Origin of the sequence: Escherichia sp. MOD1-EC6162 (assembly GCF_002965125.1) — a bacterium.
Taxonomy (GTDB): domain Bacteria; phylum Pseudomonadota; class Gammaproteobacteria; order Enterobacterales; family Enterobacteriaceae; genus Escherichia; species Escherichia marmotae.
The window spans coordinates 115,344-173,014 of sequence record NZ_PTSB01000007.1; the positions used below are offsets into that span (position 1 = coordinate 115,344).

Below are 57,671 nucleotides of genomic sequence, written 5' to 3' on the forward strand. Positions count from 1 at the left end.
TGCGGTGGAAGTGCTGGGCCTCGGTGAAAAACCGTTGCCTGGCGTCGCGAACATCGGCACGCGCCCAACGGTAGCAGGCATTCGCCAGCAACTGGAAGTGCATGTTCTGGATGTTGCAATGGACCTTTACGGTCGCCATATACAAGTAGTGCTGCGTAAAAAAATACGCAGTGAGCAGCGATTTGCGTCGCTGGACGAACTGAAAGCGCAGATTGCGCGTGATGAATTAACCGCCCGCGAATTTTTTGGGCTAACAAAACCGGCTTAAGCCTGTTATGTAATCAAACCGAAATACGGAACCGAGAATCTGATGAGTGACTATAAATCAACCCTGAATTTGCCGGAAACAGGGTTCCCGATGCGTGGCGACCTCGCCAAGCGCGAACCGGGAATGCTGGCGCGTTGGACTGATGATGATCTGTACGGCATCATCCGTGCGGCTAAAAAAGGCAAAAAAACCTTCATTCTGCATGATGGCCCTCCTTATGCGAATGGCAGCATTCATATTGGTCACTCGGTTAACAAGATTCTGAAAGACATCATCATCAAGTCCAAAGGGCTTTCTGGATATGACTCGCCGTATGTGCCTGGTTGGGACTGTCACGGTCTGCCGATCGAGCTGAAAGTAGAGCAAGAGTTCGGTAAGCCGGGTGAGAAATTCACCGCAGCCGAGTTTCGCGCCAAGTGTCGCGAATATGCAGCGACCCAGGTTGATGGTCAGCGCAAAGACTTTATCCGTCTGGGGGTGCTGGGCGACTGGTCACATCCGTACCTGACTATGGACTTCAAAACCGAAGCCAACATCATCCGTGCGCTGGGCAAAATTATCGGCAACGGCCATCTGCACAAAGGTGCTAAACCGGTGCACTGGTGCGTAGACTGTCGTTCCGCGCTGGCGGAAGCGGAAGTTGAGTATTACGACAAAACCTCCCCGTCCATCGACGTCGCGTTCCACGCCGCCGATCAGGATGAGCTGAAAGCGAAATTTGGCGTTTCTGACGTTAATGGCCCGATCTCTCTGGTTATCTGGACCACAACGCCGTGGACCCTGCCTGCGAACCGCGCAATCTCTATTGCACCGGATTTCGACTATGCGCTGGTGCAGATCGACGGTCAGGCCGTGATCCTTGCGAAAGATTTGGTTGAAAGCGTGATGCAGCGTATCGGCGTTACCGAATACACCATCCTCGGCACGGTGAAAGGTGCGGAGCTGGAACTGCTGCGCTTTACCCATCCGTTTATGGGCTTCGATGTTCCGGCAATTCTTGGCGATCACGTCACGCTGGATGCCGGTACTGGTGCTGTTCACACCGCGCCTGGCCACGGCCCTGACGACTATGTTATCGGTCAGAAATACGGTCTGGAAACCGCTAACCCGGTTGGCCCGGACGGTACTTATCTGCCGGGAACTTACCCGACGTTAGACGGTGTGAACGTTTTCAAAGCGAATGATATTGTCGTTGCACTGTTGCAGGAAAAAGGCGCGCTGCTGCATGTTGAGAAGCTGCAGCACAGCTATCCGTGCTGCTGGCGTCACAAAACCCCAATCATCTTCCGTGCGACGCCACAGTGGTTCGTCAGCATGGATCAGAAAGGTCTGCGTGCGCAGTCACTGAAAGAGATCAAAGGCGTGCAGTGGATCCCGGACTGGGGCCAGGCGCGTATTGAGTCGATGGTCGCTAACCGTCCTGACTGGTGTATCTCCCGTCAGCGTACCTGGGGCGTACCGATGTCACTGTTCGTGCACAAAGACACTGAAGAGCTGCATCCGCGTACCCTTGAACTGATGGAAGAAGTGGCAAAACGCGTTGAAGTTGACGGCATCCAGGCGTGGTGGGATCTCGATGCAAAAGAGATCCTCGGTGACGACGCTGACCAGTACGTGAAAGTGCCGGATACGCTGGACGTATGGTTTGACTCCGGATCTACGCACTCTTCCGTTGTTGACGTGCGTCCGGAATTTGCCGGTCACGCTGCGGACATGTATCTGGAAGGTTCTGACCAACACCGTGGTTGGTTCATGTCTTCCCTGATGATCTCCACTGCGATGAAAGGCAAAGCGCCATATCGTCAGGTACTGACTCACGGCTTTACCGTGGATGGTCAGGGTCGCAAGATGTCTAAATCCATCGGCAACACCGTTTCGCCGCAGGATGTGATGAACAAGCTTGGCGCGGATATTCTGCGTCTGTGGGTGGCATCAACTGACTACACCGGCGAAATGGCCGTTTCTGACGAGATCCTGAAACGTGCTGCTGACAGCTATCGTCGTATCCGTAACACCGCACGCTTCCTGCTGGCAAACCTCAATGGTTTCGATCCGGCAAAAGATATGGTGAAACCGGAAGAGATGGTGGTACTGGACAGATGGGCCGTGGGTTGTGCGAAAGCGGCTCAGGAAGACATCATCAAGGCTTACGAAGCATACGATTTCCACGAAGTGGTACAGCGTCTGATGCGCTTCTGCTCCGTTGAGATGGGCTCTTTCTACCTCGACATCATCAAAGACCGTCAGTACACCGCCAAAGCAGATAGCGTGGCGCGTCGTAGCTGCCAGACTGCGCTGTATCACATCGCAGAAGCGCTGGTTCGCTGGATGGCACCGATCCTCTCCTTCACCGCGGATGAAGTGTGGGGTTACCTGCCGGGCGAACGTGAAAAATACGTCTTTACCGGTGAGTGGTACGAAGGTCTGTTTGGTCTGGCTGACAGCGAAGCGATGAACGATGCGTTCTGGGACGAGTTGCTGCAAGTGCGTGGCGAAGTGAACAAAGTCATTGAGCAAGCGCGTGCTGACAAGAAAGTGGGTGGCTCGCTGGAAGCGGCAGTAACCTTGTACGCAGAACCGGAACTGGCAGCGAAACTGAACGCGTTGGGCGATGAATTACGATTTGTCCTGTTGACCTCCGGCGCTACCGTTGCAGACTATAACAACGCACCTGCTGATGCTCAGCAGAGCGAAGTACTCAAAGGGCTGAAAGTCGCGTTGAGTAAAGCCGAAGGTGAGAAGTGCCCACGCTGCTGGCACTACACCCAGGATGTCGGCAAGGTGGCGGAGCATGCAGAAATCTGCGGCCGCTGTGTCAGCAACGTCGCCGGTGACGGTGAAAAACGTAAGTTTGCCTGATGAGTCAATCGATCTGTTCAACAGGGCTACGCTGGCTGTGGCTGGTAGTAGTCGTGCTGATTATCGATCTGGGCAGCAAATACCTTATCCTCCAGAATTTTGCTCTGGGGGATACGGTTCCGCTGTTCCCGTCGCTTAATCTGCATTATGCGCGTAACTATGGCGCGGCGTTTAGTTTCCTTGCCGATAGCGGCGGCTGGCAGCGTTGGTTCTTTGCCGGTATTGCAATTGGTATTAGCGTGATCCTGACGGTGATGATGTATCGCTCGAAGGCCACGCAGAAACTGAACAACATTGCTTACGCGCTGATTATTGGCGGTGCGCTGGGCAACCTGTTCGACCGCCTGTGGCACGGCTTTGTGGTCGATATGATCGACTTCTACGTTGGCGACTGGCACTTCGCCACCTTCAACCTCGCTGATACTGCCATCTGTGTCGGCGCGGCACTGATTGTGCTGGAAGGTTTTTTGCCTTCGAAAGCGAAAAAACAATAATAAACCCTGCCGGATGCGATGCTGACGCATCTTATCCGGCCTACAGATTGCTGCGAAATCGTAGGCCGCATCCGGCAAACATCCTCAAAATACAAGAGCAAACCTGCATGTCTGAATCTGTACAGAGCAATAGCGCCGTCCTGGTGCACTTCACGCTAAAACTCGACGATGGCACCACCGCTGAGTCTACCCGCAACAACGGTAAACCGGCGCTGTTCCGCCTTGGTGACGCTTCTCTTTCCGAAGGGCTGGAGCAACACCTGCTGGGGCTGAAAGTGGGCGATAAAACCACCTTCTCGCTGGAGCCTGATGCGGCGTTTGGCGTACCGTCACCGGACCTGATTCAGTACTTCTCCCGCCGTGAGTTTATGGATGCAGGCGAGCCAGAAATTGGCGCAATAATGCTTTTTACCGCAATGGATGGCAGTGAGATGCCTGGCGTGATCCGCGAGATTAACGGCGACTCTATTACCGTTGATTTCAACCATCCGCTGGCCGGGCAGACCGTTCATTTTGATATTGAAGTGCTGGAAATCGATCCGGCACTGGAGGCGTAACATGCAGATCCTGTTGGCCAACCCACGTGGTTTTTGTGCCGGGGTAGACCGCGCTATCAGCATTGTTGAAAACGCGCTGGCCATTTACGGCGCACCGATTTATGTCCGCCACGAAGTGGTGCATAACCGCTACGTGGTCGATAGCCTGCGCGAGCGTGGCGCTATCTTTATTGAGCAGATCAGCGAAGTGCCGGATGGCGCAATCCTGATTTTCTCTGCGCACGGTGTTTCCCAGGCTGTACGCAATGAAGCGAAAAGCCGCGATCTGACGGTATTCGACGCAACTTGTCCGCTGGTGACCAAAGTGCATATGGAAGTCGCCCGCGCCAGCCGTCGTGGCGAAGAATCTATTCTCATTGGCCATGCCGGGCACCCGGAAGTGGAAGGTACGATGGGGCAGTACAGTAACCCGGAAGGGGGAATGTATCTGGTCGAGTCACCGGACGACGTGTGGAAACTGACGGTCAAAAACGAAGATAAACTCTCCTTTATGACCCAGACCACGCTGTCGGTGGATGACACTTCGGATGTTATCGATGCGCTGCGTAAACGTTTTCCGAAGATTGTCGGGCCGCGCAAAGATGACATCTGTTACGCCACCACCAACCGCCAGGAAGCGGTACGCGCTCTGGCAGAGCAGGCGGAAGTGGTACTGGTCGTTGGTTCGAAAAACTCATCCAACTCCAATCGTCTGGCGGAACTGGCACAGCGTATGGGCAAACGCGCGTTTTTGATTGATGATGCGACAGATATCCAGGAAGAGTGGGTGAAAGACGTTAAATGTGTCGGCGTGACTGCGGGGGCATCGGCTCCGGATATTTTGGTGCAGAATGTGGTTGCACGTTTACAGCAGCTTGGCGGCGGCGAAGCCATTCCGCTGGAAGGCCGCGAAGAAAACATTGTTTTCGAAGTGCCGAAAGAGTTGCGTGTGGATATTCGTGAAGTTGATTAAGTCATTAGCAGCCTAAGTTATGCGAAAATGCCGGTCTTGTTACCGGCATTTTTTATGGAGAAAACATGCGATTACCTATTTTCCTCGATACTGATCCCGGCATCGATGATGCCGTTGCCATTGCCGCCGCGATTTTTGCTCCCGAACTCGACCTGCAACTGATGACCACCGTTGCGGGTAATGTCTCAGTTGAGAAAACCACGCGTAACGCCCTGCAACTGCTGCATTTCTGGAATGTGGATATTCCGCTCGCCCAGGGCGCTGCTGTACCGCTGGTACGCGCGCCGCGTAATGCGGCATCTGTGCACGGCGAATCGGGAATGGCTGGCTACGACTTTGTTGAACACAACAGAAGCCCGCTGGATAAACCGGCATTTCTGGCTATTCGTGATGCTCTGATACGTGCGCCAGAACCCGTTACTCTGGTGGCTATCGGCCCGTTGACCAATATCGCGCTGTTACTTTCACAATGCCCGGAATGCAAACCGCATATTCGCCGTCTGGTGATCATGGGCGGTTCCGCCGGACGCGGCAACTGTACGCCAAACGCCGAGTTTAATATCGCAGCCGATCCGGAAGCAGCGGCATGTGTCTTCCGTAGTGACATTGAAATTGTCATGTGTGGTCTGGATGTCACCAATCAGGCGATATTAACCCCAGACTATCTCGCCACGTTGCCGGAGTTGAATCGTACCGGGAAAATGCTTCACGCCCTGTTTAGCCACTATCGCAGCGGCAGTATGCAAAGTGGTCTGCGTATGCACGATCTCTGCGCTATCGCCTGGCTGGTGCGTCCGGATTTGTTCACCCTCAAACCCTGTTTTGTGGCGGTGGAAACTCAGGGGGAATTTACTTCGGGCACTACGGTCGTTGATATTGACGGTTGCCTGGGTAAACCTGCCAATGTACAGGTGGCGCTGGATCTGGATGTGAAAGGTTTCCAACAGTGGGTGGCTGAGGTGCTGGCCCTGGCACCATAACCTGTCACATATTATCGGCATGTAGTCATTTACTGACTCATGCCTTTCACTGATATCCCTCCCTGTTTATCATTAATTTCTAATTATCGGCGTTTTTGGCTGGCGGCGTAGCGATGCGCTGGTTACTCTGAAAACGGTCTATGCAAATTAACAAAAGAGAATAGCTATGCATGATGCAAACATCCGCGTTGCCATCGCGGGAGCCGGTGGGCGTATGGGCCGCCAGTTGATTCAGGCGGCGCTGGCGTTAGAGGGCGTGCAGCTTGGCGCGGCGCTGGAGCGTGAAGGATCTTCTTTACTGGGCAGTGACGCCGGTGAACTGGCTGGAGCCGGAAAAACCGGCGTTACCGTACAAAGCAGTCTGGATGCGGTAAAAGATGATTTTGATGTGTTTATTGATTTTACCCGTCCGGAAGGCACGCTGAACCATCTGGCATTTTGTCGCCAGCATGGCAAAGGGATGGTGATTGGCACGACGGGTTTTGATGACGCAGGCAAGCAGGCGATTCGTGATGCCGCCGGGGATATTGCGATTGTCTTTGCCGCCAACTTTAGTGTCGGCGTTAATGTGATGCTTAAGCTGCTGGAGAAAGCCGCTCAGGTAATGGGTGACTACACGGATATCGAGATTATTGAAGCACATCACAGGCATAAAGTGGATGCGCCGTCGGGCACTGCGCTGGCGATGGGAGAGGCGATTGCCCATGCACTGAACAAAGATCTGAAAGATTGCGCAGTTTACAGCCGTGAAGGTCATACCGGTGAACGAGTGCCAGGCACCATTGGTTTTGCCACCGTCCGTGCCGGCGACATCGTTGGCGAACATACCGCCATGTTTGCCGATATTGGCGAACGTCTGGAGATTACGCATAAGGCTTCCAGCCGCATGACCTTTGCTAACGGCGCGGTAAGATCGGCTTTGTGGCTGAATGGCAAAGAAAGTGGGCTTTTTGACATGCGAGATGTGCTTAATCTCAATGCGTTATAACAACAAAACATTAGTGTTGATGCAAAAATAACACATCTAACTTTATAATTATAAAGGGCTTTAAATTTTAGCCCTTTTATTTTGATTGTTCTTATTATTAATTGGTGTGAGTTGCTAAAAATATCATGTTTTGTTGGTGATTTTTGTTGTTTTAATGTAAATTTTGACCGTTTGGTCCACTTTTTATCTGACGAAATTGGTTTTATACATTCTTCTCTCTGCGCAAGCGTTTTCCAGACTATGTTAGATGATATTTTTGCCGCTTAATGCCATCAAAATATGTGTGATGCATAAAATCATATAATAAATACCGCGATTGAGTTGACTTTTAGCTTCCATATCTCCAGAATGCCGCCGTTTGCCAGAAATTCGTCGGTAAGCAGATTTGCATTGATTCATGTCATCATTGTGAATTAATATGCAAATAAAGTGAGTGAATATTCTCTGGAGGGTGTTTTGATTAAGTCAGCGCTATTGGTTCTGGAAGACGGAACCCAGTTTCACGGTCGGGCCATAGGGGCAACAGGTTCGGCGGTTGGGGAAGTCGTTTTCAATACTTCAATGACCGGTTATCAAGAAATCCTCACTGATCCTTCCTATTCTCGCCAAATCGTTACTCTTACTTATCCCCATATTGGTAATGTCGGCACTAATGACGCCGATGAAGAATCCTCCCAGGTACATGCACAAGGTCTGGTGATTCGCGACCTGCCGCTGATTGCCAGCAACTTTCGTAATACCGAAGACCTCTCTTCTTACCTGAAACGCCATAACATTGTGGCGATTGCCGATATCGATACCCGTAAGCTGACGCGTTTACTGCGTGAGAAAGGCGCACAGAATGGTTGCATCATCGCGGGCGATAACCCGGATGCGGCGCTGGCGTTAGAAAAAGCCCGCGCGTTCCCTGGGCTGAACGGCATGGATCTGGCAAAAGAAGTGACTACCGCTGAAGCCTATAGCTGGACACAAGGGAGCTGGACGCTGGCTGGCGGCCTGCCGGAAGCGAAAAAAGAAGACGAGCTGCCGTTCCATGTGGTGGCCTACGATTTCGGTGCTAAGCGCAACATCCTGCGGATGCTGGTGGACAGAGGCTGCCGCCTGACTATCGTTCCGGCGCAAACGTCTGCTGAAGACGTGCTGAAAATGAATCCGGACGGCATCTTCCTCTCGAACGGTCCTGGCGACCCGGCTCCATGCGATTACGCTATTACCGCCATCCAGAAATTCCTCGAAACTGACATCCCGGTATTTGGCATCTGCCTCGGTCATCAGTTGCTGGCGCTGGCCAGTGGCGCGAAGACGGTCAAAATGAAATTTGGTCATCATGGCGGCAACCATCCGGTTAAAGATATTGAGAAAAATGTGGTGATGATTACCGCCCAGAACCACGGTTTTGCGGTGGACGAAGCAACATTACCTGCAAATCTGCGCGTGACGCATAAATCCCTGTTCGACGGTACGTTACAGGGCATTCATCGCACCGATAAACCGGCATTCAGCTTCCAGGGGCACCCTGAAGCCAGCCCGGGGCCGCACGACGCAGCTATGTTGTTCGACCACTTTATCGAGTTAATTGAGCAGTACCGTAAAACCGCTAAGTAATCAGGAGTAAAAGAGCCATGCCAAAACGTACAGATATAAAAAGTATCCTGATTCTGGGTGCTGGCCCGATTGTTATCGGCCAGGCGTGTGAGTTTGACTACTCTGGCGCGCAAGCATGTAAAGCCCTGCGTGAAGAGGGTTACCGCGTCATTCTGGTGAACTCCAACCCGGCGACCATTATGACCGATCCGGAAATGGCCGATGCGACCTACATTGAGCCGATTCACTGGGAAGTAGTACGCAAAATTATCGAAAAAGAGCGCCCGGATGCAGTTCTGCCAACGATGGGCGGCCAGACAGCGCTGAACTGTGCACTGGAACTGGAGCGCCAGGGCGTACTGGAAGAGTTCGGCGTAACCATGATTGGTGCCACCGCCGACGCGATTGATAAAGCAGAAGACCGTCGCCGTTTCGACGTGGCGATGAAGAAAATCGGTCTGGAAACCGCGCGTTCCGGTATCGCGCACTCAATGGAAGAAGCACTGGCGGTTGCTGCTGACGTGGGCTTCCCGTGCATCATTCGCCCCAGCTTCACTATGGGCGGTAGTGGTGGCGGTATCGCTTATAACCGCGAAGAGTTTGAAGAAATTTGCGCTCGCGGTCTGGATCTCTCCCCAACCAAAGAGCTGCTGATTGACGAGTCGCTGATTGGCTGGAAAGAGTACGAGATGGAAGTGGTGCGTGATAAAAACGACAACTGCATCATCGTCTGCTCTATCGAAAACTTCGATGCGATGGGCATCCACACCGGTGACTCCATTACCGTAGCGCCAGCCCAGACGCTGACCGACAAAGAATATCAAATCATGCGTAACGCCTCGATGGCGGTACTGCGTGAAATCGGTGTTGAAACGGGCGGTTCCAACGTCCAGTTTGCGGTTAACCCGAAAAACGGTCGTCTGATTGTTATCGAAATGAACCCGCGTGTATCCCGCTCTTCGGCGCTGGCGTCGAAAGCCACTGGCTTCCCGATTGCCAAAGTGGCGGCGAAACTGGCGGTCGGTTACACCCTCGACGAACTGATGAACGACATCACCGGCGGTCGTACTCCGGCCTCTTTCGAGCCGTCCATTGACTACGTGGTCACCAAAATTCCTCGCTTTAACTTCGAGAAATTTGCCGGGGCTAACGACCGTCTGACCACCCAGATGAAATCGGTTGGTGAAGTGATGGCGATTGGTCGCACGCAGCAGGAATCGCTGCAAAAAGCCCTGCGCGGCCTGGAAGTGGGCGCGACCGGTTTCGATCCGAAAGTGAGCCTCGATGATCCGGAAGCCCTGACTAAAATCCGCCGTGAACTGAAAGATGCAGGCGCAGAGCGTATCTGGTACATCGCAGATGCCTTCCGTGCGGGCCTGTCTGTAGACGGCGTCTTTAACCTGACCAACATTGACCGCTGGTTCCTGGTACAAATTGAAGAGCTGGTGCGTCTGGAAGAGAAAGTGGCAGAAGTGGGTATCACTGGCCTAAACGCTGACTTCCTGCGCCAGTTGAAACGCAAAGGTTTTGCCGATGCGCGTCTGGCTAAACTGGCAGGTGTGCGCGAAGCGGAAATCCGCAAACTGCGCGACCAGTACAACCTGCACCCGGTCTACAAACGCGTTGATACCTGTGCCGCAGAATTTGCGACTGACACTGCGTACATGTACTCCACCTATGAAGATGAGTGCGAAGCGAATCCGTCCACGCGTGACAAAATCATGGTGCTCGGCGGCGGCCCGAACCGTATCGGCCAGGGTATCGAGTTTGACTACTGCTGCGTACACGCCTCGCTGGCGCTACGCGAAGACGGTTTTGAGACCATTATGGTTAACTGTAACCCGGAAACCGTCTCCACCGACTACGACACTTCCGACCGTCTCTATTTTGAGCCGGTAACCCTGGAAGATGTGCTGGAAATTGTGCGCATCGAGAAACCGAAAGGCGTTATCGTCCAGTACGGCGGTCAGACCCCGCTGAAACTGGCGCGCGCGCTGGAAGCCGCTGGTGTACCGGTTATTGGCACCAGTCCGGATGCCATCGACCGTGCGGAAGACCGTGAACGCTTCCAGCACGCGGTTGACCGTCTGAAACTGAAGCAACCGGCGAACGCCACCGTTACTGCTATTGAGATGGCAGTTGAGAAGGCGAAAGAGATTGGTTACCCGCTGGTGGTGCGTCCGTCTTATGTTCTTGGCGGTCGGGCGATGGAGATCGTCTACGACGAAGCCGACCTGCGTCGTTACTTCCAGACCGCGGTGAGCGTGTCCAATGATGCCCCCGTGCTGCTGGATCACTTCCTCGATGATGCGGTAGAAGTCGATGTGGACGCTATCTGCGACGGCGAAATGGTGCTGATTGGCGGCATTATGGAACATATTGAGCAGGCTGGTGTGCACTCTGGTGACTCAGCGTGTTCTCTGCCTGCATACACGTTAAGTCAGGAAATTCAGGATGTAATGCGCCAGCAGGTGCAGAAACTGGCCTTCGAATTGCAGGTGCGCGGCCTGATGAACGTGCAGTTTGCAGTGAAAAACAACGAAGTCTACCTGATTGAAGTTAACCCGCGTGCGGCGCGTACCGTTCCGTTCGTCTCCAAAGCCACCGGTGTTCCGTTGGCGAAAGTGGCGGCACGCGTGATGGCAGGTAAATCGCTGGCTGAGCAGGGCGTGACTAAAGAAGTTATCCCGCCGTACTACTCGGTGAAAGAAGTGGTACTGCCGTTCAACAAATTCCCGGGCGTTGACCCGCTGTTAGGGCCAGAAATGCGCTCTACCGGGGAAGTGATGGGTGTTGGTCGCACCTTCGCTGAAGCGTTTGCTAAAGCACAGTTGGGCAGCAACTCCACGATGAAGAAACAGGGCCGTGCGCTGCTCTCCGTGCGCGAAGGCGACAAAGAGCGTGTAGTGGACCTGGCAGCAAAACTGCTGAAGCAGGGCTTCGAGCTGGATGCAACCCACGGTACAGCGATTGTGCTGGGTGAAGCGGGCATCAACCCGCGTCTGGTTAACAAGGTGCATGAAGGTCGTCCGCACATTCAGGATCGTATTAAGAATGGCGAATATACCTATATCATCAACACCACTTCAGGCCGTCGCGCGATTGAAGACTCCCGCGTGATTCGTCGCAGTGCGCTGCAATATAAAGTGCATTACGACACCACCCTGAATGGCGGTTTCGCTACCGCAATGGCGCTGAATGCCGATGCGACCGAAAAAGTGATTTCGGTACAGGAAATGCACGCGCAGATCAAATAATGGAGTGTCATGGCGGATATGTTTTATCCGCCATTTTGATCAAATATCTAATACGGTTCTCTGATGAGAACCGTTTTTTTTTACCAATAAGGAAAATCTTTCCTGAAATCTATATTTTTGATGATGTAAGCAGGATTTAGCTCACACTTATCAACAGTGAAGTTGCATATTATCGATATAACTACAATTTTAATATGGCCTTGTTTAATTGCTTAAAACGAGTCATAGCCAGATTTTTAATTTGTGAAACTGGAGTTTGTATGTGTGAAGGATATGTTGAAAAACCACTCTATTTGTTAATTGCCGAATGGATGATGGTTGAAAACCGGTGGGTGACGGCAAGAGAGATCTCTATTCATTTCGATATTGAACACAGCAAGGCGATTAATACCCTGACTTATATTCTGTCGGAGGTCGCAGAAATAAGCTGCGAAGTTAAGATGATCCCTAATAAGCTGGAAGGGCGGGGATGTCAGTGTCAGCGGTTAGTAAAAGTGGTTGAGATTGATGCACAAATTTATGCGCGTCTGCGGAATAATAGCCGGGAAAAATTAGTCGGCGTAAGAAAGACGCCGCGTATTCCGACCGTTCCGCTCACGGAGCTTAACCGCGAGCAGAAGTGGCAGATGATGTTATCAAAGAGTATGCGTCGTTAATTTAATCTTGTGGATATCGCGAGACCTGGTTGCCGGATGCGATGCTGGTGCATCTTATCTGGCCTACGGGAGCTCTCCGGCCAGGTCGGATAAGGCATTTACGCCACGTCCGACGATGTTACCGCTTTGGCGTCACATTCGTCGTCCCCTGTAAACGGGGGCGATTTTCCTCCATTTGCCTCAACGGTTGTGTTTCTCGTAACGATGCATGGCAGCGCCCGACCAAATCCTGATATTCTTTGGTATTCAACCGCTTCCAGTGCAACTCTTCATCGCTGACGCTGCGCACCGCACGGGCTGGCGTGCCCATCAACAACTGACGTTTCTTGCCGCTAAAGCCCGCTTTGACAAAACTCATGGCGGCAACAATGCTTTCTTCGCCAATGACCGCGCCATCCATAATCACGCTGTTCATCCCGACCAGGGCATCACGGCCAATCATACAGCCATGCAGGATAGCACCATGACCGATATGACCGTTTTCCCCCACAATGGTGTCAGTGTCGCAGTAGCCGTGCATGATGCAGCCATCCTGAATATTGGCTCCTGCTTGTACAATCAGCCGTCCGTAATCACCGCGTAGCGAGGAGAGGGGGCCGATGTAAACGCCGGCTCCCACAATTACATCGCCAATCAATACTGCACTGGGATGAACAAACGCCGTCGGGTGAACCACCGGAATTAACCCTTCAAAGGCGTAATAGCTCACGGTTGTTAACGCCCTTTCCACACTGGATCGCGCTTCTCAGCAAACGCCAGTGGCCCTTCAATGGCATCTTCCGAATGCAGCACTGCAGGGTAATGTTGCAACACGCCGCTGCGAATAAAACGATACGCCTCTTCGACCGGCATTTCGCTGGTGGTGCGGTAGATCTCTTTTAGCGCCGCAATCGCCAGCGGGGCGCTATTAACCAGTTGCTGTGCCAGTTCGCGGGCGTTATCCATTAGCTCCGCCTGGCTAACCACGCGGTTGACAATCCCCCAACGCAGCGCCTCTTCTGCGCCCATCCGTCTGCCAGTCATCACCATTTCATTGACGATAGCAGGCGGCAGGATCTTCGGCAGACGCAGCACGCCGCCGCTGTCCGGAACGATGCCCAGTTTAGCTTCCGGTAGGGCAAAACTGGCGTTATTGGCACAAACAATAAAATCTGCTGCCAGCGCCAGTTCAAAGCCACCGCCAAAGGCGTAGCCGTTCACGGCTGCGATGACCGGTTTATCGAGATTGAAAATTTCAGTTAATCCGGCAAAACCGCCTGGGCCGAAGTCAGCATCTGGTGCTTCGCCTTCTGCTGCCGCTTTTAAATCCCAGCCAGCGGAAAAGAATTTTTCTCCGGCACCGGTAATAATGGCGACGCGTAATTGCGGATCGTCACGGAAATTAAGAAATGCTTCGCCCATTTCAAAGCTGGTTTTAGCATCAATTGCATTAGCTTTTGGGCGGTCAAGGGTAATTTCCAGAATTGATCCATTGCGGGTCAGATGTAATGATTCACTCATTCCTTTTCTCCATTTTTGCTTTTTCAGGGACGACAATGCCCTGCAAAAAATGCATATTATTTTATGGTGTGATTATTAGCTGGCGAGATAATTCCCGCGGTTTCATTTATTTAAGATTCTTTCTGATTATTTTCCCCGAACAGTTACGCGGCAGATCTTTTCTGATTTCCAGATAAGATGGCACTTTAAATTTCGCCATATTCTGCTCACAGAAGAAGAAAAATTCTTCTTCGCTCAATGTTTCGCCTTCATTCAGCACCACAAACGCTTTGATGGCTTCATCACGAATAGAATCTTTAATACCAACGACCACAATGTCCTGAATTTTTGGATGCGCGGAGATAATATTTTCCAGCTCTACACAAGAGACATTCTCGCCACCGCGTTTGATCATATTGCAGCGACGATCGACGAAGTAAAAAAAGCCCTCTTCGTCGCGGTATCCCGTATCGCCGGTATGCAACCAGCCATCGGCTTCCAGGACTCTGGCGGTGGCCTGCGGATTGAGAAAATATTCTTTGAAGATGGTTTTCCCTGGTTCGCCTTTAATGCAGATTTCGCCAATCTCCCCCGCGGGGAGTGGGCGATTGTGATCGTCGCGGATCTCCGCTTCGTAGCAAAATCCTGCACGACCAATCGACGGCCAGCGACGCTTATCGCCGGGGCGATCGCCGATAATGCCGACGATGGTTTCTGTCATCCCGTAAGACGTCAGCAAGCGGACGCCGAAGCGTTCACAAAACGCGTCTTTTTCCTGCACTGACAGGTTGAGGTAAAACATCACTTCCCGCAGGCAGTGTTGCCTATCGTTCGCAGAAGGTGGTTGTACCATCAGGGTGCGGATCATCATCGGAATACATTCGGTGACGGTGGCGCGATACTTTTGTACTTGCCCCCAGAAGGCGCGGGCGCTGTATTTTTCCACCAGCACAAAGGTCGCACCCGCCGAAAATGCCGCCATCGCCGCAGTACACTGGCAATCGATATGAAACGCAGGCATCACCGTCAGGTAGACATCATCGTCACGCACTGCACATTGCCAGGCGGAGTAATATCCGGCGAAGCGCAGATTGTAATGGGTAATTACCACCCCTTTCGGGCGGGAGGTTGTACCGGAGGTAAAAAGAATTTCCGCCGTATCGTCGGTCGATAACGGCGGTGCATAGCACAAGGTTGCAGGTTGCTGAGTTTTTAGTTGTGCAAACGAACTGGCACCATCACCAGCGGGAAGCGCCACATCGGTCAGGCAAATATGCCGTAGTTGCGTGGCATCTTCCTGCTGAATCTGCCGATACATAGGATAAAATTGTGCACTGGTCACCAACAGACACGCCTGGCTGTTTTGCAGGATCCACGCGCTCTCTTCACGCAGCAGTCGGGCATTAATCGGCACCATAATCGCGCCAATTTTTGCCAACCCGAACCAGCAAAAGATAAACTCCGGGCAGTTGTCGAGATGCAGCGCGACCTTGTCGCCTTTGCGAATTCCCAGCGTATAAAACAGGTTTGCCGTGCGGTTAATTTCTTGATTTAACTCAAGATAACTATACCGGTTGACGTTCCCGCCGCTGGATTCACAAATTAGCGCCGTTTTATGACCGTAAACGTCCGCCAGATCGTCCCACATTTGACGTAGATGTTGTCCGCCAATGATATCCATTGCACCTCTATCCATTTTGTTCGTTTGTTATTGGGCGGGTGCTAGTCAGGCAAGCCAACTAGCACCACGCGTTTAGTCCTCAACTTTGGCCAGACCTTTGCTGACCAACTCCTGAATGTCGTTTTCGCTGTAGCCGATGGTTTTCAAAATGGCAGCGGTGTCCATGCCGTGCGACGGCATTCCGCGCCAGATTTGGCCAGGGTTATTTTTGAATTTCGGCATAACGTTCGGCCCTTTGCAGGTACGGCCATCCATCGTTTGCCACTGGGTGATTGATTCGCGGGCAACGTACTGTGGATTGCTTTCCAGCTCCGGCACGGTCAGCACTTTGGCGCAGGCGATATTCAGTTCGGCAAAGCGTTCTTTTACTTCTGCTATCGTGTGTGCCGCCAGCCAGGCATCGAGTTTCTCTTCTACCAGAGGGCCGTAAGGGCATTCGATACGGTGGATAAGCTGAGTGCCTTGCGGAATTTCCGGCGTACCGAGCAGATGCTCGAGGCCAATATCTTTAAAGCACTCTGCAATCTGGGTAATGCCCACCAGTTCCATCACGATGTAGCCATCGGCACATTTGTACAGACCGCAACCGGCGTAGTAGGGATCTTTCCCTTTGGTCATGCGCGGGCACATTTCGCCGCCGTTGAAGTAGTCCATCATGAAGTACTGACCCATGCGCAGCATCACTTCATACATGGCGATGTCGATGCTTTCGCCTTTGCCGGTTTCGCGCACTTTATGCAGTGCTGCCAGCGCCGCGGTGGTGGCGGTCAGGCCGGAGAAGTAGTCAGCGGTGTACGGGAAAGCAGGCATTGGCTGGTCAACATCGCCGTTCTGAATCAGGTAGCCACTGAAGGCCTGTGCAATGGTGTTATAGGCTGGAAGATTGGTGTACTCCTCGGTGCCATACTGACCAAAACCGGACAGGTGAGCGATAACCAGTTTCGGGTTGTGCTGCCATAGCACTTCATCAGTAATGCCACGGCGAGCAAAGGCCGGGCCTTTACTGGCTTCGATGAAGATATCGGTGGTTTCCATTAATTTCAGAAACGCTTCGCGGCCTTCATCTTTGAAGATATTTAACGACAGCGCGTGCAAATTGCGGCGGGAAAGCTGCGGGTAATTTGGTTGAACGCGGATGGTGTCGGCCCAGGCGACGTTTTCGATCCAGATAACTTCTGCGCCCCATTCTGCGAACATTTGTCCGGCGAACGGCCCGGCGATTTCGATACCGGAGAAGACAACCCGTAATCCGGCCAGCGGCCCGAATTTCGGCATCGGTAGATGATCCATTATTAGCTCCTGAAAAATGTGTGTAGCCTTTGTAAGCCTGATAAGCGAAGCGCATCAGGCATCGCCGCACGGTTGCCGGATGCGGCGTAACCGCCTTATCCGGCCTACAATTTGTGCTCTTGTAGGCCTGATAAGCGAAGCACATCAGGCATCGCCGCACGGTTGCCGGATGCGGCGTAACCGCCTTATCCGGCCTGCATTTGTGCTCCCGTAGGCCTGATAAGCGAAGCACATCAGGCATCGCCGCACGGTTGCCGGATGCGGCGTAACCGCCTTATCCGGCCTGCATTTGTGCTCCTGTAGGCCTGATAAGCAAAGCGCATCAGGCATCGCCGCACGGTTGCCGGATGCGGCGTAACCGCCTTATCCGGCCTACAATTTGTGCTCTTGTAGGCCTGATAAGCAAAGCGCATCAGGCATCGCCGCACGGTTGCCGGATGCGGCGTAACCGCCTTATCCGGCCTGCATTTGTGCTCCCGTAGGCCTGATAAGCGAAGCACATCAGGCATCGCCGCACGGTTGCCGGATGCGGCGTAACCGCCTTATCCGGCCTGCATTTGTGCTCCCGTAGGCCTGATAAGCGAAGCGCATCAGGCAGCGCACGGACTTAGCGGTATTGCTTCAGCACCGCACGACCCAGCGTCAGGATCTGCATTTCGTCAGATCCTCCGGAGACGCGGTCTACACGCAGGTCACGCCAGAAGCGGCTGATGCGGTGGTTGCCCGCAATCCCGACACCGCCCAGCACCTGCATTGCGCTGTCCACCACTTCAAATGCCGCATTGGCGCAGAAGTATTTGCACATTGCCGCATCGCCAGAAGTAATGGTGCCGTTATCCGCTTTCCATGCTGCTTCATAGAGCATGTTTTTCATGGAGTTTAATTTGATCGCCATATGGGCGAATTTTTCCTGAATCAACTGAAAACGACCGATCGCTTCACCAAACTGCACGCGCTGGTTGGCGTAGCGCGCCGCATCTTCAAAGGCGCACATCGCAGTACCGTAGTTGGTGAGGGCTACCAGGAAACGTTCGTGGTCGAACTCTTCTTTTACGCGGTTAAAGCCGTTACCTTCGCGACCGAACATGTCTCTCTCGTCCAGTTCCACATCGTCAAAGGTGATTTCACAGCAGCTATCCATACGCAGACCGAGCTTCTCAAGTTTGGTCACTTTGATTCCTGGTTTGCTCATATCGACAAACCATTCGGTGTAGACAGGTTTGTCCGGAGAAGCGCCGTCGCGCGCCATCACCACGATATATGGGGTGTAGGCGCTACTGGTAATAAAACACTTACTACCATTAAGATAAATCTTACCATCTCTACGGGTATAAGTCGTTTTCAGGCTACCCACATCGGAACCAGCGCCCGGTTCGGTAATCGCTGAGTTCCACATCTGCTTACCGGTGCCGCGGAAAGCCATGATCTTGTCGATCTGCTCCTGTGTACCTTCACGCAGGAAAGTGTTGAACCCGCCCGGCAACTGGTACAGCACATAAGTTGGTGCCCCCAAACGACCCAGTTCCATCCACACTGCGGCGAGGGTAACGAATCCCGCGTCCAGACCACCGTGCTCTTCCGGGATCAGCAGACTGTCGATACCCATATCCGCCAGGGCTTTGACAAAACGCTCCGGGTAGACGCTGTCACGGTCACACTGGGCAAAATAGGCTTCCCAGTTTTCGCTGGCCATCAGTTCTCGGATACCGGCGACAAACAGTTCCTGCTCATCATTTAAATTAAAATCCATCTTTCAACCTCTTGATATTTTGGGGGTAATTAATCTTTCCAGTTCTGTTTCGCGTCTTTAATAAAGGAGAGCGTCACCATAATGTTGACGAAGAACAGCGGGCATCCTCCGGCGATAATGGCGGTTTGAATCGGTTTCAGGCCGCCGAGCGCCAGCAGAACAATGCCGATAATGCCAACCAGAATTGACCAGCCAATGCGCACCAGCAGCGGTGGTTCTTCGCCGTCGCGCACTTCACGACAGGTGGACATCGCCAGGGTGTAAGAGCAGGCGTTAATCAGGGTGACAGTGGCAATAAAGCAGAGAATAAAGAAGCCCCACATGGTGGCGGTGCTGAGAGGCAGAGCGGCCCAGGTTTCGATGATGGCGCGAGCCACGCCGTACTGTTCGATCAGATTCGGAATGTTGATGATGTTTTTATCCATCAACAGCAGAGTATTACTACCGAGTACAGTCCACAGGATCCAGGTGGATGCTGTCAGCCCCATCACCATACCGAAGCACAGTTCACGCACGGTTCGACCACGGGAGATACGCGCCAGGAAGATGCTCATCTGGATGGCGTAAATCACCCACCATGCCCAGTAGAATACGGTCCATCCCTGCGGGAAGCCGCCTTTGCCAACGGCATCGGTATAGAACAGCATGCGCGGCAGATACATCAGCAACATCCCCACCGAGTCGGTGAAGTAGTTCATGATGAAGCTGGCACCGCTGACGATGAACACCCAGCCGAGCATCAGGAAACTCAAATAGCTGCGCACATCGCTGGCGATTTTTACCCCTTTTTGCAGACCACAGGCCACGCAGATAGCGTTGAGGATGATCCAGCAGGTAATGATAATGGCATCCAGTTGCAGGGTATGCGGAATACCAAACAGATACTGCATACACTCGGTCACCAGCGGTGTGGCAAGGCCGAGACTGGTGCCCATTGCGAAGATCAGCGCCACCAGGTAGAAGTTATCGACGATAGTACCAAACAACCCTTTGGCGTGTTTTTCACCCACCAGCGGCACCAGGGTGGAACTGGGGCGAATCACATCCATTTTGCGAACGAAGAAGAAGTACGCGAAGGCGACGGAAAGGAAACTGTAAGTCGCCCACGGTAACGGCCCCCAGTGGAACAAACTGTAGGCCAGCCCCAGCTCTTTCGCGCCAGTGGAGTTTGGCTCTAAAGCAAATGGCGGCGTGGAGATGTAGTAGTAGATCTCAATCGATCCCCAGAACAGCACGGCGGCTGACGTACAGGAGGCGAACATCATAAAGATCCAACTGGCGGTACTGAACTCGGGTGGTTCGTTACCTAAACGCTTTTTGGCATACGGGCCAAACACCAGCCAGAACCAGCCGAAAAGCATGACCACCATATACCATTCAAATGCCCATCCCCATACATTGGTGACGTAACTGAATACGGCATTAATAACGACATTCGCCGCATCCAAATCTCTGACTGTAAGCCAGCAAAGTATGCCAACGATTATTAACGGCGGAAAGAATACCTTCGGTTCTATTCCCGTTTTTCTTTTTTCATCTTTCATGAGTTAATTCCACTGTAAAAATAAATATTTATTTTACGTCCCCGTTTGTTTTATTTTTGTTAACATTTAATATAATTATTATTAACCTCGTGAACGCGTTAATGGCTAACTCATAATGGGTATTCAATTGGCTGTATTCTGTGATGGTTATCACAGGTTTTTATCGGATAAAAACAGAGTGTTTTAATTTAAATATTCGTTATTAATCAATTAAATGAGTTTGGTTTTGAGTGAAAATCCAGCATCTGACTTTCAATATTGGTGATCCATAAAACAATATTGAAAATTTCTTCTTTCAACACCGTATTTTCAATATTGGTGAGGCGCTTAACAATATTGAAAGTTGGATTTATCTACGTGTGACATTTTCAATATTGGTGATTAAAGTTTTATTCCAGAATTAAATGACGTGATATCTGTAATTAACACCACCGATATGAACGACGTTTCCTTCATGATTTCTGGAGATGCAATGAAGATTATTACTTGCTATAAGTGCGTGCCTGATGAACAGGATATTGCGATCAATAATGCTGATGGTTCATTAGATCTCAGCAAAGCCGATGCGAAAATAAGCCAATATGATCTGAACGCTATTGAAGCGGCTTGCCAGTTAAAACAGCAGGCGACTGAGGCGCAGGTGACGGCTTTAAGTGTGGGCGGCAAAGCCCTGACTAACGCCAAAGGACGTAAAGATGTGCTGTCTCGCGGCCCGGATGAACTGATTGTGGTGATTGATGACCAGTTCGAGCAGGCACTGCCGCAACAAACTGCGACTGCACTGGCTGCCGCGGCGCAGAAAGCAGGCTTTGATCTGATCCTCTGTGGTGACGGTTCTTCCGACCTTTATGCCCAGCAGGTTGGTCTGCTGGTGGGTGAAATCCTCAACATTCCGGCAGTTAACGGTGTCAGCAAAATCCTCTCCCTGACGGCAGATACCCTCACCGTTGAGCGCGAACTGGAAGATGAAACAGAAACTTTAAGCATCCCGCTGCCTGCGGTCGTTGCTGTTTCCACTGATATCAATGCCCCACAAATTCCTTCGATGAAAGCCATTCTTGGCGCGGCGAAAAAGCCAGTCCAGGTGTGGTCGGCGGCGGATATCGGTTTTAACGCACAGGCAGTCTGGTCTGAACAACAGGTTGCCGCACCGAAACAGCGCGAGCGTCAGCGCATCGTGATTGAAGGCGACGGCGAAGAACAGATCGCCGCATTTGCTGAAAATCTTCGCAAAGTCATTTAATTACAGGGGATGCTATGAACACGTTTTCTCAAGTCTGGGTATTCAGCGATACCCCTTCTCGTCTGCCGGAACTGATGAACGGCGCGCAGGCTTTAGCTCATCAAATCAATGCGTTTGTTCTGAGTGACGACGACGGCGCACAGGCAATCCAGTTTGGTGCTAATCATGTCTGGAAATTAAGCGGCAAACCGGACGATCGGATGATCGAAGATTACGCCGGAGTGATGGCAGACACCATTCGCCAGCACGGTACAGACGGTCTGGTACTACTGCCAAACACCCGTCGCGGCAAATTACTGGCGGCGAAACTGGGTTATCGCCTGAAAGCGGCGGTTTCTAACGATGCCAGCGCCGTCAGCGTGCAGGATGGTAAAGCGACGGTGAAACACATGGTTTACGGCGGCCTGGCGATTGGCGAAGAACGCATTGCCACGCCGTATGCGGTACTGACCATCAGCAGCGGCACGTTCGATGCGGCTCAGCCGGACACGTCAAGTACAGGTGAAACGCACACCGTGGAGTGGCAGTCTCCGGCTGTGGCGGTTACCCGCACGGCAACGCAGGCGCGCCAGAGCAACAGTGTCGATCTCGACAAAGCCCGTCTGGTGGTTAGCGTCGGTCGCGGCATTGGCTGCAAAGAGAACATTGCGTTGGCAGAGCAACTTTGCCAGGCGATTGGCGCGGAGTTGGCCTGTTCTCGTCCGGTGGCGGAAAACGAAAAATGGATGGAGCACGAGCGCTATGTTGGTATCTCCAACCTGATGCTGAAACCTGAACTGTACCTGGCCGTGGGGATCTCCGGGCAGATCCAGCACATGGTTGGCGCTAATGCGTCACAAACCATTTTCGCTATCAACAAAGATAAAAATGCGCCGATCTTCCAGTACGCGGATTACGGCATTGTTGGCGACGCCGTGAAGATCCTTCCGGCGCTGACGGCGGCTTTAGCGCGTTGATCTACTCTGGCAGGGCTGCTTTCGGCCCTGCCGCTGACAGGGAGTTCTTATGTCCGAAGATATCTTTGATGCCATCATCGTTGGTGCAGGGCTGGCCGGTTCGGTTGCCGCGCTGGTGCTCGCCCGCGAAGGGGCACAAGTGTTAGTTATCGAGCGTGGCAATTCCGCTGGCGCTAAGAATGTTACCGGCGGGCGTCTCTATGCCCACAGTCTGGAACACATCATTCCTGGTTTTGCCGAAAGCGCCCCCGTTGAACGCCTAATCACTCATGAAAAACTTGCGTTTATGACCGAAAAGTCAGCGATGACTATGGACTACTGCAATGGCGACGAAACCTCGCCATCCCAGCGCTCTTACTCCGTTTTACGCAGCAAATTTGATGCCTGGCTGATGGAGCAGGCCGAAGAAGCGGGCGCGCAGTTAATTACCGGAATTCGCGTCGATAACCTTGTGCAGCGCGATGGCAAAGTTGTCGGCGTAGAAGCCGATGGCGATGTGATTGAAGCGAAAACGGTGATCCTCGCTGATGGTGTGAACTCCATTCTTGCCGAAAAGCTGGGAATGGCGAAACGCGTCAAACCGACGGATGTGGCGGTTGGCGTGAAGGAATTGATCGAGTTACCGAAGTTGGTTCTCGAAGACCGTTTTCAGTTGCAGGGTAATCAGGGCGCGGCCTGCCTGTTTGCGGGGGCACCCACCGATGGCCTGATGGGCGGTGGCTTCCTTTATACCAATGAAAACACCCTGTCACTGGGGCTGGTTTGCGGCCTGCATCATCTGCATGACGCGAAGAAATCGGTGCCACAAATGCTGGAAGATTTCAAACAGCATCCGGCAGTTGCACCGCTGATCGCGGGTGGCAAGCTGGTGGAATACTCTGCTCACGTAGTGCCAGAAGCGGGTATCAACATGTTGCCGGAACTGGTTGGCGACGGCGTGCTGATTGCCGGTGATGCCGCCGGAATGTGTATGAATCTCGGCTTTACCATTCGTGGTATGGATCTGGCGATTGCCGCCGGAGAAGCAGCAGCGAAAACCGTGCTTTCAGCGATGAAAAACGACGATTTCAGTAAGCAGAAACTGGCGGAGTATCGTCAGCATCTGGAGAGTGGCCCGCTGCGCGATATGCGTATGTACCAGAAGCTACCGGCTTTTCTTGATAACCCACGTATGTTTAGCGGCTATCCGGAACTGGCGGTGGGTGTGGCGCGTGACCTGTTCACCATTGATGGCAGTGCGCCGGAACTGATGCGCAAGAAAATCCTCCGCCACAGCAAGAAAGTGGGTTTCATCAATCTGATCAAGGATGGCATGAAAGGAGTGACCGTTTTATGACTTCTCCCGTCAATGTGGACGTCAAACTGGGCGTCAATAAATTCAATGTTGATGAAGAGCATCCGCACATTGTTGTGAAGTCTGATGCCGATAAACAGGCGTTGGAACTGCTGGTGAAAGCGTGCCCGGCGGGTCTGTACAAAAAACAGGATGACGGCAGCGTACGCTTCGATTACGCCGGATGTCTGGAGTGTGGAACCTGCCGCATTCTTGGGCTGGGGTCGGCGCTGGAGCAGTGGGAATACCCGCGCGGCACCTTTGGCGTGGAGTTTCGTTACGGCTGATGTTGGTCTGATACGTAACGCCGTACTGACCCCCCATTGCTAAAAAACAGGATCAACCCATGCAACCGTCCAGAAACTTTGACGATCTCAAATTCTCCTCTATTCACCGCCGTATTTTGCTGTGGGGAAGCGGTGGCCCGTTTCTGGATGGCTATGTGTTGGTAATGATCGGCGTGGCGCTGGAGCAACTGACTCCGGCGCTAAAACTGGACGCTGACTGGATCGGCCTGCTGGGCGCGGGAACCCTCGCCGGGCTGTTCGTTGGCACATCGCTGTTTGGCTATATCTCCGATAAAGTCGGACGGCGCAAAATGTTTCTCATCGATATCATTGCTATCGGGGGGATTTCTGTTGCGACGATGTTTGTCTCATCACCTGTCGAACTGCTGGTGATGCGGGTGCTCATCGGCATTGTTATCGGCGCGGATTATCCCATCGCTACCTCGATGATCACCGAGTTCTCCAGCACCCGTCAGCGGGCGTTCTCCATCAGCTTTATCGCCGCTATGTGGTATGTCGGCGCGACCTGTGCCGATCTGGTCGGCTACTGGCTTTATGATGTGGAAGGCGGCTGGCGCTGGATGCTGGGCAGTGCGGCGATCCCGTGTTTGTTGATTTTGATTGGTCGATTCGAACTGCCCGAATCTCCCCGTTGGCTGTTGCGCAAAGGGCGAGTGAAAGAGTGCGAAGAGATGATGATCAAATTGTTTGGCGAACCGGTGGTTTTCGATGAAGAGCAGCCGCAACAAACTCGTTTTCGCGATCTGTTTAACCGCCGCCATTTTCCTTTTGTCCTGTTTGTGGCCGCCATCTGGACCTGCCAGGTGATCCCGATGTTCGCCATTTACACCTTTGGCCCACAAATCGTCGGTCTTCTGGGGTTAGGCGTCGGCAAAAACGCGGCGCTGGGAAACGTGGTGATTAGCCTGTTCTTTATGCTCGGCTGTATTCCGCCGATGCTCTGGCTGAACACTGCTGGACGACGTCCATTGTTGATCGGCAGCTTTGCCATGATGACGCTGGCATTGGCGGTTTTGGGGCTGATCCCGGATATGGGGATCTGGCTGGTGGTCATGGCGTTTGCGGTGTACGCGTTTTTCTCCGGCGGGCCAGGCAATTTGCAGTGGCTTTATCCTAATGAACTCTTCCCGACGGATATTCGCGCCTCAGCCGTGGGCGTCATTATGTCTCTGAGTCGTATCGGTACAATTATCTCAACCTGGGCGCTGCCGATCTTTATTAATAATTACGGTATCAGCAATACTATGCTGATGGGGGCGGGGATCTCGCTGTTTGGCCTGCTGATTTCTGTGGCGTTTGCTCCGGAGACGCGTGGGATGTCGTTGGCGCAGACCAGTAATATGACAATTCGCAGGCAGCGTGCAGGATAACTTATTCAGATTTCTCTCTTTTTTGAATCAATATTATTGACTATAAGCCGCGTGAATATGTGACTACACTTTGTGGAAAACAAAGGTGTAAACGCGCAGGCTAACTATGATTCTAATCATTTATGCGCATCCGTATCCGCATCATTCCCATGCGAATAAACGGATGCTTGAACAGGCAAGGACGCTGGAAGGCGTCGAAATCCGCTCTCTTTATCAACTCTATCCTGACTTCAATATCGATATAGCGGCCGAGCAGGAGGCGCTCTCTCGTGCCGATCTGATCGTCTGGCAGCACCCAATGCAGTGGTACAGCATTCCGCCGTTGCTCAAATTGTGGATCGATAAAGTCTTCTCACACGGCTGGGCTTACGGACACGGCGGTACGGCGTTGCATGGCAAACATTTGCTGTGGGCGGTGACGACTGGCGGTGGGGAAAGTCATTTTGAGATTGGTACTCATCCGGGCTTTGATGTGTTGTCGCAGCCGCTACAGGCGACGGCAATCTACTGCGGGCTGAAATGGCTGCCGCCGTTTGCCATGCACTGTACCTTTATTTGTGACGACGAAACTCTCGAAGGGCAGGCGCGCCACTATAAGCAACGTCTGCTGGAATGGCAGGAGGCACATCATGGATAGTCATACGCTGATTCAGGCGCTGATTTATCTCGGTTCGGCGGCGCTGATTGTGCCGATTGCAGTACGTCTCGGTCTTGGTTCGGTACTTGGCTACCTGATTGCAGGTTGCATTATTGGCCCGTGGGGGCTGCGGCTGGTGACCGATGCTGAATCTATTCTGCACTTTGCCGAAATCGGCGTGGTGCTGATGCTGTTTATCATCGGTCTCGAACTCGACCCACAAAGGCTGTGGAAGCTGCGGGCGGCAGTATTCGGCGGTGGCGCATTGCAGATGGTGGTTTGCGGCGGCCTGCTGGGGCTGTTCTGCATGTTACTCGGTATGCGCTGGCAGGTGGCAGAACTGATTGGCATGACGCTGGCGCTCTCATCAACGGCGATTGCCATGCAGGCGATGAATGAACGCAACCTGACGGTGACGCAAATGGGGCGCAGTGCCTTTGCGGTGCTGCTGTTCCAGGATATCGCGGCGATCCCGCTGGTGGCGATGATCCCCTTGCTGGCGGCGAGCAGTGCCTCGACTACGCTAGGTGCATTTGCCTTGTCAGCGTTAAAAGTGGCGGGCGCGCTGGTGCTGGTGGTATTACTGGGGCGCTATGTTACGCGTCCGGCGCTGCGTTTTGTTGCCCGCTCTGGCTTGCGGGAAGTGTTTAGTGCAGTGGCTTTATTCCTCGTGTTTGGCTTCGGTTTGCTGCTGGAAGAGGTTGGTCTGTCGATGGCGATGGGCGCGTTTCTGGCGGGCGTGCTGCTGGCAAGCTCGGAATATCGTCATGCGCTGGAAAGCGATATCGAACCGTTCAAAGGCTTGTTGTTAGGGTTGTTTTTTATCGGTGTTGGGATGTCGATAGACTTTGGCACGCTGATTGAAAACCCGTTGCGCATTGTCATTCTGCTGTTCGGTTTCCTCATCATCAAGATTGCCATGCTGTGGCTGATTGCCAGACCGTTGCAGGTGCCGAATAAACAGCGTCGCTGGTTTGCGGTGCTGTTAGGGCAGGGCAGTGAGTTTGCCTTTGTGGTGTTTGGCGCGGCGCAAATGGCGAATGTGCTGGAGCCGGAGTGGGCGAAATCATTGACCCTGGCGGTGGCGCTGTCGATGGCAGCAACGCCGATTTTGCTGGTGATCCTCAACCGTCTTGAGCAATCCGGCACTGAAGAGGCGCGCGAAGCTGATGAGATCGACGAAGAACAGCCGCGGGTGATTGTTGCCGGATTCGGGCGTTTTGGTCAGATCACCGGACGTTTGCTGCTCTCCAGCGGAGTGAAAATGGTTGTGCTCGATCATGATCCTGACCATATAGAAACGTTGCGCAAATTTGGCATGAAGGTGTTTTACGGCGATGCCACGCGGATGGATTTGCTGGAATCTGCCGGAGCGGCGAAAGCGGAAGTGCTGATTAATGCCATTGACGATCCGCAAACCAACCTGCAACTGACGGAGATGGTGAAAGAACATTTTCCGCATCTGCAGATTATTGCCCGCGCCCGTGATGTCGATCACTACATTCGTTTGCGCCAGGCTGGCGTGGAAAGGCCAGAGCGTGAAACCTTTGAGGGAGCGCTCAAAACCGGGCGTCTGGCGCTGGAAAGTTTAGGCCTGGGGCCATATGAAGCGCGAGAACGTGCTGATGTGTTCCGCCGCTTTAATATTCAAATGGTGGAAGAGATGGCGATGGGCGAAAACGACACCAAAGCCCGCGCGGCAGTCTATAAACGCACCAGCGCGATGTTAAGCGAAATCATTACTGAAGACCGGGAACATCTGTCATTAATTCAACGGCATGGCTGGCAGGGAACCGAAGAAGGGAAACATACCGGCAACATGGCGGATGAGCCAGAAACTAAGCCGTTGTAATCAAAAAGTGTGATGTGTCGCATGCTTTACAACTAACTGTTTGTTTTTGCGCAACTGTAATGCGGCGAGTCCAGGGACATAGCGTGGACTCGCCAGCAAAATAAAAATTTTCCTCAACATCATCCTCTCGCCAGTCGACGAAGGTTTACGCTTTACGTATAGTGACGACAATTTTTTTTATCGGGAAATCATCAATGATCAGTTTGATTGCGGCGCTAGCGGTAGATCGCGTTATCGGCATGGAAAACGCCATGCCGTGGAATCTGCCTGCCGATCTCGCCTGGTTTAAACGTAACACCTTAAATAAACCTGTGATTATGGGTCGCCATACCTGGGAATCCATTGGTCGCCCGTTACCTGGACGCAAGAATATTGTCATTAGCAGCCAGCCGGGTACGGATGATCGCGTAATGTGGGTGAAATCGGTTGATGAAGCCATCGCTGCCTGTGGTGACGTACCGGAGATTATGGTGATTGGCGGCGGTCGCGTATACGAGCAGTTTCTGCCGAAAGCGCAAAAACTGTATCTGACGCATATCGATGCGGAAGTAGAAGGCGACACCCATTTCCCGGATTACGAGCCGGATGACTGGGAATCGGTGTTCAGCGAGTTCCACGACGCCGATGCGCAGAACTCTCACAGCTATTGCTTTGAGATTCTGGAACGGCGGTAAGTTTGTATAGAATTGACGGCTAGTGCCGGATGCGACGCCGGTCGCGTCTTATCCGGCCTTCCTGTATCAGGCTGTGTTTAAGACGCCGCCGCTTCCCCCATATCCTTGTGCCGGTTCGACGGCTGGACAAAATACTGCTTATCTTCCCAGCGCAGGCAGGTTAATGAACCGCCCCAGCAGCAACCGGTATCCAGCGCGTAAATGCCTTCCGGTGTGCCTTTTCCTTCCAGCGATGCCCAGTGACCAAACACAATGTTGTACTCTTCGCTAACTGGCCCAGGAATGGTAAACCACGGTTTCAACGGTGCAGGTGCGTCTTCCGGCGACTCTTTGCTGTACATATCCAGTTGACCGTTCGGGAAGCAAAAACGCATCCGGGTAAATGCGTTGGTGATAAAACGCAGTCGCGCCAGACCACGTAACTCTGGCGTCCAGTTGTTCGGCATGTCGCCGTACATGGCGTCAAGGAAGAAAGGATAGGAGTCACTCGACAACACCGCTTCTACGTCGTGAGCACACTCTTTGGCGGTCTCTAAGTCCCATTGCGGCGTGATCCCCGCATGGGCCATCACCAGTTTTTTCTCTTCGTCGATTTGCAGTAAAGGCTGACGGCGTAGCCAGTTAAGTAACTCGTCGGCGTCAGGTGCTTCCAGTAAAGGAGTCAGGCGATCTTTCGGCTTGTTGCGGCTGATTCCGGCGAATACCGCCAGAAGGTGTAAATCGTGATTGCCCAGTACCAGACGCACGCTGTCACCTAATGATTTCACGTAGCGCAGGACATCCAGCGAACCAGGGCCGCGCGCGACCAGGTCGCCCGTCAGCCAGAGGGTATCTTTCCCAGGGGTAAATTCTATTTTGTGTAGCAATGCGATCAGTTCATCGTAACAGCCATGAACATCGCCAATAAGGTATGTCGCCATATTATTTTAATGAATGAGTATTGGAACGGAGAGTCGGAATACGGGAATATCGATGCTGAACGGAACGCCGTTTTCATCGATCATTTCGTAGTGACCCTGCATGGTGCCCATCGGTGTTTCGATAATCGCACCGCTGGTGTACTGGTACTCTTCGCCAGGGGCGATATGTGGCTGGACGCCCACCACACCTTCGCCCTGGACTTCGGTTTCACGGCCATTGCCGTTAGTGATCAGCCAGTAACGTCCCAACAACTGCACTGGCGCTCGCCCCAGGTTGCGTATGGTTACAGTATAAGAAAAAACGTAACGCTCATTATCAGGTGAAGACTGCGCTTCAATGTAAACACTTTGAACCTGAATACACACTCGGGGCGAATTGATCATCGTTAACTCTCCTGCAAAGGCGCGTTCTCCGCCAGATAGTTCGCCATCTGGCAATATTGCGCGACAGAGATGTTTTCCGCTCGCATCGCCGGGTCGATGCCCATTCCTGTTAACACCTCGACGCTAAACAGATTGCCGAGACTGTTACGAATGGTTTTACGACGCTGGTTAAAGGCTTCGGTGGTGATACGGCTTAACACGCGAACATCTTTAACCGGGTAAGGCATCGTTGCATGAGGAACCAGGCGCACGACGGCGGAATCCACTTTTGGTGGTGGTGTAAAGGCTGATGGCGGTACTTCCAGCACCGGGATCACGTTGCAATAATATTGCGCCATGACGCTTAATCGACCATACGCTTTGCTGTTCGGTCCTGCAACCAGACGATTCACCACCTCTTTTTGCAACATAAAGTGCATGTCGGCAATGGCATCAGTATAGCTAAACAGATGGAACATCAACGGTGTGGAGATGTTATATGGCAGGTTACCGAAAACACGTAGCGGCTGACCCATTTTCTCGGCCAGTTCACCGAAGTTAAAGGTCATTGCATCCTGCTGATAAATCGTCAGTTTCGGGCCTAAGAACGGATGCGTTTGCAGACGTGCCGCCAGATCGCGGTCAAGTTCGATGACCGTCAGTTGATCCAGACGCTCACCGACAGGCTCGGTCAACGCTGCCAGACCGGGGCCGATTTCGACCATCGCCTGACCCTTCTGCGGGTTAATGGCAGAAACAATGCTGTCGATCACGAACTGATCGTTGAGAAAGTTTTGCCCGAAGCGTTTACGGGCTAAGTGGCCCTGGTGGACTCGTTTATTCATTGGGTATTAACAATCATTTTGATGGCGAGATTAAGCGCCGTAATAAAACTGCCGACATCAGCTTTGCCACGTCCCGCCAGTTCCAGCGCGGTGCCGTGGTCAACAGATGTGCGAATAAAGGGCAGGCCCAGCGTAATGTTCACACCGCGCCCGAAGCCCTGGTATTTTAGCACGGGAAGACCCTGATCGTGGTACATCGCCAGCACCGCGTCGGCGTTGTCGAGATATTTAGGCTGAAACAGGGTATCGGCAGGCAGCGGCCCGTTGAGTTTCATCCCCTGCGCCCGTAACTCGTCGAGCACTGGAATGATGGTGTCTATCTCTTCCGTGCCCATATGACCGCCTTCGCCCGCGTGCGGATTCAGGCCACAGACCAGAATCTGCGGTTCGGCAATGCCAAATTTCGTACGCAAATCGTGATGTAAAATAGCAATCACTTCGTGCAGAAGTTGTGGGGTGATGGCGTCAGCAATATCGCGCAGCGGTAAATGCGTGGTTGCCAGCGCGACGCGAAGTTCTTCGGTCGCCAGCATCATCACCACTTTTTTCGCCTGCGAGCGTTCTTCGAAAAACTCGGTATGACCGGTAAACGGAATACCGGCGTCGTTAATGACGCCTTTATGCACCGGCCCGGTGATCAGCGCGGCAAATTCACCGTTCAGGCAGCCATCGCACGCTCGCGCCAGCGTCTCCACCACATAATGCCCATTTTCAACCGCTAATTGACCCACAGTTACAGATGCACGTAGCGCGACAGGAAGCAGCGTTAATGTGCCCGCAGTTTGCGGTTGCGCAGGGGAGTTGGGGGAATAAGGGCGGAGGGTAAGCGGCAAACCGAGCATCGCTGCCCGGTCGGTAAGGAGAGTGGTATCGGCACAAACAACCAGTTCGACCGGCCACTCACGTTGTGCAAGCTGGACAACTAAGTCCGGGCCAATCCCGGCTGGCTCGCCGGGAGTGATCACAACACGTTGGGTTTTAACCATTAGTTGCTCAAAATTTTCACATAGGCGCTGGCGCGTTGTTCCTGCATCCAGCTTGCTGCTTCTTCCGAGAACTTACGGTTCATCAGCATCCGGTAAGCACGATCTTTCTGCGCCGCATCGGTTTTATCAACATTACGGGTATCCAGCAGTTCGATTAAATGCCAGCCGAATGAAGAGTGAACCGGTGCGCTCATTTGACCTTTGTTCAGACGGGTCAGCGCGTCACGGAAGGCCGGATCAAAAATATCTGGCGTAGCCCAGCCGAGATCGCCGCCCTGGTTAGCAGAGCCGGGATCCTGGGAGAACTCTTTCGCCGCAGCGGCAAACGTGGTTTTGCCACTCTTGATATCGGCAGCAATCTGTTCCAGTTTCACGCGGGCCTGTTCGTCAGTCATGATCGGAGATGGTTTCAGCAGAATATGGCGAGCGTGTACTTCGGTCACCGAGATATTTTTGCTTTCGCCGCGCAGGTCGTTAACTTTCAGAATGTGGAAGCCGACGCCGGAACGAATCGGACCAACAATATCGCCTTTCTTCGCGGTACTTAATGCCTGGGCGAAAATCCCTGGCAGTTCCTGAATGCGGCCCCAGCCCATCTGGCCACCGTTCAGCGCCTGCTGATCGGCAGAGTGAGCGATCGCCAGCTTACCGAAATCAGCGCCGTTACGAGCCTGATCGACAATGGCGCGCGCCTGCGTTTCCGCTTCGTTCACCTGCTCAGAAGACGGATTTTCCGGCAGCGGGATCAGGATGTGGCTCAAGTTCAGTTCAGTGCTGGCATCATTCTGATTACCGACCTGCTGCGCCAGAGCTTCAACTTCCTGCGGCAGGATAGTGATGCGACGACGTACTTCGTTGTTACGCACTTCAGAGATAATCATCTCTTTGCGGATCTGGTTACGATAGGTGTTGTAGTTCAGTCCATCGTAGGCCAGACGGCTGCGCATCTGATCCAGCGTCATGTTGTTCTGTTTGGCAATGTTAGCAATCGCCTGATCGAGCTGCTCATCGGAGATTTTTACTCCCATTTTCTGCCCCATCTGCAGGAGGATTTGATCCATGATCAAACGCTCCATGATTTGGTGGCGCAGTGTCGCGTCATCAGGAAGTTGCTGCCTTGCCTGGGCGGCATTCATTTTTACCGACTGCATTAATCCATCAACGTCGCTTTCCAGCACGACGCCGTTATTGACGACGGCTGCGACTTTATCGACTACCTGGGGGGCAGCGAAACTGGTATTCGCGATCATCGCGATACCGAGAAGCAGCGTTTTCCAGTTCTTCATACTTTTTCCATTTCAATTAACCGCACTGCGGATTACGTGGTAAATCAACAAATCACAAAGAGTTTTGATACGGCAGAATGTTCGAACGTAGCATCTCTTGCGTACCCAGACCGTAGTTGGAACTCAGGCCGCGCAGTTCGATGTTAAAGCCGATTGCGTTGTCATATACCGCATGTTGTTTATCGTTATCCCAACCGTTCAGCTTCCGCTCGTAACCGACGCGAATCGCATAGCAGCAGGAGCTGTATTGCACACCTAACATTGAGTCGGCCTGCTTGTTCGCATTGGTATCGTAGTAGTAGGCTCCAACGATTGACCAACGATCGGCAATCGGCCAACTGGCGACGGCACCTACCTGCGAAATACCGTTCTTATACTGTTCGGCAGTGGAATAGTATTTAGGCAATGTAGCCTGAATATATTCCGGGCTGGCGTAACGGTAGTTGAACTGCACCAGACGGTCTTCATCCCGACGGTATTCAATGCTGGAGCTACTGGTTGCTACGTTATCCAGACGAGTATCGTACTGAATCCCGCCACGCAGCCCCCAACGCTCGGAGATGCGCCAGTAAGTATCGCCTGCCCATACCAGTGAGCCAGTTTTGTCGTCATTCTCCCATTTTATGTTGTCATCGCCGGTGCGAGACTCCGTGAAATAGTAGATTTGACCAACGGAAATATTAAAACGTTCAACGGCAGCATCATCATATATGCGAGATGTGACACCGGTCGTCACCTGGTTAGCGGAAGAAATACGGTCAAGACCGCCGTAAGTCCGGTCCCGGAACAGGCCCGAGTAGTCGGATTGCAACAAAGCAGAATCGTAGTTGTAGATATCGCTCTGATCGCGATACGGCACGTACAGATATTGCGCGCGCGGTTCCAGCGTTTGGGTGTAACCCGGTGCCAGCATTTCCATATCGCGTTCAAAGACCATTTTGCCGTCAACTTTGAATTGCGGCATCACACGGTTAACGGATTCGTCCAGCTTGGTCGTGTTTCTGGAGTTATACCAGTCAAGATTGGTTTGCTGATAATGGGTTGCCAGCAACTTCGCTTCGGTATTGATGCTGCCCCAGTTATTAGAGAGCGGCAAATTGATGGTCGGTTCCAGGTGAACACGGGTTGCTTCAGGCATGTCGTCTCTGGTGTTAACAAAGTGCACTGCCTGGCCGTAAATACGCGTATCAAACGGACCAACATCATTCTGGTAGTAGTTAACGTCTAACTGCGGCTCTGCCGAGTAGCTACTGGTGTTTTGCTCGCTGAAGACCTGGAACTGCTTGGTTGAAACGGTGGCATTGAAGTTTTGCACCGCATAGCCAACGCTGAATTTTTGCGTTGCGTAACCATCAGTACTGGAACCGTACTTGTTATCGAAGTCATTGAAATAGGTAGGGTCGCTAACTTTGGTGTAGTCGATGTTAAAGCGCCACACCTGATCCATGACCCCGGAGTGTTGCCAGTAGAACAACCAACGACGTGAATTGCTATCTTCTGGATGTTCATCTTCATAGACTTTATCCGAAGGTAGATAGTCCAGCTCCATCAAGCCAGCACCCGCCTGGGTGAGATAACGGAATTCGTTTTCCCACATAATGTTGCCACGACGATGCATATAATGCGGCGTGATGGTGGCATCCATATTTGGCGCGATGTTCCAGTAATATGGCAGGTAGAACTCAAAATAGTTGGTAGATGTGTACTTGGCGTTCGGGATCAAGAAACCTGAACGGCGTTTGTCACCCACCGGTAACTGCAGATACGGGCTATAAAAGATCGGAACCGGACCCACTTTAAAGCGGGCGTTCCAGATCTCTGCGACTTGTTCTTCGCGGTCATGAATAATTTCGCTACCTACCACGCTCCATGTATCAGAACCAGGCAGACAGGAGGTAAAGCTACCGTTATCCAGAATGGTGTAGCGGTTTTCGCCACGCTGTTTCATCAGGTCCGCTTTACCGCGCCCCTGGCGACCCACCATCTGGTAATCACCTTCCCAGACGTTGGTATCTTTGGTGTTCAGATTCGTCCAACCTTTCGGCCCCTTGAGGATCACCTGGTTATCGTCGTAATGGACGTTACCGAGCGCATCAACGGTACGTACAGGTTCCGGTTGTCCTGGTGCCTCTTTTTGATGGAGCTGCACTTCGTCGGCCTGCAGACGGCTGTTACCCTGCATGATATCCACGCTGCCAGTAAACACGGCGTCATCGGGGTAATTCCCCTTTGCATGGTCAGCATTAATCGTCACGGGTAAGTCGTTAGTATCGCCCTGTACCAGAGGACGGTCATAGCTTGGCACGCCCAACATACACTGTGAGGCGAGGTCGGCTGCCAGTCCCTGTTGACTATAAAGGGCGGTGGCAATCATGGTGGCCAGGAGAGTGGGGATACGTTTTTTCATACGTTGATTTTATTGTTCCATCATCGGTAACGTTGCGCGTGACAAACGGTCAGAGACTAACGTACTCGTCATCTCTACGCTAGTGTTAATCCTGTCCGAATAGCGTCAGTGGTGTTAGGCACGGCATTGAATGACAGGTATGATAATGCAAATTATAGGCGATGTCCCACAATTGACCGCAGCCGGAAAACGGTAAAAGCACCTTTATATTGTGGGAGATAGCCCTGATATCCGTCTGTCGATTTGGGGAATATATGCAGTATTGGGGAAAAATCATTGGCGTGGCCGTGGCCTTACTGATGGGCGGCGGCTTTTGGGGCGTTATATTAGGTCTGTTAATCGGCCATATGTTTGATAAAGCCCGTGGCCGCAAAATGGCGTGGTTCGCCAACCAGCGTGAGCGTCAGGCGCTGTTTTTTGCCACCACGTTTGAAGTGATGGGGCATTTAACCAAATCCAAAGGACGTGTTACTGAGGCTGATATTCATGTCGCCACATTGCTCATGGATCGGATGAATTTACACGGCGCTTCCCGTACAGCGGCGCAAAATGCGTTCCGGGTCGGAAAATCAGACAATTACCCACTGCGCGAAAAGATGCGACAGTTTCGCAGTGTCTGCTTTGGTCGTTTTGACTTAATTCGTATGTTTCTGGAGATCCAGATTCAGGCGGCGTTTGCCGATGGTTCGCTGCATCCAAATGAACGCGCAGTGCTGTATGTGATTGCCGAAGAGTTAGGGATCTCCCGCGCCCAGTTTGACCAGTTCTTGCGTATGATGCAGGGCGGTGCGCAGTTTGGTGGCGGTTATCAGCAACAGTCTGGCGGTGGCAACTGGCAGCAGGCGCAACGAGGCCCGACGCTGGAAGATGCCTGTAATGTGCTGGGTGTGAAGCCGACGGATGAGGCGACCACCATTAAACGTGCCTACCGTAAGCTAATGAGCGAACATCATCCGGATAAGCTGGTGGCGAAAGGTCTACCGCCGGAGATGATGGAGATGGCGAAACAGAAAGCACAGGAAATTCAGCAAGCGTATGAGCTGATTAAGCAGCAGAAAGGATTTAAATAAGTTTCAAATTGTAGGCCTGATAAGACGCTGCCCGCGTCGCATCAGGCAATCGGCGCAAAATTGCCGGATGCGGCGTGAACGCCTTCTCCGGCCTACCGAACTTCGCCAGCGTGACGATTAAAAATCCGCTGGCGCTTTAAACGTCATACTATTGCCATATGCCGGATGGGTAATCGTCAACATCTCTGCATGTAACAATAACCGCGGTGCCATCGCTCTCGCTTCTGGTGAAGCATAAAAACGATCGCCAAGAATCGGATGACCCAGCGCCAGCATATGCACACGTAGCTGATGAGAACGTCCGGTAATCGGCTTTAACACCACTCTTGCGGTGTTATCCGCCGCATACTCCACCACTTCATATTCCGTCTGCGCAGGCTTACCCGTTTCGTAACAGACTTTCTGTTTCGGGCGGTTTGGCCAGTCGCAAATCAGTGGCAGATCGACCAGACCTTCGGCGGGGGATGGATGCCCCCAGACGCGAGCCACATACTGCTTTTTCGGCTCGCGCTCGCGGAACTGACGTTTTAATTCTCGCTCCGCGGCTTTAGTCAGCGCCACTACAATCACGCCGCTGGTGACCATATCCAGGCGATGTACCGATTCCGCCTGCGGATAATCACGCTGAATGCGCGTCATCACGCTGTCTTTGTGCTCCTCCAGACGCCCCGGCACAGACAACAACCCACTCGGCTTGTTGACCACCATAATGTGATCATCCTGATACAGGACAACCAGCCAGGGTTCCTGCGGCGGATTGTAGTTTTCCATCCCCATCTTCGGCTCCGTTACTGATGCGTTACAACGATCAAACGCAGGGCATCCAGACGCCAGCCTGCCTGATCCAGACTTTCCATAACCTGCTGACGGTTGCTCTCAATGGCAGCCAGTTCGTCGTCACGAATGTTCGGGTTAACCGCACGCAGTGCTTCCAGGCGCGACAGTTCCGCAGACAGTTTTTCGTCGGCTTCGTTACGTGCCGCATCAATCAATGCACGGGCAGACTTCTCAATCTGCGCTTCGCCCAGTTGCAGAATGGCGTGAACCTCTTGCTGCACAGTGTTAACCAGCTTGCTACCGGTGTGGCGATTCACTGCGTTAAGCTGACGGTTGAAGGTTTCAAACTCTACCTGCGCCGCCAGGTTGTTGCCGTTTTTATCCAGCAGCATACGCACTGGTGTCGGCGGCAGGAAGCGGTTGAGTTGCAACTGCTTCGGTGCCTGTGCTTCAACCACGTAAATCAGCTCCAGCAACAGCGTGCCTACAGGCAGCGCTTTGTTTTTTAGCAGCGAAATCGTGCTACTGCCGGTATCGCCAGAAAGGATCAGATCCAGACCGTTGCGGATCAGCGGATGCTCCCAGGTAATAAACTGTGCATCTTCACGCGCCAGCGCTACTTCACGGTCGAAGGTGATGGTAATACCGTCTTCCGACAAACCCGGGAAGTCCGGCACCAGCATATGATCGGAAGGCGTCAGTACGATCAGGTTGTCGCCACGATCGTCCTGGTTGATACCAATAATATCGAACAGGTTCATGGCGAAGGCGATCAGGTTGGTATCGTCATCCTGTTCTTCAATGCTTTCAGCCAGCGCCTGGGCTTTTTCGCCGCCGTTGGAATGGATCTCCAGCAGACGGTCACGGCCCTGCTCCAGTTGCGCTTTCAGGGCTTCATGTTGCTCGCGGCAATTTTTGATCAACTCATCAAAGCCTTCGGTTTGATCCGGTGAAGCCAGGTAGTTAATCAGATCGTTGTACACACTATCGTAGATAGCGCGTCCGGTCGGGCAGGTGTGCTCGAATGCATCCAGACCTTCGTGATACCAGCGCACCAGTACCGACTGGGCTGTTTTCTCCAGATAAGGTACGTGGATCTGAATATCGTGCGCCTGACCGATACGATCCAGACGACCAATACGCTGTTCCAGCAGATCCGGGTTGAACGGCAGATCGAACATCACCATGTGGCTGGCGAACTGAAAGTTACGCCCTTCAGAACCGATTTCTGAGCACAGCAGTACCTGCGCGCCGGTGTCTTCTTCTGCAAACCAGGCGGCAGCGCGGTCACGTTCGATAATCGACATGCCTTCGTGGAACACGGCTGCGCGGATACCTTCACGCTCGCGCAGTACCTGCTCCAGTTGCAGCGCGGTGGCAGCTTTGGCGCAGATCACCAGCACTTTCTGCGAGCGGTGGCTGGTCAGGTAGCCCATCAACCACTCAACGCGCGGATCGAAGTTCCACCAGGTGGCGTTATCGCCTTCAAATTCCTGATAAATACGTTCCGGGTAGAGCATATCGCGAGCGCGATCTTCCGCACTCTTACGTGCGCCCATAATGCCGGACACTTTAATTGCCGTCTGATACTGCGTCGGCAGCGGCAGCTTAATGGTGTGCAGTTCGCGTTTCGGGAAGCCTTTTACGCCATTACGCGTGTTACGGAACAGCACGCGGCTGGTGCCGTGGCGATCCATCAGCATGGAAACCAGCTCCTGACGGGCGCTCTGGGCATCTTCACTGTCGCTGTTTGCGGCCTGCAATAGCGGTTCGATGTCCTGCTCGCCAATCATTTCACCTAACATGTTCAGCTCGTCGTTGCTCAGTTTGTTACCAGCCAGCAGCATGGCAACGGCATCGGCCACCGGACGATAATTTTTTTGCTCTTCAACGAATTGCGCGAAATCGTGGAAACGGTTCGGGTCCAGCAGACGCAGGCGGGCAAAGTGGCTTTCCATCCCCAGTTGTTCCGGGGTTGCGGTCAGCAGCAGAACGCCAGGCACATGCTCTGCCAGTTGTTCAATGGCCTGATATTCACGGCTCGGCGCATCTTCGCTCCACACCAGGTGGTGCGCTTCATCGACAACCAGAAGATCCCATTCGGCTTCGCACAGATGTTCCAGACGCTGTTTGCTGCGGCGGGCAAAATCTAGCGAGCAAATCACCAGTTGTTCGGTATCGAACGGGTTGTAGGCGTCGTGCTGGGCTTCGGCGTAACGCTCGTCATCAAACAGCGCAAAACGCAGGTTGAAGCGGCGCAGCATTTCTACCAGCCACTGATGTTGCAAGGTTTCCGGCACGATAATCAGCACACGCTCGGCAGCGCCAGACAGTAGTTGCTGATGCAGGATCATCCCGGCTTCAATGGTTTTCCCTAAACCGACTTCGTCAGCCAGCAGGACACGCGGCGCATGGCGGCGGCCGACATCATGCGCGATGTTGAGCTGATGCGGGATCAGGCTGGTACGCTGACCGCGCAGGCCGCTGTACGGCATACGGAACTGTTCGCTGGAATACTTACGCGCGCGATAACGCAACGCAAAGCGGTCCATACGGTCAATCTGCCCGGCAAACAGACGATCCTGCGGTTTGCTGAACACCAGCTTGCTATCAAGGAAAACTTCACGCAGAGCCACGCCGGACTCTTCGGTATCCAGGCGAGTACCGATATAGGTCAGCAAGCCATTTTCTTCTTTTACTTCTTCGACTTGCATCTGCCAGCCGTCATGGCTGGTAATGGTATCACCGGGGTTGAACATCACGCGGGTCACGGGAGAATCACTGCGTGCATACAGACGGTTTTCACCAGTAGATGGGAAAAGTAAAGTGACAGTTCGCGCATCCACCGCGACAACGGTTCCAAGTCCTAATTCGCTTTCTGTATCGCTGATCCAGCGTTGACCAAGTGTAAAAGGCATATGTGTTTGGCTCTATATCTTTAATTGCAGGCAATAACTACCCGCTACCAGGCTAATGCGGTAGTGGCGTTATTCAGGTCCAGGAATGGAAAGGGCGCTATGGTACTGGATGGCGGCGCTTTCGTCACGCATCAAAATGGCATCTGACGAACTCTTTTTTTGCTCAAAATAGCCCAAGTTGCCCGGTCATAAGTGTAGCAAAATTATCCTCAATAAAGGGGAGTATTCCTTCCGCCACAGGTTGAAGCTGGCGGGTCAGATAGTGTTCGTAATCCAGCGGCGAACGTTGATAGTCCAGCGGCTCCGGGCCGTTGGTGGTCCATACGTACTTAATGGTGCCGCGGTTCTGGTATTGCAAGGGGCGGCCGCGCTTTTGGTTTTCTTCATCGGCAAGGCGAGCAGCGCGTACGTGAGGCGGCACATTTCGTTGATATTCGCTTAGCGGGCGGCGGAGTCGTTTACGGTAAACCAGTCGGGCATCCAGTTCGCCCGCCATCAGTTTGTCGATAGTTTCGCGCACGTATTCCTGATACGGTTCATTGCGAAAGACACGCAAATACAGCTCCTGCTGAAACTGCTGAGCCAGCGGTGTCCAGTCGGTACGCACGGTTTCCAGTCCTTTAAACACCATCCGTTGCTTGTCGCCTTCCTGAATCAGCCCGGCATAACGCTTTTTACTGCCGGTATCAGCTCCGCGAATGGTAGGCATCAGAAAACGGCAGAAATGAGTTTCATACTCCAGTTCCAGTGCGCTGGTCAGCCGTTGTTTTTGCAGCGTTTCCGCCCACCAGGCGTTAACGTGCTGTACCAGTGCGCGACCGATTTTCGCCGCCTCTTCTTCGCAATGTGCGCCTTTCAGCCAGACAAATGTTGAGTCGGTGTCACCGTAGATCACGTCATAACCCTGTGCTTCAATTAACGCTTTGGTTTGTCGCATGATCTGATGGCCGCGCATGGTGATCGACGACGCCAGGCGCGGATCGAAGAATCGACAGGCGGTGGTGCCGAGCACGCCATAAAAGGCATTCATAATGATCTTCAGCGCCTGCGACAGCGGCTTATTGCCCTGACGTTTGGCTTCATCGCGCCCGTGCCAGATGTTAGTCACAATCTCCGGCAGGCAATGTTTCTCCCGCGAAAACCACGCATCGAGAAAACCTTCGGTGCTGTGTTCTAGATCAGGCTGCGCCATGCCTTCCACCAACCCGACGGGATCAATCAGAAAGGTGCGGATGATCGACGGGTACAGGCTTTTGTAGTCCAGCACCAACACCGAATCATAAAGTCCGGGTCGTGAATCCATCACATAGCCGCCAGGGCTGGCGTGAGGCGGCACTTCACCGAGATTGGGGGCGACATATCCGGCGCGATGCATACGCGGAAAATAGAGATGACCAAACGCAGCCACCGAACCGCCGTGCCTGTCAACCGGCAGGCCGTTCACCGTCGCTCGTTCGAGTAAAAATGGCATGATCTCGGTTTTATGGAAGATCTGTGTGACCAGTTCGCAATCTTTCAGGTTATAAGTCGCCAGTGCAGGCTTATCTTCGGTGAAACGGCGGTCAATTTCGTCCATGCGATCCCACGGGTTATCGATAGATTTGCCTTCGCCTAACAATTCCTGGGCAACGGTTTCCAGCGAAAACGAAGAGAAATTCCAGAACGCAGATTTCAGCGCTTCAATACCATCGATAATCAGCCGACCTTTGGCCTGGGCGAAAAAGACACCGTTTTTAAAGCCGTGCTCGCGCCACTCCAGCTCACTGTTATCGCGCCCCAGACGCAGGGGAATGCGATAACGCTCGGCATGTTTTTGCAGCATCCGTAGATCGAACTGCACTACGTTCCAGCCGATGATCACATCCGGATCGTGAGTTGCAAACCAGGCGTTGAGTTTTTCCAGTAGTTGCGGACGGCTGGCAACATACTCCAGATCGAAATTGAGCGCGGAGGCGTCGCCATTCTCTGGCCCCAGCATATAAACGATGCGCTGCCCGCAACCTTCCAGGCCGATACAGTACAGCTCACCGTGGCGGGTGGTTTCAATATCAATAGAAACCCACTTGAGCGGCGGACGATAGTCGGGATTAGGTTTCAGACGGGCGTTGACGATAGCGCCATCACGGAAATCACCGTCGACCCACACCGGAGCGGTGATAAAACGCTCCATCAGATAACGTTCTGGCGGACGCACATCGGCCTCGTAAACGGTGACGCCAGCTTCACGCAGGCGCTTTTCGTAATTCATCAACTGGCGATGGGCGCGACAGTAAAGGCCATGCACTGGCTGGCGGTGAAAATCCTTTAACGCCAGCGGCGTCAGACGAAATCCTTGCTCACTTTGCAAAATGAGCTGGGCGCGGGGAACCTGATCGGTGGGAATAAACGCCACGGATTCTTGCGGCGCAAGCGTAACGTGCAACGGCCCGTTGTCCGTCGCTAACCAAAAGGAAACTTCGGTTCCTTGCGGGGTATCCCGCCAGTGTCGGGTTAAGATAAAACCTGCCTGCGCCACGCTGAAAATCCATCAAAAAACCAGGCTTGAGTATAGCCTGGTTTCGGTCGATTGGCTGTGGTTTTATACAGTCATCACTGCCCGTAATACGCCTTCGCGCCATGTTTACGCAGGTAGTGCTTGTCCAGCAGCGTTTGCTGCATATCCGGTAACCGTGGCGCTAACTGGCGGCAGAAAATCCCCATATAAGCGACTTCTTCCAGCACGATGGCGTTGTGTACCGCATCTTCGGCGTTTTTACCCCACGCAAACGGGCCGTGAGAATGCACCAGCACGCCAGGCATTTGCGCCGCATCGATACCCTGTTTTTCGAAGGTTTCGACGATGACATTACCGGTTTCCCACTCATATTCGCCGTTGATTTCCGCATCGGTCATTTTGCGGGTGCAGGGAATGGTGCCGTAGAAATAGTCGGCGTGGGTAGTGCCAGTTGCCGGGATTGACTGGCCTGCCTGTGCCCAGATCGTGGCATGGCGGGAGTGGGTGTGCACAATGCCGCCGATGGACGGGAATGCCTGATAGAGCAGCCGGTGAGTTGGCGTGTCGGAGGAGGGCTTTTTCGTTCCTTCAACCACTTCACCGGTTTCGATGCTGACCACGACCATATCGTCGGCGGTCATGATGCTGTAATCGACGCCGGAAGGTTTGATCACAAAGACGCCGCGCTCGCGATCAACGGCGCTGACGTTGCCCCAGGTCAGTGTGACCAGGTTGTGTTTTGGGAGCGCCAGGTTGGCTTCTAATACCTGACGTTTGAGATCTTCTAACATGTTGACTCCTTCGTGCCGGATGCGCTTTGCTTATCCGGCCTACAAAATCAGCCTTCGGCTCGCAATCGCAGGCCTGATAAGACGCGCCAGCGTTGCATCAGGTGCTGAATGCCGGATGCGCTTTGCTTATCCGGCCTACAAAATCAGCCTTCGGCTCGCAATCGCAGGCCTGATAAGACGCGCCAGCGTTGCATCAGGTGCTGAATGCCGGATGCGCTTTGCTTATCCGGCCTACAAAATCAGCCTTCGGCTCGCAATCGCAGGCCTGATAAGACGCGCCAGCGTTGCATCAGGTGCTGAATGCCGGATGCGCTTTGCTTATCCGGCCTACAAAATCAGCCTTCGGCTCGCAATCGCAGGCCTGATAAGACGCGCCAGCGTTGCATCAGGTGCTGAATGCCGGATGCGCTTTGCTTATCCGGCCTACAAAATCAGCCTTCGGCTCGTAATCGCAGGCCTGATAAGACGCGCCAGCGTTGCATCAGGTGCTGAATGCCGGATGCGCTTTGCTTATCCGGCCTACAAAATCAGCCTTCGGCTCGTAATCGCAGGCCTGATAAGACGCGCCAGCGTTGCATCAGGTGCTGAATGCCGGATGCGCTTTACTTATCCGGCCTACAAAATCAGCCTTCGGTTCGTAATCGCAGGCCTGATAAGACGCGCCAGCGTTGCATCAGGCGCTGAATGCCGGATGCGCTTTGCTTATCCGGCCTACAAAATCGCAGCGTGTAGGCCTGATAAGACGCGCCAGCGTCGCATCAGGCGTTACATACCTGATGCGGCTACTTAGTGACGAAATCCGTAATACACTTCGTTCCAGCGCAGCGCGTCTTTAAACGCAGGCAGGCGGGTGTCGTTATCAATCACCGTGATTTCAATGTCGTGCATCTCGGCAAACTGGCGCATATCGTTCAGGTTCAGCGCATGACTGAAGACGGTATGGTGTGCGCCACCAGCGAGGATCCACGCTTCGGAAGCGGTTGGCAGATCCGGTTGCGCTTTCCACAGTGCATTCGCCACCGGCAGTTTCGGCAGGGAGTGCGGCGTTTTCACCGTATCGATGCAATTAACCAGCAGACGATAACGATCACCGAGATCAATCAGGCTGGCGACGATGGCCGGGCCAGTTTGAGTGTTGAAGATCAGGCGGGCAGGATCATCTTTACCGCCAATACCAAGGTGCTGAACGTCGAGGATCGGTTTCTCTTCTGCCGCGATCGACGGACAGACTTCCAGCATGTGGGAGCCGAGCACCAGGTCATTACCTTTCTCGAAATGATAGGTATAGTCCTCCATAAAGGAGGTGCCGCCCTGCAGACCGGTTGACATCACCTTCATGATGCGAAGCAGGGCGGCAGTTTTCCAGTCGCCTTCGCCCGCAAAGCCATAGCCCTGTTGCATCAGACGTTGTACGGCGAGACCAGGGAGTTGTTTCAGACCGTGCAGATCTTCAAAGGTGGTAGTGAACGCGTGGAAGCCACCTTGTTCCAGGAAACGCTTCATTCCCAGCTCAATCCGTGCCGCTTCCAGCACGTTCTGCCGTTTTTCACCGTGGATCTGTGTGGCAGGCGTCATGGTGTAGCTGCTTTCGTACTCATCAACCAGCGCGTTGACATCGCCATCGCTGATTGAGTTAACCACCTGCACCAGGTCGCCAACTGCCCAGGTATTAACGGAGAAACCGAACTTGATCTGCGCGGCAACTTTATCGCCGTCAGTGACCGCCACTTCACGCATATTGTCGCCAAAGCGGCAGACTTTCAGATGACGGGTATCCTGTTTAGACACAGCCTGGCGCATCCAGGAGCCGATACGTTCATGAGCTTGTTTATCCTGCCAGTGACCGGTGACCACGGCATGTTGCTGGCGCATACGAGCGCCGATGAAGCCGAACTCGCGGCCGCCGTGTGCGGTCTGGTTCAGGTTCATAAAGTCCATATCGATGCTGTCCCACGGTAATGCAGCGTTAAACTGGGTGTGGAATTGCAGCAGTGGTTTGTTGAGGATGGTCAATCCGTTGATCCACATTTTGGCCGGGGAGAAAGTGTGCAGCCACACCACCAGACCCGCGCAACGATCGTCATAATTGGCGTCACGGCAAATCGCGGTGATTTCATCCGGTGTGGTGCCCAGTGGTTTCAGCACCAGTTTACAGGGCAGTTTCGCTTCCGTATTCAGCGCCTTAACGACGTGCTCGGCATGTTGGGTGACCTGACGCAGGGTTTCCGGGCCATACAGATGCTGGCTGCCAATGACAAACCACACTTCATAATTATCAAAAATCGTCATTATCGTGTCCTTATAGAGTCGGAACGGCCTGGGCAGCCTGTGCCGGGGCAGAAGTTGGAAGATAGTGTTGTTCGGCGCTCATCGCCCACTGCTGATAGCGGCGATAAAGCTGTTCAAAGTGTTGTGCCTGTTCGCTGCGCGGTTGCAGCGTTTTCTCGACCGCGCTGGCCATTTTTTGTTGTGCTGATGGGATATCTGAGTGCACTTTTGCAGCAACGGCGGCGAAAATCGCTGCGCCGAGCGCGCAGCACTGGTCAGAAGCGACAATTTGTAGTGGGCGATTCAGCACGTCGCAGCAGGCCTGCATAATGACCTGGTTTTTGCGGGCGATGCCGCCCAGCGCCATCACGTTATTGACGGCGATCCCCTGCCCGGTGAAGCACTCCATAATTGCGCGCGCGCCAAAGGCGGTAGCGGCAATCAAACCGCCAAACAGCAGAGGAGCATCGGTAGCGAGGTTCAGATCGGTAATCACCCCTTTCAGGCGTTGGTTAGCGTTTGGCGTGCGGCGACCGTTAAACCAGTCGAGTACCACCGGCAGGTGATCCAGAGACGGATTTTTGGCCCACGCCTCGGTCAGCGCAGGTAACAGTTGTTTTTGGCTGGCGTTGATTTGTTCTTTCAGTTCCGGATGCCGGGCGGCAAGTTGTTCCAGCGGCCAGCCGAGTACGCGACCAAACCAGGCGTAGATATCACCAAATGCTGACTGACCGGCCTCCAGGCCGATAAACCCAGGCACTACACTGCCATCAACCTGACCGCAAATACCTTTCACTGCGCGCTCGCCAACGCTGTGTTTGTCGGCAATGAGAATGTCGCAGGTAGAAGTACCGATCACTTTTACCAGTGCGTTAGGCTGTGCGCCCGCGCCGACCGCGCCCATATGGCAGTCAAACGCGCCACCAGAAATCACTACGCTTTCAGGCAGACCGAGACGCTGCGCCCATTCCGGGCATAAAGTGCCAACTGGAATATCGGCAGTCCAGGTGTCAGTAAACAGCGGGGAGGGCAAATGTCGATTGAGGAGCGGGTCCAACTCATCAAAGAAACTGGCTGGTGGAAGACCGCCCCAGCTTTCATGCCACAGTGATTTGTGTCCGGCGCTGCAACGCCCGCGACGGATATCTTGCGGGCGAGTGGTGCCAGAGAGCAGGGCTGGCACCCAGTCACATAGCTCAATCCACGACGCGGCTGATTGCGCCACGGCGCTGTCCTGGCGGGTAACGTGGAGTATTTTCGCCCAGAACCATTCGCTGGAATAAATACCGCCAATATAGCGAGAATAGTCAACTTTGCCGGGTGCGTGACACAAGCGGGTGATCTCTTCCGCTTCTTCAACCGCTGTGTGGTCTTTCCACAAGACGAACATCGCGTTCGGGTTTTCAGCAAACTCCGGGCGTAGCGCCAGCACGTTGCCGTCGGCGTCGATTGGTGCAGGCGTGGAGCCCGTGCTATCCACACCAATGCCGACCACATCCGCGCGTTGTTCGGCGTTAAGCTCTGCAAGCACAGTTTTTAGCGCCGCTTCCATTGACTCAATGTAGTCACGTGGATGATGACGGAACTGGTTATTTGGGGCATCACAAAATTGCCCTTCCTGCCAACGGGGATACCACTCTACGCTGGTGGCGATCTCTTCACCGGTGGCGCAGTCCACCGCCAAAGCTCGCACAGAATCACTGCCAAAATCGAGGCCAATTGCAATCGCCATCGTTTCACTCCATCCAAAAAAACGGGTATGGAGAAACAGTAGAGAGTTGCGATAAAAACAGTCAGGCAGTATTCGCTAATCTTATGGATAAAAATGCTATGGCATAGCAAAGTGTGACGCCGTGCAAATAATCAATGTGGACTTTTCTGCCGTCATTATAGACACTTTTGTTACGCGTTTTTGTCATGGCTTTCGGCCCCCTTTGTTACAAAATGCTTTTCACAAGCGGGGTTGCCGGTTGGATTAGCGAGAAGAGCCAGTAAAAGACGCAGTGACGGTAATGTCTGATGCAATATGGACAATTGGTTTCTTCTCTGAACGGCGGGAGTATGAAAAGTATGGCTGAAGCGCAAAATGATCCCTTGCTGCCGGGTTACTCGTTTAACGCCCATCTGGTGGCGGGTTTAACACCGATTGAGGCCAACGGTTATCTCGATTTTTTTATCGACCGACCGCTGGGAATGAAAGGCTATATTCTCAATCTCACCATTCGTGGACAGGGTGTGGTGAAAAATCAGGGACGAGAATTTGTTTGCCGACCGGGGGATATTTTGTTGTTCCCGCCGGGAGAAATTCATCACTACGGTCGTCATCCGGAGGCTCGTGAATGGTATCACCAGTGGGTTTACTTTCGTCCTCGCGCCTACTGGCACGAATGGCTTAACTGGCCGTCGATATTTGCCAATACCGGTTTCTTTCGCCCGGACGAAGCGCACCAGCCGCATTTCAGCGAGTTGTTTGGGCAAATTATTAACGCCGGACAAGGAGAAGGGCGCTATTCGGAACTGCTGGCGATAAATCTTCTTGAGCAATTGTTACTGCGGCGGATGGAAGCGATCAATGAGTCGATGCATCCGCCAATGGATAATCGGGTACGCGAGGCTTGTCAGTACATCAGCGACCACCTGGCAGACAGCAATTTTGATATCGCCAGCGTTGCACAGCATGTCTGCCTGTCGCCGTCGCGTTTGTCGCATTTGTTCCGTCAGCAGTTAGGGATTAGCGTCTTAAGCTGGCGTGAGGATCAACGCATTAGCCAGGCGAAGCTGCTATTGAGTACAACCCGGATGCCTATCGCGACGGTCGGGCGCAATGTTGGCTTTGATGATCAACTCTATTTCTCGCGGGTATTTAAAAAATGTACTGGGGCCAGCCCAAGCGAGTTCCGTGCTGGTTGTGAAGAAAAAGTGAATGATGTAGCTGTCAGGTTGTCATAACTGGTAACGAATCAGAGAATTGACGGCTTGACGGAGTAGCATTGGGTTTGCAGAATCCCTGCTTCGTCCATTTGACAGGCACATTATGCAAGCATTGCTGGAACACTTTATTACCCAATCCACCGTTTATTCGCTGATGGCGGTGGTATTGGTGGCTTTTCTGGAGTCGCTGGCGCTGGTCGGTTTGATTTTGCCCGGTACGGTACTGATGGCGGGGCTGGGAGCGCTGATTGGCAGCGGCGAGTTAAGTTTCTGGCACGCCTGGCTGGCGGGGATTGTTGGCTGCCTGATGGGGGACTGGATCTCTTTCTGGCTGGGCTGGCGTTTTAAAAAGCCGCTCCATCGTTGGTCGTTTCTGAAGAAAAACAAAGCGTTGCTCGATAAAACCGAACATGCGTTGCATCAACACAGCATGTTTACCATTCTGGTCGGTCGTTTTGTCGGCCCGACGCGTCCGCTGGTGCCAATGGTGGCAGGGATGTTGGATCTGCCCGTAGCAAAATTTATTACGCCAAATATTATCGGCTGCCTGCTGTGGCCACCGTTTTACTTCCTGCCGGGGATTCTGGCGGGGGCGGCGATTGATATTCCTGCCGGGATGCAGAGCGGTGAATTTAAGTGGTTATTGCTGGCAACGGCGGTGTTTTTGTGGGTTGGCGGCTGGTTGTGCTGGCGGTTATGGCGCAGTGGCAAAGTAACCGATCGCTTAAGCCATTATTTGTCGCGTGGTCATCTGCTGTGGCTGACGCCGCTAATTTCTGGCGTTGGGGTAGTGGCGCTGGTGGTGTTGATTCGCCATCCGTTGATGCCGGTGTATATCGATATTTTGCGTAAAGTGGTTGGGGTTTAGGGCATAGTCTTGTACGGGGCGCCTGATGCGACGCTTGCCGCGTCTTATCAGGCCTACAATACACCCCCCGTAGGTCGGATAAGGCGTTCACGCCGCATCCGACAGTGCATATTAGCCTTTAATTCCCAACAGCGCCGAAGCACTCGCCTTACCGCTCAATAACTCATTTGTCTTCCCCTGCCAGGCGATGCGCCCGTCGGCAACCACCACCGAGCGCGTGGCGATCCGCGCGGCATCTTCTACGCTATGTGACACCATCAATAGCGTCATTTTTTGCTGCTGGCAGCTCGTGCTCACCAGCGTCAACATCTCCTGACGCAGCGCCGGATCGAGTGCGGAGAACGGTTCATCAAGCAATAAAATGGGCTGTTCACGAACCAGACTGCGCGCTAACGCCACGCGCTGCCGCTGGCCGCCGGAAAGCTCACCCGGTAACCGCGCCATTAAATTATCAATCCCCATCTGACGGGCGATTGCGTGCATTTTCTCCTGCTGTATTGCGTTCAACTTCAATCCCGGATTCAATCCCAGCCCGATGTTCTGCGCTACCGTCAGGTGGCTGAACAGGTTGTTCTCCTGAAACAGCATTGATACCGGACGGCGTGACGGCGGTGTCGTCGTGTGATCAATACCGTCGATAGTCAGCGAACCGCTGGCTGGCGTCAGAAAACCGGCGATCAAATTCAGCAGGGTACTTTTACCTGCGCCGCTTGGCCCGAGGATCGCCACTTGCTCGCCGCGTTCCACCGTTAAGCTAAAACGCATTGGCAAATGGTGATAAAGCCAGGTGATATCAGTCAGTCTTAACATTTCGCCCCGGTAGTTTTTCAATCATGGTAAACAGCAGAAAACAGAGCAGCAGCAGAATTAATGCGGTGACCGCGCCGTCCTGGCTGCGGTAAGAGCCAATTTGCTGGTAGAGATAAAACGGCAGGGTGCGGAAATCATCGTTACCGAACAATGCCACCACACCAAAATCACCAATCGACAGCACGCAGGCAAAAGCCAGTGCCTGCGCCAGCGGACGTTTCAGGGCGCGCAGCTCGACCATTTTTAAACGCGACCAGCCTTCAATGCCCAACGACTGACACAACATGCTGTAGCGGGCGGTGATATCGCGCATCGGGTTTTCCAGCACTTTCAGCGCGTAAGGGATCGCCATTAGCGCATTGGTGAAAATCACAATGCCGTCAGCAGATTGTGGCAGGCCAGTAGTGTTGTTGAGCAATAAAAAGAAGCCCGTTGCCAGCACAATGCCGGGCATGGCGAGGATCAGCATTCCGCTCATCTCCAGTGTCTGACCAGCCAGCATTTTCTGCCGCGCCCGCAGTTCGCGACTGCTCCACAGCAGCATCATGGTCAGCACTACGCACAATACGCCTGCCGCCAGCGCGATGCGCAATGAGGTCCACAGTGCCTGCCACAGTACCGGTTGTGCCAGCACTTCTGGCAACTGGTAATTCACGCCATCAACGATCACCGCCAGTAACGGTGGCAGCAACAACAGCAGCGCCAGCACGATCAGCACCGTATCGCAAATGCGGCTGTGCAGACGATCGTCCGGGTCGCGCCAACCGTGCAGCAGCGTAGTGCCGGGGGCGATGGCCTTACTTAATCGTTGGCTCAACAACACCAGTCCCAGACAGCACACCATCTGGATCAGCGCCAGCATTGCTGCGCGGGCGGGATCGTAGTCGTAACTCAGCGCCTGATAGATTGCCAGTTCGATAGTCGTCGCCTGTGGCCCGCCGCCCAGCGCCAGCACGGTGGCGAAGCTGGCGAAACAGAGCATAAAGATAAGCGCAGCAACCGGCGGGATTTGTCGCCGTAACCACGGCCATTCGACGAAGCGGAAAAAATGCCAGCCGCGCATCCCAAGCTGGGCGGCAAGTTGACGTTGTTCACCGGGGATGTTTTCCAGTGCCTGGAGTAATAAGCGGCTCGCCATCGGCAGATTAAAAAATACGTGCGCCAGCAAAATGCCTTGCAGGCCGTAGGGCGAAAAAGTCCACTCCAGACCAAGCGATTGCCAGAGCGATGCCAGCCAGCCCTGGCGACCATAAACGCTAAGAATGCCGAAAACAGCGACCAGCACAGGCAGGATTAAGGTCATGGCGCACAGACGCAACAGCGCCTGCCGCCCCGGAAAGCGCCTGCGGTAGAGGGCGCGGGCGAGGAATATTGCGGGCACGACAGAGAGCAGCGCAGAGAGAAACGCCTGCCAGAAGGAGAAGCGCACCACATGCCACAGGTAGCTGTCCTGCCATATTGTTGCCCAGTCCCCCTGCGGCGCGTTCCACCACAGCGCGAGAAACGCCGCCAGTGCAACCGCCACCACCAGCGTGGCGGCGCTTACACCTGGAATTAACCAGCCAGGAATTAACGGCTGACGGCGCGTTGCCATTCGCTAATCCATGCCTGACGTTGTGCCGCCACTTCGGCTGGCGTGAATTCCAGCGTGGTGGCCGGTTTGGTCAGTTGTTCAAAACCGGCAGGTAGTGCGACGTTTGCTACCGGATACATCCAGTTGCCGGTTGGGATCGCATTCTGGAAAGCCGGAGAAACCATAAACTGGAGGAATTTTTGTGCCAGCTCCGGCTGCTTGCTGGCAGCGGTGCGGGCGGCGACTTCCACTTGCAGATAGTGACCTTCGCTAAAGTTGGCGGCGGCGTAGTTATCTTTCTTCTCTTCGAGAATGTGATAAGCCGGAGAAGTGGTGTAGCTCAATACCAGATCGCTTTCGCCTTTTAAAAACAGGCCATAGGCTTCGCTCCAGCCTTTGGTGACGGTGACGGTTTTCTTCGCCAGTTTCTGCCAGGCTTGCGGGGCGTCATCGCCATAGACTTTTTGCATCCACAGCAGCAGACCCAGACCTGGCGTACTGGTGCGTGGATCTTCATAAATCACCCGCCAGTTTTGATCGCTCTCAACCAGTTCTTTCAGGCTTTGCGGCGGATTTTTCAGTTTGTTCTTGTCATAGACGAAGGCGAAGTAGCCGTAATCAAATGGTACGAAAGTGTCATTATTCCAGCCGCCGGGTACATTGATCGCATCCGCTGACACGCCGCTTTTGGTAAACAGCCCGGTTTTGCTGGCGGCATCTAACAGATTGTTATCCAGACCCAGCACCACATCGGCTTTGCTGTTTTTACCTTCCATCCGCAGACGGTTGAGCAGCGAGACGCCATCTTCCAGCGCCACCAGTTTCAGTTCGCAATGACAGTCGGCTTCAAAGGCTTTTTTGACTACCGGACCTGGCCCCCAGTCGGCAGCGAAGGAGTCGTAGGTATAGACGGTCAGAACAGGTTTCGCAAAAACGGGCGCTGTGCACAGCAACAGCAAAGGAAGACATTTTTTTAACACTTTGCACCTCAAAGAAGAGTGGCAAAGGACTTGAGAAGGAGCCTCAAATCCCTTCGCCGGCGTTATCCGGATCAGGTTCGACGGGTATTTTCTCAGCGCACGCATTTGCGTGGCACCCCGTTGAGAACGGCGTTAGTGTAGTGAGTTTGTTATCAACCAGCAATCATGGATCCGGCGGTGCAAACCACGCTGATTTAAAATCGAACCATCCAAGGGTATTCATGCGCAGGCCGCGCATACTGCGTTGCCCCTGAATGATCAGCCAGTGATGGATCAATGGCACCATCGCTTTGCTGGTCACTAACTGCTGGCACCAGTTCGCCAGATTCATCTCGCCATTGCGCCAGCGCGCGGCATCGGCTTGCCAGTCGATCGGAATACAGTGTTGTAGCAGCGGCACTTCGCACAAATGCGCGAACAGCGAAAAATCCAGCGGCAGCGTAAAGTTGGCGCTGTTAAGCCAGATATCGCTTTCGATCTCTCCCGCATGCCACTGATCGTAGCTGATCTCGTTGATGTTAAGCGTTACCTGATGGCTCGCCAGAATTTGCTGCATGATCCTGGCAATTACCCGATGTTCAATATGATCCTGATAAAAGGTCAGGGTAAGGCTTTCCAGCCCGGCGGGTTTTTCGCAATGCGTGGGGCGGGCATGGTGCCAACGGGGGAGCAGTCCGTAGGCCGGGAACCAGAGTTGCTGGTACTGTTCTTCCGCGAAATAGACCAGATTGCTCGGAGAAAGAACGTAGCTTACCCAGTCTCTGACTTGCTGATTCGCCCCGCGATGGGTGCGGCTGTCGAACAGTAAATAGTAGCAACCTTCTTCCAGGCGGCTTTCAATCTCTTTTTCCTCACCCTGCGGCCCTTTCAGCATTAGCCCTCCGGCTGGCTCGTCGGCAATTTCCGGCAGAACCCAGACGTTAACTTCATCGATGAGTGCCCGATAACCGAAGAAGTCATCGAATGCCTGAATTTTCAACTGATTGGCGCTGTTACGCATTACCGCATACGGACCGGTGCCGATCGGATGACTGGCAAAGTTGCTGATGGTTTCCCATTCCCGTGGCAGGATCATCGCCGGAACTTGCCCCAGTAGTAACGGCAACCAACGATCGGGCTGCGTAAGATGGATATCCAGCGTCCAGGGCGTTGGCGAAACAATTTCAGCAATGTGGGAATAGAGCGGCTGCGTATTGAGCCGTTTCAAAGAGGCGATGACATCGTCCATTTCCAGCTCACGGCCATGATGAAATTGGATACCGGGACGTAAAAAGAAACGCCAGTGAAGTGGGGAAATTTGTTGCCAGTGGTGGGCAATGTCCGCCTCCAGTTCCCCATTTTCCTCATTTATGCGGGTTAACGCGCTGAAGATTTGCCGGGCGATATGCGTTTCGGAACGGCGTAATGCGCTGCCAGGTAGCAGATTACGCAACGGACGATAGTAGAGCACGCGCAGAATGTGCCGCCCCTGGCGGAAGCTACGCCCCAGATGGGAAACCAACATTTGCCGCACAGCGGTTTTATCACCGACGAGTTGCACCAGTTGATCGATACGATCCTGTTCCAGCAGATCCTCCGCCCGCTGTTGCTGAAGCGCAAGTCCGGTGTAGAGGAAGGTCAAACGCGAGCGTTTACCGCGGCCAACCTCCGCCTCCCACGTCAGCCAGCCACGATCCTGCATGGTGTTTAGCAGGGTGCGCATATGACGGCGGGAACAGCTCAATAACTCTGCCAGTTCGTTGAGCGTCGTGTTCTGCGATTTACCCTCGCAGCATTGCCACAGCCGGATGAACTGTTGTTGCAGACGACCTGAAGGCATAAAAGGGGAACTCCTGCGCAAAAGTCAGCAATTTTATTATCCCTATATTAAGTCAATAATTCTTAACGATGAAGCAAGGAGGTATCCCATTCGTCAGTTTTATCGGCACTATTTTGCAATGACAGCAATGATGTGCTGACTGAGTTGGTTAAGCGTTCCACAACGATTAGCCATGCTTGAATAACTGATGCAGTGGGAGGGGAGTCATTCTGACTACTGATCTGCAGACATCATGTGTGACTGAGTATTGGTGTTAATCGCCACGCCAGCAGTGAATACCTGCTGGCTTTTTTCTTTTTGGCGATTGAGTGCCGGATGCGGCGTGAATGCCTTATCCGACTCATAAAACTAGCGCATAAACGCCGGTTGCTTCTCTTCATAATCAGCAATGGCATCGCCGTGCTGCAACGTCAGACCGATGCTATCGAGACCGTTCATCATGCAGTGGCGGCGGAAGGCATCGATGGTAAAACGATAAGTTTTATTCCCCGCTTTCACCTCTTGCGCTTCCAGATCCACGTCGAAGTGAATTCCCGGATTAGCCTGCACCAGTGTAAACAGCTCGTCCACTTCGGCATCGCTTAATTTCACCGGCAGCAACTGGTTGTTAAAGCTGTTGCCGTAGAAGATGTCCGCGAAACTGGGCGCAATCACCACCTTAAATCCGTAATCGGTCAGCGCCCAGGGAGCGTGCTCACGCGAGGAGCCACAGCCGAAGTTTTCCCGCGCCAGTAAAATGGAAGCGCCCTGATATTGTGGGAAATTCAGCACGAAGTCCGGGTTTGGCTGTTGGCCTTTTTCATCCAGAAAACGCCAGTCGTTAAACAGATGCGCGCCAAAACCAGTGCGCGTCACTTTCTGCAAAAACTGTTTCGGGATAATGGCATCAGTGTCGACATTGGCGGCATCCAATGGAACAACCAGGCCTGTGTGTTTGATAAATTTCTCTGCCATGGTGTGCTCCTTATTTAATGTTGCGAATGTCAGCGAAATGACCTGTGACGGCAGCGGCGGCCGCCATTGCCGGGCTAACCAGATGCGTGCGCCCGCCGCGCCCCTGGCGGCCTTCAAAGTTACGGTTGCTGGTGGAGGCACAACGCTCGCCCGGATTCAGGCGATCGTTGTTCATCGCCAGACACATTGAGCAGCCAGGCAAGCGCCATTCAAAACCCGCTTCAATAAAAATTTTGTCCAGCCCTTCTGCTTCTGCCTGCGCTTTTACCGGGCCAGAGCCGGGAACGACCAGTGCCTGAACGCCTGGCGCAACTTTCCGCCCTTTGGCGATTTCCGCCGCTGCACGTAAATCTTCAATACGTGAGTTGGTGCAGGAACCGATAAATACTTTATCGATAGCGACTTCGGTCAGCGGAATACCCGGTTTCAGCCCCATATAGGCCAACGCTTTTTCTGCTGACGCGCGCTCAACCAGATCGGCAAACGAAGCGGGATCGGGAATATTGTCGTTCACGGAGATCACCTGGCCTGGGTTGGTGCCCCAGGTGACTTGCGGCGCAATCTCTTCTGCTTGCAGAGTGACAACAGTATCGAAAGTTGCACCTTCGTCGGTTTGCAGTGTTTTCCAGTAGGCGACGGCGTCGTCGAAATCTTTGCCTTTCGGCGCATGAAGACGGCCTTTGACATAGTTAAAGGTGGTTTCGTCCGGCGCAACCAGACCGGCTTTTGCGCCCATTTCGATTGCCATATTGCACAGGGTCATGCGACCTTCCATGCTTAAATCACGGATTGCTTCACCGCAAAACTCCACCACATGCCCGGTGCCGCCTGCACTGCCGGTTTTACCGATAATTGCCAGCACGATATCTTTCGCAGTAATTCCTGGTGCGGCTTTACCCTGGACTTCAATTTTCATGGTCTTCGCACGACCCTGCTTCAGGGTTTGCGTTGCCAGCACGTGTTCAACTTCGGAAGTACCGATGCCAAACGCCAGTGCGCCAAACGCGCCGTGGGTGGCGGTATGCGAGTCGCCGCAAACAATGGTCATTCCCGGTAAGGTGACGCCTTGTTCTGGCCCCATCACGTGGACAATTCCCTGATACGGGTGATTCAGGTCATACAGCTCGACGCCAAAATCTTTGCAGTTTTTGATCAGCTCCTGCATCTGGATGCGCGCCATTTCTCCGCAGGCATTAATGTCTTTGGTCTGGGTCGAGACGTTGTGGTCCATAGTGGCGAAAGTTTTACCTGGCTGACGTACCGGGCGTCCGTGGGTGCGCAGACCATCAAACGCCTGCGGTGACGTCACTTCATGCACCAGATGGCGGTCGATATATAACAGCGGGGTTTCGTTTTCAGCTTCGTAAACTACATGAGCGTCGAACAATTTTTCGTATAACGTCTTAGCCATAATTACACCCCTTCTGCCACATAGCGGGCAATGATATCGCCCATTTCATCGGTACTTACGGCGGCAGCGCCACGGGCCAAATCTCCGGTGCGAATGCCTTCTTCTAATGCGCGGTTAATGGCGCGTTCAATAGCGGAAGCCGCATCATCGGCATCCAGGCTGTAGCGCAACAGCAGCGCCAGCGACAGAATTTGCGCAATTGGGTTAGCGATGTTTTTGCCTGCGATATCCGGCGCAGAGCCGCCTGCCGGTTCATACAGACCAAAACCTTGTTCGTTCAGGCTGGCGGAAGGCAACATCCCCATCGAACCGGTAATCATCGCGCATTCGTCAGAAAGAATGTCACCAAACAGGTTGGAGCACAGCAGCACGTCAAATTGCGACGGATCTTTAATCAACTGCATGGTGGCGTTGTCGATGTACATATGTGCCAGTTCAACATCCGGATATTCAATGGCGATCTCGTTAACGATCTCCCGCCATAAAAT

At 53.3% G+C, this 57,671-nt stretch carries 47 protein-coding genes and 1 riboswitch (2 of these 48 cut by a window edge); of the genes, 22 read left to right on the plus strand and 25 right to left on the minus strand.

Annotated elements, in window-relative coordinates; translation table 11 throughout:
* From ribF to caiF, 10 genes are all read left to right on the plus strand, one after another.
* Positions 1-268, plus strand: the final stretch of a protein-coding gene (gene ribF, locus A9587_RS08390; RefSeq protein WP_000767344.1) for a bifunctional riboflavin kinase/FAD synthetase. The gene continues 674 nt to the left of window position 1, outside the view; the window shows 268 of its 942 coding nt (coding positions 675-942); its start codon lies off the left edge, out of view; it ends in the stop codon at positions 266-268.
* A 42-nt stretch (positions 269-310) separates the two neighbouring features.
* On the plus strand, positions 311-3,127 hold the full coding sequence (gene ileS / locus A9587_RS08395; RefSeq protein WP_105263655.1) for an isoleucine--tRNA ligase: 2,817 nt from the start codon (positions 311-313) through the stop codon (positions 3,125-3,127).
* The gene (lspA, locus tag A9587_RS08400) at positions 3,127-3,621 is read left to right on the plus strand and encodes a signal peptidase II (protein ID WP_000083379.1); all 495 of its coding nucleotides are present in this window, start codon (positions 3,127-3,129) and stop codon (positions 3,619-3,621) included. The genes ileS and lspA overlap by 1 nt, the downstream gene beginning before the upstream one ends.
* 107 nt (positions 3,622-3,728) lie before the next feature.
* A complete protein-coding gene (gene fkpB / locus A9587_RS08405; protein ID WP_000004655.1) occupies positions 3,729-4,178 on the plus strand; it encodes an FKBP-type peptidyl-prolyl cis-trans isomerase in 450 nt (149 codons plus the stop codon).
* A 1-nt stretch (position 4,179) separates the two neighbouring features.
* Entirely contained in the window at positions 4,180-5,130 is a 951-nt protein-coding gene (gene ispH, locus A9587_RS08410; protein WP_016249593.1) for a 4-hydroxy-3-methylbut-2-enyl diphosphate reductase, read from the plus strand.
* Between the two features lie 65 nt (positions 5,131-5,195).
* Positions 5,196-6,110: a ribonucleoside hydrolase RihC gene (rihC, locus tag A9587_RS08415; RefSeq protein ID WP_001517721.1), complete on the plus strand. Its 915-nt coding sequence runs from the start codon at positions 5,196-5,198 to the stop codon at positions 6,108-6,110.
* A 166-nt stretch (positions 6,111-6,276) separates the two neighbouring features.
* The gene (gene dapB, locus A9587_RS08420) at positions 6,277-7,098 is read left to right on the plus strand and encodes a 4-hydroxy-tetrahydrodipicolinate reductase (protein ID WP_000543592.1); all 822 of its coding nucleotides are present in this window, start codon (positions 6,277-6,279) and stop codon (positions 7,096-7,098) included.
* Positions 7,099-7,554: 456 nt separating this feature from the next.
* Positions 7,555-8,703 carry a glutamine-hydrolyzing carbamoyl-phosphate synthase small subunit gene (gene carA / locus A9587_RS08425; RefSeq protein ID WP_001517722.1) on the plus strand — a complete coding sequence of 383 codons (1,149 nt, stop codon included), beginning with the start codon at positions 7,555-7,557 and terminating at the stop codon, positions 8,701-8,703.
* A 17-nt stretch (positions 8,704-8,720) separates the two neighbouring features.
* Complete coding sequence (gene carB / locus A9587_RS08430) at positions 8,721-11,939, plus strand: carbamoyl-phosphate synthase large subunit (RefSeq protein WP_001126327.1); 3,219 nt, start codon at positions 8,721-8,723, stop codon at positions 11,937-11,939.
* A 260-nt stretch (positions 11,940-12,199) separates the two neighbouring features.
* Complete coding sequence (gene caiF / locus A9587_RS08440; RefSeq protein WP_000333133.1) at positions 12,200-12,595, plus strand: carnitine metabolism transcriptional regulator CaiF; 396 nt, start codon at positions 12,200-12,202, stop codon at positions 12,593-12,595.
* Positions 12,596-12,713: 118 nt separating this feature from the next.
* On the opposite strand, the gene caiE is transcribed toward caiF, so the two are convergent.
* The 6 genes from caiE to caiT all read right to left on the minus strand — a co-directional run bounded on the left by caiE (position 12,714) and on the right by caiT (position 20,339).
* Positions 12,714-13,304 carry a carnitine operon protein CaiE gene (gene caiE, locus A9587_RS08445; protein WP_105263656.1) on the minus strand — a complete coding sequence of 197 codons (591 nt, stop codon included), beginning with the start codon at positions 13,302-13,304 and terminating at the stop codon, positions 12,714-12,716.
* Between the two features lie 5 nt (positions 13,305-13,309).
* A complete protein-coding gene (gene caiD / locus A9587_RS08450) occupies positions 13,310-14,095 on the minus strand; it encodes a crotonobetainyl-CoA hydratase (protein WP_016249597.1) in 786 nt (261 codons plus the stop codon).
* A 106-nt stretch (positions 14,096-14,201) separates the two neighbouring features.
* Positions 14,202-15,755, minus strand: coding sequence for a crotonobetaine/carnitine-CoA ligase (gene caiC / locus A9587_RS08455; protein ID WP_016262853.1), 1,554 nt, complete (start codon positions 15,753-15,755; stop codon positions 14,202-14,204).
* 72 nt (positions 15,756-15,827) lie between these two features.
* Positions 15,828-17,045 (minus strand): L-carnitine CoA-transferase, encoded by a 1,218-nt coding sequence (caiB, locus tag A9587_RS08460; RefSeq protein ID WP_000349948.1) that lies wholly within the window; start codon positions 17,043-17,045, stop codon positions 15,828-15,830.
* A 607-nt stretch (positions 17,046-17,652) separates the two neighbouring features.
* On the minus strand, positions 17,653-18,795 hold the full coding sequence (gene caiA, locus A9587_RS08465; protein WP_000347138.1) for a crotonobetainyl-CoA dehydrogenase: 1,143 nt from the start codon (positions 18,793-18,795) through the stop codon (positions 17,653-17,655).
* 29 nt (positions 18,796-18,824) lie between these two features.
* Positions 18,825-20,339 (minus strand): L-carnitine/gamma-butyrobetaine antiporter, encoded by a 1,515-nt coding sequence (caiT, locus tag A9587_RS08470; protein ID WP_000650969.1) that lies wholly within the window; start codon positions 20,337-20,339, stop codon positions 18,825-18,827.
* 472 nt (positions 20,340-20,811) lie between these two features.
* Between caiT and A9587_RS08475 the strand changes: the two genes are divergently transcribed.
* The 8 genes from A9587_RS08475 to folA all read left to right on the plus strand — a co-directional run bounded on the left by A9587_RS08475 (position 20,812) and on the right by folA (position 28,712).
* Positions 20,812-21,582, plus strand: coding sequence for an electron transfer flavoprotein FixA (locus tag A9587_RS08475; RefSeq protein WP_038354938.1), 771 nt, complete (start codon positions 20,812-20,814; stop codon positions 21,580-21,582).
* 14 nt (positions 21,583-21,596) lie between these two features.
* Complete coding sequence (locus A9587_RS08480) at positions 21,597-22,538, plus strand: electron transfer flavoprotein subunit alpha/FixB family protein (RefSeq protein WP_016262856.1); 942 nt, start codon at positions 21,597-21,599, stop codon at positions 22,536-22,538.
* A 49-nt stretch (positions 22,539-22,587) separates the two neighbouring features.
* Complete coding sequence (locus A9587_RS08485) at positions 22,588-23,874, plus strand: FAD-dependent oxidoreductase (protein ID WP_016249599.1); 1,287 nt, start codon at positions 22,588-22,590, stop codon at positions 23,872-23,874.
* Positions 23,871-24,158, plus strand: a complete 288-nt coding sequence (gene fixX / locus A9587_RS08490) for a ferredoxin-like protein FixX (protein WP_000203750.1) — start codon at positions 23,871-23,873, stop codon at positions 24,156-24,158. The genes A9587_RS08485 and fixX overlap by 4 nt, the downstream gene beginning before the upstream one ends.
* A 59-nt stretch (positions 24,159-24,217) precedes the next feature.
* Positions 24,218-25,549 (plus strand): MFS transporter, encoded by a 1,332-nt coding sequence (locus tag A9587_RS08495; RefSeq protein WP_001183182.1) that lies wholly within the window; start codon positions 24,218-24,220, stop codon positions 25,547-25,549.
* A gap of 106 nt (positions 25,550-25,655) precedes the next feature.
* A complete protein-coding gene (gene kefF, locus A9587_RS08500) occupies positions 25,656-26,186 on the plus strand; it encodes a glutathione-regulated potassium-efflux system oxidoreductase KefF (RefSeq protein ID WP_000600731.1) in 531 nt (176 codons plus the stop codon).
* Positions 26,179-28,038, plus strand: coding sequence for a glutathione-regulated potassium-efflux system protein KefC (kefC, locus tag A9587_RS08505; protein WP_001517728.1), 1,860 nt, complete (start codon positions 26,179-26,181; stop codon positions 28,036-28,038). Before kefF ends, kefC begins: the two co-directional genes overlap by 8 nt.
* A 194-nt stretch (positions 28,039-28,232) precedes the next feature.
* The gene (gene folA, locus A9587_RS08515) at positions 28,233-28,712 is read left to right on the plus strand and encodes a type 3 dihydrofolate reductase (protein WP_000624377.1); all 480 of its coding nucleotides are present in this window, start codon (positions 28,233-28,235) and stop codon (positions 28,710-28,712) included.
* A 77-nt stretch (positions 28,713-28,789) separates the two neighbouring features.
* On the opposite strand, the gene apaH is transcribed toward folA, so the two are convergent.
* Genes apaH through lptD form a run of 6 tightly spaced genes read right to left on the minus strand, consistent with a single transcriptional unit; the run spans position 28,790 to position 35,519 of the window.
* A complete protein-coding gene (gene apaH / locus A9587_RS08520; protein WP_000257165.1) occupies positions 28,790-29,632 on the minus strand; it encodes a bis(5'-nucleosyl)-tetraphosphatase (symmetrical) ApaH in 843 nt (280 codons plus the stop codon).
* Positions 29,633-29,638: 6 nt separating this feature from the next.
* Positions 29,639-30,016, minus strand: coding sequence for a Co2+/Mg2+ efflux protein ApaG (apaG, locus tag A9587_RS08525; RefSeq protein WP_000610905.1), 378 nt, complete (start codon positions 30,014-30,016; stop codon positions 29,639-29,641).
* A gap of 2 nt (positions 30,017-30,018) precedes the next feature.
* Positions 30,019-30,840 (minus strand): 16S rRNA (adenine(1518)-N(6)/adenine(1519)-N(6))-dimethyltransferase RsmA, encoded by an 822-nt coding sequence (gene rsmA, locus A9587_RS08530; RefSeq protein ID WP_001042778.1) that lies wholly within the window; start codon positions 30,838-30,840, stop codon positions 30,019-30,021.
* The gene (gene pdxA / locus A9587_RS08535; RefSeq protein WP_016262859.1) at positions 30,837-31,826 is read right to left on the minus strand and encodes a 4-hydroxythreonine-4-phosphate dehydrogenase PdxA; all 990 of its coding nucleotides are present in this window, start codon (positions 31,824-31,826) and stop codon (positions 30,837-30,839) included. Before pdxA ends, rsmA begins: the two co-directional genes overlap by 4 nt.
* Complete coding sequence (surA, locus tag A9587_RS08540; RefSeq protein WP_000800488.1) at positions 31,826-33,112, minus strand: peptidylprolyl isomerase SurA; 1,287 nt, start codon at positions 33,110-33,112, stop codon at positions 31,826-31,828. Before surA ends, pdxA begins: the two co-directional genes overlap by 1 nt.
* A gap of 52 nt (positions 33,113-33,164) precedes the next feature.
* Positions 33,165-35,519, minus strand: a complete 2,355-nt coding sequence (gene lptD / locus A9587_RS08545) for an LPS assembly protein LptD (protein ID WP_001517729.1) — start codon at positions 35,517-35,519, stop codon at positions 33,165-33,167.
* A 254-nt stretch (positions 35,520-35,773) separates the two neighbouring features.
* Here lptD and djlA point away from each other — a divergent pair, with 254 nt between their 5' ends.
* A complete protein-coding gene (gene djlA / locus A9587_RS08550) occupies positions 35,774-36,589 on the plus strand; it encodes a co-chaperone DjlA (protein ID WP_001200563.1) in 816 nt (271 codons plus the stop codon).
* A gap of 117 nt (positions 36,590-36,706) precedes the next feature.
* On the opposite strand, the gene rluA is transcribed toward djlA, so the two are convergent.
* The 4 genes from rluA to araD all read right to left on the minus strand — a co-directional run bounded on the left by rluA (position 36,707) and on the right by araD (position 43,569).
* Positions 36,707-37,366 (minus strand): bifunctional tRNA pseudouridine(32) synthase/23S rRNA pseudouridine(746) synthase RluA, encoded by a 660-nt coding sequence (gene rluA, locus A9587_RS08555; RefSeq protein ID WP_105281911.1) that lies wholly within the window; start codon positions 37,364-37,366, stop codon positions 36,707-36,709.
* Between the two features lie 11 nt (positions 37,367-37,377).
* Positions 37,378-40,284, minus strand: coding sequence for an RNA polymerase-associated protein RapA (rapA, locus tag A9587_RS08560; RefSeq protein ID WP_105281912.1), 2,907 nt, complete (start codon positions 40,282-40,284; stop codon positions 37,378-37,380).
* Positions 40,285-40,447: 163 nt separating this feature from the next.
* Positions 40,448-42,799, minus strand: a complete 2,352-nt coding sequence (gene polB, locus A9587_RS08565) for a DNA polymerase II (RefSeq protein WP_105281913.1) — start codon at positions 42,797-42,799, stop codon at positions 40,448-40,450.
* Positions 42,800-42,873: 74 nt separating this feature from the next.
* Entirely contained in the window at positions 42,874-43,569 is a 696-nt protein-coding gene (gene araD, locus A9587_RS08570) for an L-ribulose-5-phosphate 4-epimerase (protein WP_000888659.1), read from the minus strand.
* Here araD and A9587_RS08575 point away from each other — a divergent pair.
* Positions 43,568-44,359 carry a hypothetical protein gene (locus tag A9587_RS08575; RefSeq protein ID WP_105281914.1) on the plus strand — a complete coding sequence of 264 codons (792 nt, stop codon included), beginning with the start codon at positions 43,568-43,570 and terminating at the stop codon, positions 44,357-44,359. The two genes, araD and A9587_RS08575, sit on opposite strands and share 2 nt — an antisense overlap.
* Here the strand turns inward: A9587_RS08575 and araA are convergent.
* Together araA and araB are read right to left on the minus strand one after the other, a co-directional pair.
* Positions 44,356-45,858, minus strand: coding sequence for an L-arabinose isomerase (gene araA, locus A9587_RS08580; RefSeq protein ID WP_000151713.1), 1,503 nt, complete (start codon positions 45,856-45,858; stop codon positions 44,356-44,358). The two genes, A9587_RS08575 and araA, sit on opposite strands and share 4 nt — an antisense overlap.
* 10 nt (positions 45,859-45,868) lie before the next feature.
* The gene (gene araB / locus A9587_RS08585; RefSeq protein ID WP_000951828.1) at positions 45,869-47,569 is read right to left on the minus strand and encodes a ribulokinase; all 1,701 of its coding nucleotides are present in this window, start codon (positions 47,567-47,569) and stop codon (positions 45,869-45,871) included.
* A 338-nt stretch (positions 47,570-47,907) separates the two neighbouring features.
* On the opposite strand from araB, the gene araC reads away from it, so the two are divergent.
* Both araC and A9587_RS08600 read left to right on the plus strand, forming a co-directional pair.
* Complete coding sequence (gene araC, locus A9587_RS08595) at positions 47,908-48,786, plus strand: arabinose operon transcriptional regulator AraC (protein ID WP_001517733.1); 879 nt, start codon at positions 47,908-47,910, stop codon at positions 48,784-48,786.
* An 85-nt stretch (positions 48,787-48,871) separates the two neighbouring features.
* The gene (locus A9587_RS08600) at positions 48,872-49,636 is read left to right on the plus strand and encodes a DedA family protein (protein ID WP_016249604.1); all 765 of its coding nucleotides are present in this window, start codon (positions 48,872-48,874) and stop codon (positions 49,634-49,636) included.
* A gap of 111 nt (positions 49,637-49,747) precedes the next feature.
* Here the strand turns inward: A9587_RS08600 and thiQ are convergent, their stop codons facing one another.
* The 7 genes from thiQ to leuB form a co-directional block, all read right to left on the minus strand.
* The gene (gene thiQ, locus A9587_RS08605; protein WP_105281915.1) at positions 49,748-50,446 is read right to left on the minus strand and encodes a thiamine ABC transporter ATP-binding protein ThiQ; all 699 of its coding nucleotides are present in this window, start codon (positions 50,444-50,446) and stop codon (positions 49,748-49,750) included.
* Positions 50,430-52,040 carry a thiamine/thiamine pyrophosphate ABC transporter permease ThiP gene (gene thiP, locus A9587_RS08610; RefSeq protein ID WP_105281916.1) on the minus strand — a complete coding sequence of 537 codons (1,611 nt, stop codon included), beginning with the start codon at positions 52,038-52,040 and terminating at the stop codon, positions 50,430-50,432. Before thiP ends, thiQ begins: the two co-directional genes overlap by 17 nt.
* Positions 52,016-52,999 (minus strand): thiamine ABC transporter substrate binding subunit, encoded by a 984-nt coding sequence (gene thiB / locus A9587_RS08615; RefSeq protein ID WP_001517735.1) that lies wholly within the window; start codon positions 52,997-52,999, stop codon positions 52,016-52,018. The genes thiP and thiB overlap by 25 nt, the downstream gene beginning before the upstream one ends.
* 30 nt (positions 53,000-53,029) lie before the next feature.
* Positions 53,030-53,129, minus strand: a riboswitch (TPP riboswitch).
* 33 nt (positions 53,130-53,162) lie between these two features.
* Entirely contained in the window at positions 53,163-54,818 is a 1,656-nt protein-coding gene (sgrR, locus tag A9587_RS08620) for a DNA-binding transcriptional regulator SgrR (protein WP_001517736.1), read from the minus strand.
* A 348-nt stretch (positions 54,819-55,166) separates the two neighbouring features.
* Entirely contained in the window at positions 55,167-55,772 is a 606-nt protein-coding gene (leuD, locus tag A9587_RS08630; protein WP_001517737.1) for a 3-isopropylmalate dehydratase small subunit, read from the minus strand.
* A gap of 10 nt (positions 55,773-55,782) precedes the next feature.
* Positions 55,783-57,183, minus strand: a complete 1,401-nt coding sequence (leuC, locus tag A9587_RS08635; RefSeq protein ID WP_105281917.1) for a 3-isopropylmalate dehydratase large subunit — start codon at positions 57,181-57,183, stop codon at positions 55,783-55,785.
* 2 nt (positions 57,184-57,185) lie between these two features.
* Positions 57,186-57,671 carry the end of a 3-isopropylmalate dehydrogenase gene (gene leuB, locus A9587_RS08640; protein WP_000042367.1) on the minus strand. Its footprint extends 606 nt past the window's final position, so 486 of the gene's 1,092 nt are visible here — the last part of the coding sequence; its start codon lies off the right edge, out of view — the gene reads right to left on this strand; its stop codon occupies positions 57,186-57,188.

Bases quoted from the DNA above. Each gene is read 5' to 3' on its own strand.
- caiT (WP_000650969.1), bottom strand. From the start codon at position 20,339: ATGAAAGATGAAAAAAGAAAAACGGGAATAGAACCGAAGGTATTCTTT.
- dapB (WP_000543592.1), top strand. From the start codon at position 6,277: ATGCATGATGCAAACATCCGCGTTGCCATCGCGGGAGCCGGTGGGCGT.
- rsmA (WP_001042778.1), bottom strand. From the start codon at position 30,840: ATGAATAAACGAGTCCACCAGGGCCACTTAGCCCGTAAACGCTTCGGG.
- pdxA (WP_016262859.1), bottom strand. From the start codon at position 31,826: ATGGTTAAAACCCAACGTGTTGTGATCACTCCCGGCGAGCCAGCCGGG.
- fixX (WP_000203750.1), top strand. From the start codon at position 23,871: ATGACTTCTCCCGTCAATGTGGACGTCAAACTGGGCGTCAATAAATTC.
- djlA (WP_001200563.1), top strand. From the start codon at position 35,774: ATGCAGTATTGGGGAAAAATCATTGGCGTGGCCGTGGCCTTACTGATG.
- A9587_RS08575 (WP_105281914.1), top strand. From the start codon at position 43,568: ATGTTGACTCCTTCGTGCCGGATGCGCTTTGCTTATCCGGCCTACAAA.
- kefF (WP_000600731.1), top strand. From the start codon at position 25,656: ATGATTCTAATCATTTATGCGCATCCGTATCCGCATCATTCCCATGCG.
- araD (WP_000888659.1), bottom strand. From the start codon at position 43,569: ATGTTAGAAGATCTCAAACGTCAGGTATTAGAAGCCAACCTGGCGCTC.
- A9587_RS08495 (WP_001183182.1), top strand. From the start codon at position 24,218: ATGCAACCGTCCAGAAACTTTGACGATCTCAAATTCTCCTCTATTCAC.
- apaG (WP_000610905.1), bottom strand. From the start codon at position 30,016: ATGATCAATTCGCCCCGAGTGTGTATTCAGGTTCAAAGTGTTTACATT.
- surA (WP_000800488.1), bottom strand. From the start codon at position 33,112: ATGAAGAACTGGAAAACGCTGCTTCTCGGTATCGCGATGATCGCGAAT.
- caiC (WP_016262853.1), bottom strand. From the start codon at position 15,755: ATGGATATCATTGGCGGACAACATCTACGTCAAATGTGGGACGATCTG.
- caiA (WP_000347138.1), bottom strand. From the start codon at position 18,795: ATGGATTTTAATTTAAATGATGAGCAGGAACTGTTTGTCGCCGGTATC.
- lptD (WP_001517729.1), bottom strand. From the start codon at position 35,519: ATGAAAAAACGTATCCCCACTCTCCTGGCCACCATGATTGCCACCGCC.
- araC (WP_001517733.1), top strand. From the start codon at position 47,908: ATGGCTGAAGCGCAAAATGATCCCTTGCTGCCGGGTTACTCGTTTAAC.
- thiQ (WP_105281915.1), bottom strand. From the start codon at position 50,446: ATGTTAAGACTGACTGATATCACCTGGCTTTATCACCATTTGCCAATG.
- araB (WP_000951828.1), bottom strand. From the start codon at position 47,569: ATGGCGATTGCAATTGGCCTCGATTTTGGCAGTGATTCTGTGCGAGCT.
- A9587_RS08600 (WP_016249604.1), top strand. From the start codon at position 48,872: ATGCAAGCATTGCTGGAACACTTTATTACCCAATCCACCGTTTATTCG.
- rapA (WP_105281912.1), bottom strand. From the start codon at position 40,284: ATGCCTTTTACACTTGGTCAACGCTGGATCAGCGATACAGAAAGCGAA.
- leuD (WP_001517737.1), bottom strand. From the start codon at position 55,772: ATGGCAGAGAAATTTATCAAACACACAGGCCTGGTTGTTCCATTGGAT.
- folA (WP_000624377.1), top strand. From the start codon at position 28,233: ATGATCAGTTTGATTGCGGCGCTAGCGGTAGATCGCGTTATCGGCATG.
- rihC (WP_001517721.1), top strand. From the start codon at position 5,196: ATGCGATTACCTATTTTCCTCGATACTGATCCCGGCATCGATGATGCC.
- caiB (WP_000349948.1), bottom strand. From the start codon at position 17,045: ATGGATCATCTACCGATGCCGAAATTCGGGCCGCTGGCCGGATTACGG.
- kefC (WP_001517728.1), top strand. From the start codon at position 26,179: ATGGATAGTCATACGCTGATTCAGGCGCTGATTTATCTCGGTTCGGCG.
- rluA (WP_105281911.1), bottom strand. From the start codon at position 37,366: ATGGGGATGGAAAACTACAATCCGCCGCAGGAACCCTGGCTGGTTGTC.
- A9587_RS08485 (WP_016249599.1), top strand. From the start codon at position 22,588: ATGTCCGAAGATATCTTTGATGCCATCATCGTTGGTGCAGGGCTGGCC.
- carB (WP_001126327.1), top strand. From the start codon at position 8,721: ATGCCAAAACGTACAGATATAAAAAGTATCCTGATTCTGGGTGCTGGC.
- A9587_RS08480 (WP_016262856.1), top strand. From the start codon at position 21,597: ATGAACACGTTTTCTCAAGTCTGGGTATTCAGCGATACCCCTTCTCGT.
- caiF (WP_000333133.1), top strand. From the start codon at position 12,200: ATGTGTGAAGGATATGTTGAAAAACCACTCTATTTGTTAATTGCCGAA.
- leuC (WP_105281917.1), bottom strand. From the start codon at position 57,183: ATGGCTAAGACGTTATACGAAAAATTGTTCGACGCTCATGTAGTTTAC.
- thiP (WP_105281916.1), bottom strand. From the start codon at position 52,040: ATGGCAACGCGCCGTCAGCCGTTAATTCCTGGCTGGTTAATTCCAGGT.
- caiD (WP_016249597.1), bottom strand. From the start codon at position 14,095: ATGAGTGAATCATTACATCTGACCCGCAATGGATCAATTCTGGAAATT.
- fkpB (WP_000004655.1), top strand. From the start codon at position 3,729: ATGTCTGAATCTGTACAGAGCAATAGCGCCGTCCTGGTGCACTTCACG.
- ispH (WP_016249593.1), top strand. From the start codon at position 4,180: ATGCAGATCCTGTTGGCCAACCCACGTGGTTTTTGTGCCGGGGTAGAC.
- lspA (WP_000083379.1), top strand. From the start codon at position 3,127: ATGAGTCAATCGATCTGTTCAACAGGGCTACGCTGGCTGTGGCTGGTA.
- araA (WP_000151713.1), bottom strand. From the start codon at position 45,858: ATGACGATTTTTGATAATTATGAAGTGTGGTTTGTCATTGGCAGCCAG.
- ileS (WP_105263655.1), top strand. From the start codon at position 311: ATGAGTGACTATAAATCAACCCTGAATTTGCCGGAAACAGGGTTCCCG.
- sgrR (WP_001517736.1), bottom strand. From the start codon at position 54,818: ATGCCTTCAGGTCGTCTGCAACAACAGTTCATCCGGCTGTGGCAATGC.
- apaH (WP_000257165.1), bottom strand. From the start codon at position 29,632: ATGGCGACATACCTTATTGGCGATGTTCATGGCTGTTACGATGAACTG.
- A9587_RS08475 (WP_038354938.1), top strand. From the start codon at position 20,812: ATGAAGATTATTACTTGCTATAAGTGCGTGCCTGATGAACAGGATATT.